Source organism: Chlorogloea sp. CCALA 695 (genome assembly GCF_003003885.1).
Classification (GTDB): Bacteria; Cyanobacteriota; Cyanobacteriia; order Cyanobacteriales; family Chroococcidiopsidaceae; genus Aliterella.
Genome location: NZ_PVWN01000019.1, coordinates 1 through 57,671 on the forward strand (window position 1 = coordinate 1; position 57,671 = coordinate 57,671).

Here is a 57,671-nt window from a genome sequence, read left to right on the forward strand (position 1 = left end):
AGCTAGACTTGGGAGTCTTGGCTAGAATGCTTATGTACGGACTGATTACCGTGATTCAGCATTCAACGAATCGCACCTTCCTTCTTCATCTACCGCAGTCCGCAGAACTGGTTGGCGGAAAATTAAAGTCCCGCAATCATAGTCAATTTCGTAGTCTGTACCACGACTAAGTTGGTCGCACTGCAACACCGTACCCGGACGATTGAGTTCTTCTACTTCAATAAAAACACTTTCACTACCTGGAATTAGCAACTGCCGCGATAAAAAGTAATAACCACTCGTACCATCGGGGGCAATTGTATCGCGCTGGAAGCCTTCAAAGTAATAACCACTCGTACCATCGGGGGCAATTGTATCGCGCTGGAAGCCTTCAACGTTGTTGCCGTAAAAGCCCGTAACTTGTAAGTTACCTAGGTTGTAGTTTGCTTTAAAACCGTGCAGTTTGCGATTAAAGGCGGTGTATTCTTGCGACGAGCAGGAAAACTCTTTAGTATCGTAATCGCCCCACATAGCAAAATCTGGCTCGGCTCCCAAAATACGTGAATTGCGTTCTAGGCGCAAGTACAGGCTATCTTGGGAGGGGGTGGTGGCTTCTATTGTAGAACTATCGCCATAGACTGGATATTTTTCTGTGCAATCATTGGTGTCTCTAAACAATCGGCTATTGCCATCACAATCTTCGTTGAGAGTGCGATCGCTATTGTAAGCTCCAGTAAACAACCAATTCCCAACTCTCCCGGTCGCAAAAACTGCGGAATTGATATCTATTTGAGTTTTGTTGTCTTCATCCGGCGGTAAAAAATCTCTAAAACTACGATAGTAATCTGTACCTTTTTTACCAATGCGGACATTAATTACTCCTGTAACTAAGGAGGGACGCAAGTTTGTTTGAAACTGAATTTGGGCAAAAGCTTCTAAATTCGTAGCAAGAGCAGCAATTTGTACAGTTTGAGCTTGCAAAACCGAGCGCAACTGAGCGGTAAACTGTCCTTTTCCGGCTTTTACCTGAAACCCATCGCGATCGCTATCTGCATCTGCACCAACAAATTCTCCCGCACTCGCTACTAAAGTAACTACCACACTTTGCTGAGAGCGATTCCCCTGTGCGTCAAGCAATTGTCCTTCAATTGTGGCAGTAGACCGCCCATCGGCAGGTATCCGGGCTTCAGTGGTTTACAACTTAATCTGGGTTGCCGTTCCTCGTACTTGCAGCTTAACAGTAGCGATTACTCCGGTTTTCCCTTCTCTAGTTGCTTGGGCAGTAATGGTATTGTCGCCAGGTTTGAAAACCACCCCGTACCATGTCTGCGTAACTGTTTTTGACTTATTATCAGTTTCTGTGCGTCCAATAGAGCTAGGATCGACACCAATACCATTAACTTTAAGCTCTACGGTACTGCCTTCGGCATACTGCAAAATTACTGAAGTAGCGGCGATATCCAAAACGGCAGAATTTGTCGGAGTCAGAATCTTTACTTCTAAAACGGAAATCGCATTATTAGTTTCTGGCTCGTTAACTACTTCTGTCGGTGTTGTTGGCGCTACTTGACTTGCAGGAGCTGGTTGAATAAGTGGCGTTGTTGGTGTGGGTGCTAATGGGTTTTCGATTGGTGTTGTTGGCGCTACTTGACTTGCAGGAGCTGGTATATCAAGTGGTGTGATTGGTGTGGGTGTTAGCTCCAAAGTTGATGGTAACACCTCTTGTTGGGCGATACCCGTATCTGTCACAGGTAAAGGTATGGCGCAAGCAGTAGTAGCAATTACTAAACTTATTGCTTCTAAGGTGGTTACTAACAAAAAAGTGAGTAAAGTGTTTTTTGTTAGTTTCATTTCGATTCACCTTCATTGAAGCTAGGAGTTACGGCGAAATTCATTCTGACTAAACTGCCAGGGGCTAAACGTACTAGCCTTGACTGACTATTGCGTTCGCTAAACCGACGTTGGGCGCAAGGGTGTAGCCGGGCAAACTGCTTAAATCCAAAACTCCTGTTCGATAACCTGGTAGAACATTTGCTACAGAAAATAATCCATCTTTATCGGTCGTAATCCGGTTGCCGTCGTCCATAAACACACAGCATTTGGTACACCCGGTTCGCCGCGTTGCTGTTCGCCGTCAAAGTTTTTGTCTACAAATACTCGACCGATAATTGTGCCTGCGTCGGTGAGAATACCCGAATTAACTCTTAATTTGTGAGTAGCGGGGCCATCTTTGACGGTAAAGTTGTTGTCACGTTGAGCCGAGGCGATCGCCGAGTTTTGTCCATTCCCGCGAATTGCATCCGGTGTTAGTACCGCAGCGTAGGCAATATTTAATACCTGCTGACCTTCAGGAGAATTTTTAGCAGGCAAGTTGACTCCTTTAGCGCGAAAGGTAATTGTTCTCTCGGTATGACTTGAGGTAATGACAACGCTTTTGCCGCCTAATTCTGCCCGGACAGTTTCAGTATTAAAGTTGAATCCTAAAGGTAAGATATCGGTAATAACTACGTTTGTGAGCGGGGTACTGGCAAGATTTTTGACTGAGAGGCGATAAATTACCGTGTCTGCGGGGGCGGCGGAAGCGCGATCGCCAGTTTTAATAATTTGAATTTCTTGGCTTTGACAAATGGTCGTATTTAAGTCAAGAATTGCCAAACTCAGTCCGATACGTTCGGCGTTGTCAATATTAATAGTTCCTGTTGCCGAAGTTTGATTGTCAGTAGTGCTAATTGGTCTACCATCAAGGGAAGTAGCTGTATAAGAGACAACTTCACCAATTTGGGAGCCAATGGTAAGCTTAATTCTTCGTTCGCTGTAAATTGAGCTAGGCGGCGGACTGATAAGTAAAATATAAGTTCTACCAGCAACTAATTGACCCTTACTAGGATCGAGTAAAAAGTTGTATCGTCCTTGATTGCCATTAGTTAGAAAGAAAGGATTGCTATTTTCTATATTAGGTTTTAGCCCTAGAGGGACATTATTACCGCTTAGGTCAGGTAATTCCGTAGGAGATAAAGCTAGGGGCGACCTAATTTCTGTTCCTGTCGGATCTGCGGAATTGACTTCGTATAAACCAACATTAAAGCCTGTGTAATCTTCTATTTGTTCCCCAGCGCAGCCCGTAACTTGCCCTAAAGGATCTACTAATTTGGTTACACTAAAGCCAGCTTGGGTACTGACTCCATTAATAGTTGTTCCGCCATTTCTTCTGCCCTCAGCGCTGTAAAAAAAAGTTACTTGATTAGTAATTTGGACAGCTTGAACATTTTGGGCTATTGCAGGTATGGCTTGCCAAATACTACCGCTAATAAAAGCTGCTGTTATTAGTTGAAGGTATTGATTTAAGTGATTATTATAACAGCGCATTTTTTTATACCTTCGTAAGCAAGAAATTAGACTTGCTACTGGTTAAAGAATTAGTTAAAAACTGAAAATTTGATTAAATACACAGAAAATTTTTTATAAACAAGAGCAAATAAAGTGATCGCACTCCAGTAGAAAGTATGGATAGGCGATCGCGCTTAAAAATAAGGTAATTATTTCACTCGGACTTGGTAAACCGCACCGATAGTTGATTTATCGGCGATCGCATCAGGAAATTTCCAGCGCACATGAGTATAAACTTCGGCGGGTGCGCGTCGAGTTTCAACTTTGCCATTGGCTAGTTTGAATTGCACTGTTGGTTTGGCAACAAAGGTTTTGCCGTTGTCGATGCTGTAAGTAACTGTTGCCGTGCTTTTGATGGTACTGCTGGAATTTAAGACGTAGGCGGTTTGTTTGGGAATGGGTTGAGTGACAACTAAATTAGTGGCGGGGTGACTGCCATTATTAGCCCCAGTCACCGTGTAGCGAAGCACATCACCAGGCTGTACGGTTACATTTCCCTGTAAAGAAACCCAGGTAACTTTGTCTTTACCTGCGGTATCTTTTTGTACCACTTTTTTGTCGGCAGTTAGGCGCAACTGCACTTTGGGTTGAGCTTGGACGTTTTGCACCAAAATATTTTTTGGTGTCGTAGCTGCAATTCCAGGACAGCTACTAAAAGGTACAGCTACGAGCATTGCTGCTAAACCGATGATTGATAAACGTTTCATTTTTATAACCTCTTGTGTAAATTGATTGAAGGTAGGTAAAAATCAGTTAAAGCCAGGGACACAGTCTGTTGTGTCCCCTAAAGCTCTAACTTGAGGGGTTATTGGTCAATTTCGCGTTGGAACTTAAAGGTTCTAAACTGACTTGGGCCTAATACCGGGGTTAAGCCAGTATTTACCGTATAAGCCGTAACATCGGCGGTATCACCCGAGCTGTACCCACCGTGCCATTAAAGTAAGAAGGTATAGCGCCACCAGATTCGATCGCAGTAGCAGCTACGTTAAGGGTATCAATCTGACCAAAGCCTGGAGTACCACTTGCGTCATTATCTCGACCCCAGTTGTTGGGCAATACTGTACCATTCTCAGTAATAAGAATGTTATTGGCATTCAATCCTAGACTGCCTGAACCAGTGGCAGGAACGCTAGAGATGTTGGTATAGGTAATTTGGTACTCAACGCGGTTTCCTGGTGCGGGAGTTCTTGGTGTGATACTGCTGAATAGTTCTTGACCCCCAGGAAAGGCTAGCCCAAATCCTGGAACTAGGCGCGATTCCTTCAATAGGCGCAAGACGCCGACATAAACGCGATCGATGCTAGTGTTGAAAGCTTCTCCAGTATCAATTACTCCATTGCTATTGGTATCAACAAAGGCGGTTACTGGGACTGGGTAGCCATATTCTGGATCGCCGGGTTCAAAACTTACTAAATCTGTAGAGAGCCTTGTTCCTAGCGGTAAATCGATAGATACGTTGTAGGCAGAAGTTCCACCATTAGCAGCTACGTTAGGAATAGTTAAGACTTCCGCCGCCAAGTTAATCGGATCTACAACGGTATTAATTGTCCCCACGTTTTGATCGGTATCGTACCGGAAAATTGAACCATCCCAATAGTAGAGCCTTGAGCCATTAACGCCAGTGGCAGTAATTGTCACGAACGTACCAGTAGGCAAGTCAGCCAAGCCTAAATCCGCAGGAGTAGTAGGAATAATACTGATATTGGCTGGGGTTGCACCATTATTTTGTACGCTATTGACAAAGGCAATAGCCGCAGGATCGGTAGTATCGGTATTTTCTGGGGTGTCTGGAGTTGTGAAACTAGCGGCTCTATTGGTATCGTCGTTGTTGCTAGTAGGGCTTGTGGCTCCTGCTGCACCTTCAGGGCCAAGTAACACTGCTGATACTTCCGGCGCGGGGATGTTGAGAATATTATCTTCGCCACCCTAAAGTGATGTATTTGTATCTGTACCAGTGTTGTTTCCTGGGTCGGTTCCATCCGTTCCAGGAGTTGCCACACCATTCCTAGGCGTATTCGATCCCGTTGTGGATGTGCCAGCATCATTGAAGTTACTGGGGGTTTGGTCTCCAGATTCATCATAAACTAGAGTCGTGCCGCCATTGCTTGTACCAAAGACTTGAGCAATGTTGGCAATTTGACCTCCGGTTGTACCATTGCTACCAAAAGTTGTAGTTGTCCTAACTACGAAGGAGAAACCTGTAATATTAGTGTTAGGAGCGATCGCTGGACTATTGACAGCGTTGGTCAAAAGCCCAGTAGGAGTAAGAGGAGCGTAGACAAAGCCGACTCTAGTGACGGTGGTTAAGTTAGCAGGAGGAGTTGTACTCCATACAGCTTTGTCGGCTGTATTCGGTAGAGTTGTCGTTGAAGATTCGCTGTATACAACACGCCACCCTGTAGGAGGAGTTGAAACTGCATTTAAGCTTGTCCCGAAAGGAATAGTATCAGATATTAAAATAAACTTGCTAGTTGTGTTAAGGTCAACACCGCCACTAAGAACCGTACCTGTCAAAGGAGTAGCATTAAAAGCTGTACTACTAGCTGATGGTGGACTCCCTTCTACTCGCAAGCTTAAGCTGTAGGTGAGGAGGTCGTCGTTGGTTACGCTAGGAGTACCATTTTGGCTATAACTACTCAGATTTTTGAGGATGGCAGCAAAAGCTTGGTCGGTAGCATTAATTGTTGCTGACTGAATATTGCTGGCTTCTCTTTCACCATTGGCTGGAGCCGTACCAGCAGCTTCAATAATTGGCGTACCACCAGTTAAAGTATTGTTGTCGGCGGTGAATACGCTACCTGGGGTATTTAAGTAAGCGCCGTTTTAAGCAGCCGAAGGAGTTGTATCACCCAAGGTAACGCTAATGGTTCCACTACTGACGGAGCCGACTAATACCGGAACTCGTACCCGCACTGATGCACTAGGCTGAATTTGTCCAGAGGTGTAAGAAGAACCACTAATATCAGTAAAAGTTCCGGGGACAGTTTCAATTCTTACAGCGCCGGAAATTGTGCCAGAACCCGAAATGGTAGCGGCGTTAGGAATAACAATTGTAGTAGGAGCGTTACCAACGTTAGTGACATCAAAATCAAAAAAGATCGTGTCATTGGCTTAGATGCCTGTTGTTGCTGGGGTGTTGTCTACTACTCCCGCCGGGTTGATATAAAGACCCGCAATTTCAGCTACGGTAATAGTTACAGTGTTAGAACTTGCGTTTAACGCTGTACCAGGGTTGTTGGCATCATTATAAGTAGCCGTTGCAGTGTTGCTAATAGCTGTATTAGCACTGGTAGAAGTTGGGGCTGTTTGAGCTAATACAGAGGAGGCAATTTGAAAAGTACCGCCGACAAGCGAAGCTGCTGTTAGTAATTGACGATAAAGATTTTTTCGAGGTTTTTTCATTAGGACGCACTAAGATTAGATAGCTTGAAAACAAACAAAATTAGCAAATATAGAAATAGTAAGTTTTGGTGTATAGATAAATACAACTAAGTACCAAAAGTTGCCTTACTAAAAGTCGATGGGGGAAAGCGGTTAGCCCAACACTTGCTAGCGGTTAAGTCAAATAGCTATATAGGCTATATAATTATCTTTCCCTATCTGCTTAAGAATCAAATCAAGGTGATTACTGGACTTTTATAAAAAGACTGGAGTTAATACTGGTGAAAATACTGAGGTTTGAGGGCAAGGTGTATGTGAAAGTTGACGCTTTTATTGTTTTTGCGATCGCTAGATAATTTTTTACTCAATCCCTTAATAGATAAGTAAAGCTAGAAAATATCTAGATGCAAATTAATATATGTCTGATACACCTTGGCGCTTTTTGTTAGAAAAATCTCTTAACTATCACCGTAATATTAGGGAAGCGCGTTATTTGCAGTTGGCAACAGTTACTCAAGAAAATCGCCCCGCCAACCGCAGCGTAGTATTTCGGGGCTTTTATGGAGATAAAGATTGTTTAAAGTTTGTCGTGGATAATCGTAGCGAAAAAGTCCGCCAAATTGCCGTACATCCTTGGGCGGAGGCTTGCTGGTACTTTACCCAAACCCGCGAACAATTTAGATTTAGTGGTTTGCTAAACTTAGTACAAGCAGATAATGCAGACTTGGCTTTAAAACAAGCTCGTCAAGCAAGTTGGCAAGAACTTAGCAATAGTGCAAGGTTACAATTTGCCTGGGCTGATCCCGGAAAACCTAGAGCCGAAGATGCTGACTTTGCGCCGCCGCCTCCTCCTGTACTAGAGCCATTAGCTAATTTTTGCTTGTTATTATTAGAACCAATGGAGGTAGATTACCTGAACTTAATGGGCAATCCGCAAAATCGATATATATATAGTCGTAATGATGGCTGGAGTAGTATCGAAGTCAATCCTTAACTAAATGTGTGTAGAGACGTTGCATTGCAACATCTCTACACCTTAAAAATTGCTGTACTGGGCGATCGCACTAACGATTTTTTCTACTACTTCAGCTATTGGTATACTTCCCAATTCTCCAGAAGCGCGGGTGCGGATGCTGAGGCTATTTGATTCCACTTCTTTAGCTCCTATTACTGCCATAACAGGGATTTTGTCTTTTTCGGCGTTGCGAATGAGTTTGCCCAAACGCTCGTTACTGGTATCGGCTTCTACTCGGATACCGTGCGATCGCATTAACGCTGCTACTTCTATTGTAAAATCTCTCTGGGCATCGCTTACAGGTAGCAATCTTACTTGTACGGGCGCAAGCCATAAAGGGAAGTCCCCAGCGTATTCTTCAATTAAAATCCCAATCAAGCGTTCCAAAGAGCCAAAAGGCGCGCGGTGAATCATTACCGGGCGTTTGCGAGTACCATCTTCGGCTACATACTCCAAATCAAAGCGCTCTGGCAAATTGTAATCTACTTGTACCGTACCTAACTGCCACTCTCTTTCTAAAGCATCGCTAAAAATAAAGTCAAGTTTTGGCCCATAAAAAGCAGCTTCGCCAATACCTTCAAAATGATCCATTCCCAGCTTTTCTACCGCACGGCGAATTGCTCCTTGAGCTTTTTCCCAAGCTTCATCAGAGCCAATGTACTTATCGGAGGCTGGATCTCTAAAACTTAGCCGCGCTTTAAAGTTCTTCAGTTGCAAGCTTTTAAACACTGACAAAATTAAATCTACGACATTGAGAAATTCATCATCTAATTGTTCGGGAGTGACAAATAGGTGTGAGTCATCAACCGTAAAGCCGCGTACTCTAGTTAAGCCGCCAAGTTCTCCCGATTGTTCGTAACGATAAACCGTGCCAAACTCCGCTAAACGCATTGGTAGTTCGCGGTAAGAGCGCAATTCGCTTTTGTAAATTTGGATGTGAAAAGGACAGTTCATTGGTTTGAGAACAAAACCCTGTTCGGCGGCGGCGGATAGTTCATCCTCCGCCATCAACGGAAACATATCTTCTTTGTATTTTTGCCAATGTCCAGAGGTTTTAAATAAGTCTACTCTGGCAATATGGGGGGTGACTACAGGCAAATAACCGCGTTTTAACTGCTCTTGTTGCAGGAAGCTTTCTAAAGTGCTTCTTAATACCGTTCCTTTGGGTGTCCATAAAGGCAAACCTGGCCCCACCTCATCAGAGAAGATAAACAAGCCTAATTCTTTCCCTAGTTTGCGATGATCGCGCCTGAATGCTTCTTCTTTACGCCGTTTATATTCTGCTAGTTGTTCGGGAGTTTCCCAGGCTGTAGCATAAATGCGCTGCAACTGAGCTTTAGTTTCATCTCCGCGCCAATAGGCTCCTGCAACACTTTCAAGAGCGATCGCTTTAGGGTTCAGTTCGCTGGTATTTTCTAAGTGTGGCCCCGCGCACAAGTCCCACCATTCTTCGCCTAGGTGATAAATTGTAATTGGCTCCTTAATACCTTCTAATATCTCTAATTTGTAAGGCTCGTTAAGTTCTTGAATGCGGCTAGTTGCTTCTGGGCGGTTTAATTCTTCCCGAATTACAGGCAACTTGCGATTAATAATTTTCACCATTTCTTTTTGAATGGCTTTAAGATCCTTTTCTGTAAAGGGTTCTGGGTTGTCAAAGTCATAATAAAACCCATTTTCAATCGCAGGGCCGATAGTTACTTGTGCTTTGGGAAACAGCTTTTGTACCGCCATTGCCATCACATGAGACGCAGTATGGCGAATTTTGTGCAATTGGGGGGATTCGCTGCTACGAGGCAAATACATTTTTTCTGGTTGTTCGGGAGACATAGAGTCTGACATCGGCAAATTTATTTTGTTTGGCTAGGATTTTGGCAGTTTTGTTTACAGGGCGATCGCTTACTTTTTGCCTTGGTTTGAGTACATTTACTTACACCATTAGACAGATTTATGAGTTTTCACTGTTTCTATTTTATCTAGGCGATCGCCTGTCCTACTGCCCAATTATTGTAACTGCAAGTCTCAAAAAGCTCGTCTTGGCGCAATCTCAGCCCAAAAACGCTGTTTGTTAATTAAAGTCAGTTGCAGATTATTAAGAAACTTAAATTAAGTTAATATAGAAAGGGAAATACTAATCTATTTTTTATTCATGCTGAACTCAAACTTGCCGGAGTCAGAATTGCTTAAGACTGTGCTAAAGCCACTTCTGCAAGATTTTCATTACTGGTTTGGGCGCAGTCTTGCGTTATTAGAAACTGAGAAAGTTGATTTTTTGACCTCGGAAGCCCAATCAGATTTACTAGCGCGTGTCAAGCAAGCCAAACAAGAAGTAAGTGTCGCGCAAATTATGTTTGAAGCCACCGGAGAACAAGTAGGTATTGAAATGGCTGCTTTAATGCCTTGGCATCAATTGGTAACAGAATGTTGGAAAGTAGCAATGCGCCTACGTTTGCAACATTCTAGCGGGGAACCAGAGCAAGAAACCTAAATAAAATTTCAAAACGCTCAATAATAAGTTATTAAGTGTTAAATAAGTTAATACACCTTTTGAACGACTTTTTAAACCGACTGCCTTAGAGGACAACGCAATGTTACACTTACTTTACATTTTAGCTTTTACAATTCTTGCTCTGATTGCTGTGAGCAATTTGATTCGCAACTTGATCGTGTTTAGTGTTGAAGGAGATGGCGTTTATTCTAAAGGGCAGTCGTCAAACGCTCGTGGTCGTTATGGTTCAAAAGTAGTACGCTCTGTTCCCCATCCAGAATTTTTAGATAGTACAGGCAATATAATTAAAGACCCTTTATTGGTGATGCGTTCCATCGACGTTCAAGATGCCCGCGCTCATTTGGATGCGCTTTACGAAGCTTCTCCTGGCTATAGTGGTGAAATTGATAAAGAAAATTAATTATATTTATTTATTTATTAGGTTTGATAAATACCTTGGCCATTAAAAGTTAGAGTACTTTGTGGCAAATTACCAAAATTTTCCTAGTTTTTCGGGCAAAAAGGCAAGATTGAGCGGCGCTACATCCAGTTATTAAGTCTAGAAATATATTTTTGTCGTAGATAGTACCTCTATTTACGCTTCTAAATCTTTTACTAACTTCGGCACTCCATCGGTCAAAATTTCCTGCGCTGTGGCTGTAACCAAAACATCATCCTCAATACGAATCCCGATCCCGCTCCAACGCGGATCTATTTCTGGCTGATCTTCTGCATTAGGAGTATTAGGAACAATATATATACCTGGTTCTACTGTTAAAACGTTTCCAGCTTGTAAAATGTGTGGCGATTCGCCATGCTGATAAACACCGACATCGTGGACATCTAAGCCTAGCCAATGCCCTGTACGGTGCATATAGAAGGGTTTGTACTTGTTTTCTTCAATCAATTTATCAATTTCACCGCGCAAAATGCCCAAATCGACTAACCCTTCAGTAATTACCCTTACCGCCGTATCGTGAAAAGCATTGTAAGGATTGCCTGGTTGAACTTGAGAAATCGCTTTAATTTGTGCTTCTAAAACAATTTCATACAAAGCCTTTTGTTCGGGTGTAAACTTGTCTCCCACAGGAAAAGTGCGCGTAATGTCGGCGTTGTAATAGTCGTAAGCACAGCCTGCATCAATTAAAAGCAACTCGTTGTCTAGCATTTTGCGGTTATTCTCAATGTAGTGCAGTACGCAAGCATTATCACCGGAAGCAACGATTGTAGGATAGGCAACGCCCATTCCGCCCCGCAACCTAAAAATTCGTTCGATTTCTGCTTGAATTTCGTACTCGTAACAGCCGGGACGAGCAAGTTCGCGTGCTTTGTTGTGAGCTTCTACGGAAATCGCCGCCGCAGTCCGCATTAATGCAAGTTCTGCGTCACTTTTGACTAGGCGGAGGGGATGCAATATTACATTACTGTCTTCGATCGCCATTGGCCCCGTACCGCGCCGGGGATAGGTGGCTACCAAGCGTTGCCAAAGTTTGAGGATAGTTTCATTAAAAGCGCGATCGCGTCCTAAGTGATAATAAATTTTCTCAGCTTTTTCTACGTACTGAGCTAATTTCTCCTCAAGTTCGGCAATGGGATAAGCTTCGTCTGCACCGTAGCGACTTTTTGCTTCTTCTACCCCTGTACGATAACCCGTCCATACTTCCTTTTCTCTTTCCTTGGGTTGAACAAAAAGAATAAAACGGTGTTCTGCGTGGTGAGGGGCTAAAACAGCTACCGCTTCTGGCTCGTTAAATCCCGTCAAGTAGAAAAAATCGCTATCTTGGCGGAAAGTGTACTCTACATCATTGTGCATAACTGCCATTAGCGCACTGCGAAAAATTGCCGTACCGTTGCCAATTTTTGCCATTAACTGCTGACGGCGACTTTCATACTCTGCTTGCATATTCTAGTTTTGTTCCTGCTGTCTAAGAAACTTTGGGATCGGGAATGCTCCTGCGCCCAGGTTTCTGCGTTTATACTTATTTTAGGCTGCATCAAAAACTCTGGGTTGAAAATCCTGTTACTTGCACCTATTGGTGATATTCTAGTAGTGTTGGACTGCAATCCACGTGAGGCTTTCTTTCGATGCAAGTTAATGATTTAGGTTTTGTCGCAAGTATTTTATTCGTACTTGTGCCTACGGTCTTTCTGTTGATTTTATACATTCAGACTGCCAGCCGCAATAGTGGCAAAAATGATTCGTGATTGTTAGTTTTAAAAAATCCCTACACCGTAACAGTGTAGGGATTTTTTTCTTGAATTTACCCTACAGTCCGCGCCAGTAGCACTGGACACGTGGCGTTTACGCGCACGTAATCTGATAATGAAGCACTAAGTAGCCTATCTATATCTACAAAGCTCTTAGCAATGGAAGGACGGCGATCGGGAGAGCCGATAATTAGCAAGCCTACATCTTGGTCTTGAGCCAAGCGACAAATTTCTTCGGCGGGTTTACCTGCTGTAGCAATAACGCGCGGTTGGACTCCTTGTTTTTTTGCTTCAGAAATTGCTGGAGCTAAAACCGGGTTGTTCTCGGCGGGTGTCGCTGTTTCGCTGGATTTGCTGCTTGAGTTTTTATCGACGTGAACCAAAATCAATTCACCGCCTTTAATATCTCTAACTAAAAATAATGCCAATTGCAAACACTGTTTGGTAGCATCTGTTCCATCTATTGCTACCATTACGCGCTTAATTTTCTTGATGTAAATGTCATCTTTTACTAGCAACATTGGGCGCGATGACAACTGAAAAACGTACTGACTAACGGAGTTTGCTAAAATCGATTGCAAGCGTTTTAAACCCCGCGAACCCATAATAATTAAGTCAGCGTTAATTTCGTCAGCGACTTGACAAACAACGTCTTTAGGATCTCCTTGGCGTAAAATTGCTGTAACTTTACTAGCATCTAAGTTGACTGTCTCAATCGCCGAGCCTAAAATCTTTCCTCCTTCTTCCCATTTGCTGGTCATAACTTGAGCGGAAGCTTGAGCGGGGACAACGTGTAAAACTGTTACCTCTGCTTGTTGAATTGCTGGTACTTCTTTCAAAGTTTTGAGCATTTCTTCGGCGTGTCCTAGTCCAGAAACCGTTAATAATATTTTTTTTATCATCGTACCTCTTATAAGTTTTTTATCATTTTTTACACTTCATCCGTCTTATGGAGGAACTTTTAGATTTCGCCGGAGTTAATCTATGGCTTACTAATCTCTTGTAGCTTGAGTATTTTATATTAAAATATCCTATCAACTTTGTTTGCCAAATTTGATGATTTGTTATTTTTAATCATTATGATAAAGATTAAAATTGCTCTTATTTACGAATACATCTAAAGGTAATTTTGTCTAGCTAATTTAGTTAAAAATAATAAAGTTATGGACAGGCAGAAAAAAATTGAGCATTTTGTTGTTAGCGCCCAGCAAATGCGCGATATTGAAGGGCGGATATTTGCCGCCGGAATGCCTGTTGCGGCGTTAATGGAAAAAGTTGGATTAGCGATCACTCGGCAAACCCTTGAAATACTGCAAGTTCTATCAGTGCAACGTATTGGGGTGTTAGTAGGTTCGGGACATAATGGCGGCGATGCCTTAGTTGTGGCTCGTGAATTACATTATCGCGGTTATAAGGTAGTTTTTTTTAGTCCTTTTACTAAACATAAAGAATTAACCGATAGTCATGCTCAGTATACAGAAAGCTTAGGAATTGAGCGTTGCGATCGCCTAGAAAAGCTAGTAGAGGAGTCTGACTTAGTAATTGATGGCTTATTTGGCTTTGGCTTAGAGCGCGATATTACAGGTGATATTGCTAAAGTAATTGCTCAAATTAACCAATCTTCTCTACCAGTTATTAGCATCGATTTACCTTCGGGCTTACACACAGATACCGGGGAAGTACTGGGGATAGCAATTAAGGCAACTTATACTTTTTGCTTGGGGTTGTGGAAACTAGGCTTACTTCAAGATTGCGCTTTAGAATACTTTGGTAAAGCTCAATTGATAGATTTTGATATTCCGTTAACAGATATTTATGCTGTATTAGGGGAAAAGCCGAAGATAAAAAGAATTACAAAAGAATTGGCGATCGCAACTTTACCTTTACATCGTCCTTTCGTCACTCATAAATACCAGCAAGGGCATTTATTATTAATTTGTGGCTCTGCTCGTTACGCTGGTGGGGCAATTCTAACAGGGCTAGGCGCAAGAGCAAGCGGTGTAGGAATGCTCTCTATAGCCGTTCCCCAATCGCTGAAAAGCTTATTAGTTGCTCAATTACCTGAAGCTTTAATCGTAGGATGCCCAGAAACAGAGCTTGGGGCAATGTTGCAATTACCAGCAAACATTAACTTAGATTCCTTTGATGCAATTGCTTGTGGGCCTGGTTTGACTCTTGAAGCTACACCGATAATTCAAGAAGTAATAAAAAGTAACTGTCCGCTAATTCTAGATGCGGATGGTTTAAATATATTGGCATTGGGAACTATCTCCACTTTAGCCCAACGCCAAGGAGCAACAATACTTACTCCGCACACAGGAGAATTTAAACGTTTATTTCCCGATTTAGGCGATTTAGCTCCGATTAATGCCGTTACTACCGCCGCTAAAACAAGTGGCTCTGTAATTTTATTAAAAGGTGCTAGAACTAAAGTTGCAAATCCTGATGGGTTAGTTTGGATTAACCCCGAAAGCACCCCCGCCTTAGCTCGCGGGGGTAGCGGCGATGTGCTGACAGGGCTAATGGGTGGATTAGTTGCTCAAAAAACTGCTCAATCAATGGGTGAAGTCGCCTCAGTTGCTGCTTGGTGGCATTCTCAAGCCGGGATCAAGGCGGCAACAAACCGCACCGAAATGGGCGTAGATGCGTATACATTGACACAATATTTGCTACCAGTATTAGCAGAATTTAAAGTTTGAGTCTATGCTTTAATGTTTATAAGTTCACGTGCTAAATAATTTTGGCTGTCTAAAAGAGTTTTAAACGCTAGTTAACTATAATTATTCGTCTAAATGATTTCAACTCTATCTTTATAAAGGCGAATAAGTAAATACAAATTGCCATTATAAACAAAGCTGTAAGCGGTAAGCCTCTTAAAATATTGAAACTTTCTAACTTCCAAAGGCTAACAATCGGTAGTTCTCACACATTTTTCAGTTGGAGCAAGGTATGCCAAGTGAGAAATTAATCCAGATTAGCCAAGCTCTTGAGGTTAGTTACGATTGGCGCTTGGTTATCCTTTCTTTAGTAATTGCTGTTGTCAGCAGCTATACTGCTTTAGATTTAGCAAGACAAGTCCCCATAGCATTAGGACGTGCTAGCAAGCTTTGGCTGTTGGGAAGTGCGATCGCACTAGGCATTAGTGTTTGGCTGATGCACTTCATTGCAATGCTGGCTTACAAGTTACCAATACCTGTTGTCTACAACTTTTATATCGTCTTTCTATCAATGGTATGGGCGATCGCTTGTTGTGGCACGGGACTGTTATTTGTGACTAAACAACCCCTAAATTGGCTGCGCTTCTTGGCAGGAGGTAGTTTTATCACGGCAGGAGTTGTGGGTATGCACTTTGCTGCCATGACAGGAATGCAACTAGCGGCAATACCCGTGTACGATTTGAGTCTCGTTGCCCTTGCCAACTTATCTACCGTTATCCTTTGTTTTAGCGCTCTGTGGTTGGCGTTCCATCCCAGTACTGATCGAGTTCCAGAAAATATCCGCAAGCTCGGCAGCGCGGTTTTAACGGGGCTATCGATAGACTCGCTGCACTATACAGCAATGGCAGCAGTCAAGTTTTACCCCAGCTTTAAGTTATTAAAAAAGCAGCCGCCTGGAAACGATGATTATCTAATAGCACTTTCTATTAGTATTGCGGCTTTAATTATCCTGGCACTAGCTTCATTGGCCTCCTCTTTTGGACAACGGCTGAGTGCAGAGATTGCTAAAGCTGAAGCATTGCAAGAGAGTGAGGAACTATATCAAAGCTTGTATGATTTTGCGCCCGATGCCTATTTGACAGTAGCAAGCGATGGCAGAATTATCTCTATAAATCAGTATGGTGCAGAACTTTTGGGATATTCCAAACAAGAGTTGATATATCAAGACACTTCTACCATTGTCTATGAAGAAGATCGCGATTCTTTTCAACAATTGTTTGCGAGTATCTTTAGGGAAAAATTAGCAATTGTTGAATCTGAATTTCGTAAAGTTCGTAAAGACGGTTCAATTATTTGGGAACGCCAGCGCAGTCAATTAATTTTTAATAGTGAAGGCGAACCCGTAGAATTGCGGATAATTTGCCGAGATATTACCGAGCGCAAGCAGGGAGAAGAACAATTACGCCAGAATGCCTTTTATGATGCGCTGACAGGTTTACCCAATCGAGTATTATTTAGAGAACGGTTGGAGCAAGCAATTGGGCAAACTCAAAGACATAAAGAACATTTATTTGCTGTCCTTTTTATCGATTTAGATCGCTTTAAAGTGGTCAACGACAGTTTAGGGCATTTAACGGGCGATCGCTTATTAATTGAAATTGCGAGCCGCCTCAAGTTATGCCTGCGCCAGTCAGATACAGTCGCGCGTCTAGGTGGTGACGAGTTTACCATCTTGTTGCCGGATATTGAAGATAGCAGCGATCCTATCCGTGTTGCCGAGCGCATTAAAGAGGAACTGCAATTACCTTTTGCTCTAGACGGCAATGAAGTATTTACCTCTGCTAGTATCGGCATTACTTTAAGTACCACAGGCTATGAATCTGCCGAAGATGCTTTAAGAGATGCTGATATTGCAATGTACCGTGCTAAAAGCCAAGGAACAGCACGCTATGAAATATTTAACACAGATATGCACACGCAGGCGATCGCGCTCTTGCAGCTAGAAACTGACCTCCAATTGGCTATTGAACGTCAAGAATTTCGCTTGCAATATCAACCTATAGTCTTGCTAGAAAGCGGTAAAATTGCTGGGTTTGAGGCATTAATTCGCTGGCAGCATCCCCAAAAGGGACTCTTAGCGCCTGATGAATTTTTAAGAGCAGCAACAGAAACTGGATTGCAGACTTCTCTTTGTCGGTGGGTAACTCGCAGCGCTTGTCAAGAGGCAAGGCAATGGCGATCGCAGTTTCCCGATCTGCGATTAACAATTAGTGTCAATCTTTCGAGTCAGTGTTTCAACCAACCTAATCTTAGTGCTGAAGTAGCGGGAGTTTTGCAAGAGACAGATTTGGAAGCATCTATTTTGAAGCTAGAAGTCACCGAAAGCTTAATTATGGCAAGCACTGAGACGGTAAAAGCGATGCTTTATGAATTGAAAGATTTAGGAGTTCAATTATCTATTGATGATTTTGGTATGGGATATTCATCTTTAGCCCGACTACACCATTTTCCGATTGACGAATTAAAAATAGGTCGCTCTTTTATTGACAGCATGAGCAATGATTCAGGAAATTCGGAGATAGTTGAGGCAATAATTGCCTTGGCACAAAAGCTGAATTTGGATGTGACAGCAGAAGGGATAGAAACCCCCGAACAATTGGCAAAATTGAGAGAATTGAAATGCAAATACGGGCAAGGATTCTTCTTCTCTCGCCCGTTAGACAGCGAAGCTGTTAGAAAATTAATTTTGACAAATCCAGCGTGGTAACTATATTTCAACAGCAGTTTTGTTATTTACTGAGGCAAAGCGATCGCTCTTACTATCAACGAAGGACTCCGAGCCTGTAATCAAACGCGCTCCCCGGTTACGAGTCCAGTAACTCCAGCCCCACTGCAACATGACTACTAACTTGTTGTCAAATTCAATCAAAAAGTAAATGTGGACAAATACCCAGGTTAGCCAAGCTAGAATACCGGAAAACTTAACAAAGCCTAAATCTACAACGGCGGCGTTTCTGCCAATTACCGCCAAACTGCCACGATCTAAGTAGCGAAATGGTACAGATTTTTTACCTTCAATCGTGTTTTGAATTAGCTTCGCGACATAGCTACCTTCTTGCATAGCAACTGGCGCTACTCCTGGTAAGGGCTTGCTGTTTTGGTGCGAAAAACTCGCCAAATCCCCCACTACAAAAATATTCGGATAATTTGGTACGCTCAAATCTGGTGCTACAACTACTCTGCCAACGCGATCAAGTTCCGCACCCGTTTTTGCTGCCAGAATTGCCCCCATTGGCGAAGCTTTAACCCCTGCTGCCCATAAAACTGTTTTTGCGGGGATTTTTTCTACTTTATCCTCTTGGCGCATCGTGACAATGTCGTCTGCAATATCTGTAACTAGCGCTTTTGTCTTCACCGTTACGCCCAATTTTGTCAAAGATGATTCGGCTTTTGCGGATAAATCTGGCGTATAAGGCGGGAGAATACGATCCATCCCCTCAATTAACAAAATCTTCGCTTCGGAGGTATCGATGTTACGAAAATCTTTTTTTAAAGTGGTGTAAGCAAGTTCTGCGATCGCTCCGGCTAATTCTACCCCGGTGGGGCCGCCTCCTACTACCACAAAAGTTAACCAAGCGCGGCGCTTTTCTATATCGGTTTCTTTTTCCGCCGCTTCAAAGGCTACAAATATTTTGCGGCGCATTTCTAACGCATCTTCTACAGTTTTCAATCCTGGCGCGACTTGTTCCCAGTTGTCATTGCCAAAATAATGATGGCTAACTCCAGTGGCTACAATCAAGCTATCGTAAGTTAGCTCTTGACTTTGTAAGCTAACTTTTTGCGCTTGGGGATTAATATCTAATACTTCACCCATCAACACTTGAGTATTGTTGCTGTGATTGAGAACCGAGCGCAGAGGCGATGAAATATCCGCCGGGGACAATGTTCCTGTAGCAACTTGGTAAAGCAAGGGTTGAAACAAATGGAAGTTGCGTTTATCAATTAAGGTGACAAAAATATTTTTGTCTCGGCTCAAAGCTTTAGCTGCGTAAAGTCCGCCAAAGCCGCCACCCACAACTACCACATGATGAGGCGATTGATTGTTAGCAGTTATCATTGCAAGTTACTTGTATAAATGTCTTTATAAGTATTTATACTACTTTACATTAATTTACTTACAATCGGCGTAGCGATCGCTACTGACAGACTAATTTAGATACTTTAGGGCGTTTTAGAATTAAGAAATTAGCCAGAAACCATTTTTTTGCCAGTATTGTTTTTCTAAGATTTGTTCTAGCTGCTGAGGAGAAATAATATTTTTTTCTACCAGCAGTTCGCCTAGTCTTGTATTACTGGAAGTTTGTTCGCTCAAAGCGTGTTCAAGTTGATCTGGAGATATTAAGTTTTCTTGCAGCAAAATTTTCCCCAGCATCATATTTTGCTCGTTGAGTACGCGATCTAGTTCAGAGCTAGAAATCAGGTTTTGTTCTAGCAGGATCTCGCCTAGCTTTTTTTTGCTATTAATCTGTTCTCGTAAAGCTTGCTCTAGTTCAGCTTTTAAAATTAGTCCTTTGCGAAGTAAGATTTGTCCTAGTAAAGCTTTTTCTATACGGTCAATACTTTTTAACATTGCTGTTGATTAGCTATAGTATCTTTGTACGTTATTCTAGTAGAAAAATTTACAAACCTTAAAATCTCTAGCTTTATATTACAATTTATCTCATTAGTTTGAATAAAGCCTAACGATAAGATTTTTAATGCTAAAGATATTTAATCTAACAAAGCTATTCGCCCTTGGTTTATATTAACCACAAACAATTTTAAGTGCAGTTTTGGCGATAGCGCAAGCGCGCACGCAGGGCTTCGCAATTTTCCCCATAAAAAAACCCGGCTTTAACCGGGTAGATTGATGCACTATTTAGCACCAGCCTTTTTCTTAGGCTGCTTACTAATCAAGATCGCACGTTAAAGGACAAGCGGCATAAACCGAACTATGTGCATTATCTACCTCACCATGCAGCCAGCTTAACCAGGTTACTTCTGTTGGGTGAATACCCTTAAAAGTTAATATACTAGCACCAGCAATTACTGCAAACACATTCAACCCAATTAAGCTACCAGCAACCAACAAAACCGCACTAATTGGCATTACTGACTGGAGAATAACTGACAGCAAAGCACCTACTGTAGCCATCAAAACAACCAATGGAAAACCTACCACTAGTAGGCATACCGCTAAGGTAAAAGTCCACATTAAGAAGCTTTTAACCATGAACAAGGAATTATTCTTTTTTAGACTGGAGCTTTGAGCTAGAGCCATGATTTACCTCCAAAGGTAATAAAAATTTTAAATTGAGTAATATTGCTGTCGCCAAGAAAATTTCTTGACTGTCATTGTTAAGTACAAGTATATGTACAGCACTGCGAAGTATGATCGATTAGTTATTAAAATTTACAATTAATTATCTAAGATTTATGAAAGCAAAGTTTCAATAAAGTTGTCTTTAATACTTTTTATCTATAGTTACCAGAGCCAAAAGCCTCTCTAATTATCCGTTACAACTTTTTTGTTCAGGCAATGCTAGTTTATATTTACTACCTTTCCATTTAGATTAAATATTTTTTAACAAGTAACTTAATATTTCTTAAAAACAATGATTTATTTTCTCATAATCTACCCAAAGATAGAGAGTTAATCCTAGCACAGAGGTTTCAGCGACACTAATAAATAATAAAAAGTAATCGCCTGATATTTTGGGCAACTTATTGGGAAGACTATATAAGATGCAATCGAGTCTATTGATGGCTTTTTGTACAGGGTGAAATCTGGCTTAAACAAAATAAAGCTCACAGGTTTAGCGCCCAAGCATCGTCGATTACTCAAGTTGCCTCTTTTATATTGACATTCATTAAATTACGCCTAAAAACAGTTGTAGATACATGACAGAACCACAAAGTCCATTAAATTCAACTCCTTCTAATTCCCGTCTACCACTACCACCACCACCACCACCAAGACAAAATGTTGCTAACAATGCTAATGCTGGTACGCAAAGATCGCCATCATCTGCCCTAGATAGTACGAATGCTCAGATTAATGCTCATCAGTCAGCACCTTTACCACCTACTTCTGCTCATCAACCAGCACCTTTACCACCTACTTCTGCTCATCAACCAGCACCTTTACCACCTACTTCTGCTCATCAACCAGCGCCTTTACCACCTACTTCTGCTCATCAACCAGGGTCTTTGCCCAAAGCTCAAGCAGCGCGTCCTAGCTTTGGTAAAGACGTACAACCAACTTTAGAGAAATTAGTCCTAGAAGCATACGAACAGGGAGCTTCGGACTTGCACCTAGGCGTTGGAGAAGTACCTCGTTTCCGCGAAAGGGGTCAAATAACTATTTGTCAGTATCCACAAACCGATGAGGCTACCTTTTTTAGTTGGATAGGAGAAATTCTGACCGTAGAACAAATTGAGAGATTTCGTGAGGATATGGAGTACGACGGTGCTACCCAGTACGAGGGATTGGTGCGCGTGCGGATTAACATCTTTGTATCGCTAAATGGGCCAGCTATGGTCATGCGATTAATTCCCTTAAAAATCCTCTCAATGGATCAACTAGGTTTACCGCCAGTTTTCCGGGATTTGTGTCACTACCATAAAGGCTTGATTTTAGTAACTGGGCCAACGGGTTCTGGGAAGTCTACAACAATGGCAGCAATGATTGACTATATCAATAAAGAAATGCCTAAACACATTATCTCAATTGAAGATCCGGTAGAATTTGTGCATAAAAGTCAAAAATCGTTAATCAAGCAAAGAGAAGTAGGCATTCATACTAAACAATTTGATAGCGCCCTAAAGGCTTCTTTACGCGAAGATCCTGATATTATTCTCATTGGAGAAATGCGCGATCGCGAAACTGTAAATACAGCCATCAAAGCCGCCCAGACAGGACACTTAGTTTTTGGTACTCTGCACACTAACGGCGCTGTTAAAACTATTGAGCGGATTTTGAACCTTTACAACCCCGACGAACAAGCACCGATGCGAATTCAAGTCGGCGAGTCTTTAGTTGCTGTAATCTCTCAAAGCTTGGTGAGAACTACCGATCGCAAACGAGCGGCAATCCATGAAATTATGATTAATAGCGATGCAATTAAAGACTATATTTTGCGTAACGAAGTAGAAGAAGTAGAATCTATTATTCCTCGATGCAACTTTGAAGGAATGTGTACTATGAACCAGTCAATATACAGACTCTACGAAGAAGGCAGAATTACCGAAGAAACCGCTTTAGAAGCATCACCTAAGCCTAATGAGATGGCGCAAATTCTCCGAGGTAGAGCTTAAATTATTTGGCTCGATACTTGGGCTTTTTTAGAGATACCAAGGTTGTTGCTAGGCTGGAAAACTAATTGCTATTATAATGAGTAAGGTTGTGCTGCGACGTTGGTGACTGCCAATAATGTTTTTGATCTATGTTTTGTCCGATAAGGGAATCAAAACGTTTTGGCAGCAGTAAACCGGGCTTGTACCCGGAAACTTCAAGCTAAACGCCCCGATGCCCACCTGGTTTTACCAGGTCTAAAACTGAGGTAAGACGGCGTTGCGGTCAACTTTCTAATTAATACCACCCAATGTAGAATCTGTTTTTAGTAGCAGCAATCAGCACAGAGCTAATTTATGCTCTGTTTTGTCATGTAATTACGGGAAAATCAGAGTAGTGATATAAAAATTAAAACTACTACCATTGACCTACTCGCCAAATGCTACTGCGAAGTTTATCATTTAAAATCCGTCCCTACCTATTCGCACCCTGGAAGCAAATAGATTTATGGCTGCTGGGCTTATGCGTGAGTGTAACGCTGTTTGGCGGCTTGATGATTCGCAGTGCCGAATTAAACCAAGGACTTACCGACTGGTGGCAGCATTGGCTTGTAGGCGGCGTAGGTTTGGCGATCGCGATGCTGATTGCTCGGTGGCGTTACGAAAACTTGCTACAGTTGCATTGGTTAATTTATGGCATTACCAATATCAGCTTAATAGCAGTAATGATCATTGGGACTACAGCTAAAGGAGCGCAACGCTGGATTACCGTAGGTGGCTTTAATCTCCAACCCTCAGAATTTGCCAAAGTTGGAGTTATTATTACTTTGGCGGCGATTCTACATACCAAAACTGCCTCGACGATTCCAGCTTTTTTAAAGGCTTTAGCAATTACGACTGTACCTTGGGCTTTAGTATTTTTGCAGCCAGATTTAGGTACTTCGCTAGTGTTTGGGGCGATTACTTTGGGGATGCTTTACTGGGGAAATGCTAATCCAGGTTGGCTAATCTTGCTAGTTTCGCCCCTTGTTTCGGTAATTTTATTTAATGTCTATTTACCTAGCTGGATAATTTGGACGATCGCCATGTCGATAATTGCTTTAGCTACCCTACCTTGGAAATGGATGGGAGCAGTAAGCACTGTGGCAATTAACCTTGTAGCCGGAGAATTGGGTAGTTTGCTGTGGGGAATATTAAAAGATTATCAAAAAGACCGGATTATTTTATTTCTCAATCCCGAAAAAGATCCCCTAGGTGGCGGCTATCATTTAATTCAATCGCGGATTGCGATCGGTGCGGGGGAAAAGTGGGGACAAGGATTAAATAACGGTACTCAAACTCAGCTTAATTTTATCCCAGAGCAGCATACAGACTTTATTTTCTCAGCAATTGGGGAAGAATTAGGCTTTGTTGGCTGCTTGATGGTGTTATTGGCTTTTTGGCTAATTTGCTGGCGTTTGCTCCATATTGCCCAAACTGCTAAAGATAATTTTGGCTCGTTACTAGCTATTGGAGTGTTGTCAATGCTGGTATTTCAGGTAATTGTCAATATTAGTATGACTATCGGTTTAGCTCCGGTAACGGGCATCCCTTTACCTTGGATTAGCTACGGGCGATCGGCAATGCTTACTAATTTTATTGCGATTGGGATAGTAGAATCTGTAGCAAATTATCGTCAACGGGCTATGAAATATTACTAAATATTTCATTTAGTTTTGAAGTTTTACTGATGACTGCCTTCTTTAAAAAGATGTGTTGCCATAGTTAGTCTTCCAGCCCAAGGCAAAGTAAGGTAATTTTAAAAAAGCAACTCGTAATAAAAACTATGATATTTCCTGGCTCAGTAGTGCGCGTGACTAATACTAACGATACTTACTATGGTGTCACAGGCTTAGTTCAAAGAGTAACCGACGGCAAAGCGGCGGTATTATTTGAAGGGGGTAACTGGGATAAAATAGTTACTTTTAAATTGACCGAACTAACTCCAGTAGAAGTAACCGCCGGACGCAAAAAAGCAAAATAGTTAGTTTATGCGCCTTCCTTTGCCACAATTTGCTATAAGCGATCGCCCAACTCACCATATTGCGGAGGCGATCGAAACTTCTACTACCGAGTTTTTGGCTCAGTGTCTCGATCCTGACGATCTGAGCTTCCCTGTTATGCCGCCTTTTGGTAGTTGGGTAAAGTCTTTAGATGAAGAATCGGGCAATACAATCTACGCGGTGGTTTATCACGCTACTACAATGCCTATAGATTCCATTCATCGGGCTAGGGCTTTAGGTTTATCTTTGCAAGACTTGCGCGAACAACAACCCCAAATATTCGCCATGCTCAAAACTGAGTTTCGCGCCGCAATTGTGGGATTTAAGCAACAGCAAAATAACAGAGGAACTGGCCAAATACATCAATATTTGCCCCCGCGTCCGCCCCAAATACATCAAGCTGTTAATCAGTGCGAACCTCAAGAAATTGTCGAATTTAGCGAACAGTTAGATTTTTTGCGGACGCTATTGCAAGTAAGTAATGCCCCCGTTGACGCTTTAACGGCGGCGGCGATTCGAGAGATTTATCAATTGCGCTTAGGCGATCGCCCTTGGCTAGTCAAAGCTGGACGCACTCTTAGCGTACTGCTTAAAGATGACTACGATCGCTTAAAAATTATCTTGAGTCAAATCCACCCCTAGAGGGGTAGTTTTTATCGCTTGACTATAGTATTTTTATGGCTTTAGTTGCTGACAACAAAATCGTGCCGGGATAAAAATTATTGGCTTGATCTAACTATTAACGAGGCGATCGCACGAGCTATTTATGCAGTCTTTACAATTTATAGCCCAAGAATCAGCAAGGCAGGTTCTCAGTAACGAGCCGATTGTGCCTTTTGCAATTTTGCTAGTCGTTATTTTAGTTGTGCCAATTGCCAGCGAAAAGCTGCGACTACCCGGATTGGTGGGATTATTAGCGGCGGGTGTAGCTCTTGGTAGTAATGGCTTAAATGTACTGCAAAATGACGCGCCAACTATGGAACTGCTTTCAGACATTGGGCTTGTGTACCTAATGTTTGTGGCAGGTTTAGAAGTTGATATGGAGCAGTTTCGGCGGACTAAAAATCGTTCGTTAGTATTTGGGACATTTACTTTTTTAGTTCCTTTAATTATGGGAACAATTGTTGGGCGCAGTTTTGATTTTGGCTGGAATTCCTCAATTTTGATTGGCTCTTTATTTGCTTCCCATACATTACTTGCTTACCCGATGATTAGCCGTTTGGGTGCGATCGCTAATGAGTCGGTAATTGTGACCATTGGCGCAACTATTTTTACAGACATTGGAGCGCTTTTAGTCCTGGCGATCTGTGTAGCTATTAATGCTGGAGATTTCACTATTTGGCGCTTGATAACTTTGGTGGGTTCGCTAATTGTTTACTCGGCGGTAGTTTTGTTTGGCTTTGACAAAGCCGGGAAAGAATTTTTCCGGCGATCGGGAGACGAAGAAGGCAATCAATTTTTATTTGTATTACTTGCCGTATTCCTCTCGGCTGTAGGCGCTCAACTGATTGGAATTGAAAAAATTGTCGGCGCTTTCTTGGCAGGATTAGCAGTAAATGATGTCGTAGGTGGAGGGCCAGTTAAAGAAAAAGTTGTATTTGTAGGCAATGTATTATTTATTCCCATTTTCTTTGTCGATTTGGGTTTACTAATCGATATTCCTGCCTTTATCAAAAGTATTAGTACAATTTGGCTAACTTTGGCGATCGTCAGTGGTTTAATTGCTAGTAAATTTATCGCCGCATTGCTAGCAAAACTCGTTTACCGTTACAAATGGAATGAAATGCTAACAATGTGGTCGTTATCTCTGCCCCAAGTAGGAGCAACCTTAGCTGCTACTTTGGTGGGATACAAAGCCGGATTGTTAACGGAAGGGGTATTGAATAGCGTCATTGTTTTAATGCTCGTAACTGCAACCTTGGGTCCAATAATTACTAGCCGGGTAGCGGTGGGTTTAGTACCAGTCACCACACCTTTAGAGCCAACGCCCGATTACACAGGTAATATCGCCGAACAGGGAAAGTTTACCGTAGTAGTACCTGTATACAACCCCAAAACCGAGCAGTATTTAATAGAACTGGCGGCAATACTAGCACGGCAAACTTCTGGGCGCATCATCCCCTTAGCGATCGCCAAGTCTTCCGTACATATGAACGCGCCGCAAGTAGAAGTCGCACTCCAAAGAAGCTTGCAGCTTATCAATGATGCTGCTCAATTGAGTCAACAATTGGGAGTAGAAGCAGAGCCTTTATTACGCATTGACGATGCGGTAGCTTCAGGAATTACTCGCGCCAGTCGCGAACAAAACGCCAGTTTAATTGTCATGGGTTGGGGAAAAAGTACCGGAATTCGCTCCCGGTTGCTGGGTAACTTAATAGATAGTGTTTTATGGGCTTCTCACTGTCCTGTTGCCGTTACGCGCTTGCTAAAATCCCCGACAGATATTAAACAAATTTTAGTACCGATAGAAAATTTGACAACTCAAGCATTGCAGCCTGTTAAATTTGCGCGGCTGCTGGCATCAGGAAACGACGCTCAGGTAACACTACTGCATATCTGCGATCGCCGCAGCAGTGCTAATAACATAGCTTGGACTCGCTCGCAACTGTCGCTAATGGTTTCTAAATTGGGTTTAGAGGGGCAAGTAGAAATAAACATTACACCTCACGACAATATTGCAAGTGCGATCTCAACGGCGGCAAAAGAATACGATTTAGTGGTATTGCATTTTTTACAAAGGCGCACAAACACAGGAGTTTTAGCAATTAGCGATGTGAATACGCAGTTAGTTACAGCTATTACAGGTTCCATTGTCATGATTGGAGAACCTCAAAAAGTAGCTAAAGCCTTTATTTCTGGTCAAAATCCGCTTCGTAAAGCAATCGAGTAAAGCTTTTTTTACGAAACATTTTTTAAAATCTGTGCGTTTGTACAGAATGTCTGATAGTTTGCTAATTAACTCAAGCTAAATAACCTTGTTATTAACTTTGCGAAAAGAAATTGCATTCATGCTATACAAGAGTTGCTTTGTAGCCATTAAAAAGTCATAGTTTGAGTAACAAAAGTGCGAAGTGCGAGCTTGTGGCTCTATCGCGCTCTATCCCATCAACAATATATTGAAAGAGTAAGTTATGAGAATTTTGGTTACGGGCGGTGCAGGGTTTATCGGTTCCCATCTGATCGATCGATTAATGAACCAAGGACACGAAGTTTTATGCTTAGATAACTTCTACACAGGTCACAAGCGGAATATTTTGCATTGGCTAGACCATCCTTACTTTGAACTAATCCGTCATGACATTACAGAGCCAATCCGTCTTGAAGCCGACCAAGTTTATCATTTAGCCTGTCCTGCTTCCCCAGTACATTATCAATTTAACCCTGTAAAGACAGTAAAAACAAATGTCGTGGGAACCTTAAATATGTTGGGGCTTGCCAAAAGGGTAAAAGCTAGATTTCTTTTAGCATCAACTTCTGAAGTCTACGGCGATCCCGAAGTTCATCCCCAAACCGAGGACTATCATGGCAATGTCAACCCGATTGGCATTCGGAGTTGTTATGACGAAGGTAAGCGAGTGGCGGAAACTCTAGCTTTTGACTATCACCGTCAAAATGATGTAGACATTAGAGTAGCTCGGATTTTTAACACCTATGGGCCGAGAATGCTGGAAAACGACGGGCGAGTAGTGAGCAACTTAGTAGCCCAAGCTTTAAAGGGTATTCCCTTAACAGTGTATGGAGAAGGCTTACAAACTCGGAGCTTCTGCTACGTCAGCGATTTAGTTGAAGGGTTAATACGGCTAATGAATGGCGATTATATTGGGCCAGTTAATTTAGGAAATCAGGATGAATACACAATTTTAGAACTAGCAACCAAAGTTCAAAACCTAATAGATCCTAGCGCCAAGCTGAAGTTTGAGCCATTGCCTCAAGACGACCCCCGCCGCCGTCGTCCAGATATCACACGGGCAAAAACCTTACTTAATTGGGAGCCAACCATTCCTTTAGATGAAGGGTTAAAGCTCACCATTGCAGATTTTCAAAGTCGCATCAGCGCCAGCACTCCCCATTCATCAGTGTCTTAGCGGCAGATACTTAGTTTTTTGACGATCGAAGCGCAAGGAGTGCAAAACTGGACGTATTTATAAATAGCGTCCCAATATTTATTAAAGGATTGACAATTTATGCGTGTTTGTGTGATTGGTACAGGATACGTCGGCTTAGTTACTGGTGTTTGTTTAGCTCATATCGGTCATCATGTAATTTGCGTTGACAACAACGAAGAAAAAGTAAAGTTAATGAAGGCTGGACACTCGCCAATTTTTGAGCCGGGATTGTCAGAGATTATGCAATCGTCTAGCCAATCGGGAAAGTTGGAATTTACAACAGACTTAGGTTCAGGGGTTACTCACGGAGAGATTTTATTTATTGCCGTAGGTACGCCCCCCTTACCTACTGGGGAAAGCGACACCCGCTATGTAGAGGCTGTAGCTCGTGGCATTGGCGAACATTTAAACGGCGGCTACAAAGTTATTGTCAATAAATCTACCGTGCCAATTGGTTCGGGTGATTGGGTAAAAATGATTGTGCAAAGCGGGGTGCTAAATCGCCAGCAAGCTTTAGTAGGTGCAGGGAGTATTACCAGCGAACAGGCAACAGGTGATCGCCAAGCTCTGTTTGATGTAGTTAGCAATCCCGAATTTTTGCGCGAGGGTTCCGCAGTATACGATACTTTCAACCCCGATCGCATTGTTTTAGGTGGCAATAACCCTAAAGCGATCGCCATGATGCAAGAACTGTACGCCCCAATTATTGATCGCTCTTTTGCCACCGCTCCGAATCTCCCACAAGTCCCGGTACTGATTACAGATTTAAGCTCCGCAGAAATGATTAAGTATGCTGCTAATGCTTTTTTAGCTACTAAAATCAGCTTTATTAATGAAGTTGCCAATATTTGCGATCGTGTGGGTGCAGATGTAACCGAAGTTGCTAAAGGAATTGGGTTAGATTCCCGAATTGGCAACAAGTTTTTGCAAGCAGGTATCGGTTGGGGTGGTTCTTGTTTCCCTAAAGATGTATCAGCCTTAGTTCACACGGCCGACGATTACGGCTACGAAGCCCAGTTACTCAAAGCTGCGGTTAGTGTCAATCAACGGCAACGTCTGATTTTAGTTGAAAAACTGCAACAAGTCCTCAAGATACTAAAGGGCAAAACTGTAGGCTTACTAGGGCTTACTTTTAAGCCAGATACCGACGATATGCGCGACGCGCCAGCACTAAACTTAATCGAGCATCTCAACCGCCTCGGAACTACTGTTAAAGCCTACGATCCGATTGTTTCTCAAAGTGGCTTGCGCGATGGCATTGCCGGGGTGCTAGTAGAGACGGATGCCGAGCGTTTAGCCGATGGTTGCGATGCTTTGGTACTGGTAACTGATTGGTCGCAGTTCCGCACCTTAGACTACGCTAAAATGGCTAGTCTGATGAATAATCCGGTATTGATTGATGGGCGTAATTTTCTTGACAGGGAAGCATTAATCAAGGCTGGATTTAGGTACGTAGGAGTAGGGCGCTAATAAAAGACGGGGAGATTTATTTCTCCCCTAGTTTTTATCAAGTTGCAACTCGCCGGATAAGCTGCTGCCATGCTAATCCCGCTAATATTAAAACCATTCCCAGCAGCCAGATTTGCCACTCTACCCAAAAAGCTAAAAACCCACAAGCAAGTAACCCTATCCAAGCCAACCACTGGGGATAAAGGCGCTCTTGGGGGGGAATTTGTAAAGCGGCAAGATTAGTAATTGCGTAGTAAATCAAAACATTAAAGGCACTAAAAGACCAAGTAGTTTTGACATTATTGCCTAATACAACTATTAGCGCGATCGCACAACCGACAGCTATTACTGCTGCGTCAGGTGTTGCTTGCTTATTCAACCGCGCTAAAATCCCTGGCATATCGTGGCGACGTGCCATTGCTAGAAGGACACGAGATAAACCCAAAATTAAGTTAAGCAGCACTCCCAACATGGCAAACAGCGCTCCAATGGTGAGGATTTGACTACCACCCCAAACTCCTAGTTTACTAACTACTACTTGCAAGGGAGCCGATTGTCCATTAGTTGCCGCACTCAGTACCTCCGCGCCTACGGAACCTACAGAGGCGATCGCCACCAGCATATAAAGCAGCATAGTAATGGCGATTGTTACTATCATTGCTTTGGGAATAGTCGTTCTAGGACTTCGTGCTTCTTCCCCCATTGTTGCAATCCGTCCATATCCTGTATAAGCCACAAACATTAAGGCGCTACCGTGCAGCACCCCGGCTATGGATTTTGGGAAAAAAGGCGTTAGGTTTTCGGTTGTAACTTTAGGTAAACCTACAGCGATAAAAAAGCTTAAGGATAATAAGGAGATAGAGACAATAACAATATTTGCCAAATTAGAGCGCTGAAGCCCGCTTAAAACTACCGAAGTCAAGATTGCAACTAAAACTACAGCGATAGGAATTAGTAAAGCGCGATCGCCTAAATTATTAGCATTGAGCAAGTAACCAGCAAAACCCAAAGCCGCCGTTGCTGCCGAAGCAGTTTTTGCTAGTAAAAACATCCAACCCGCCGTAAAACCCAAAGCAGGGTTGAGATACTTGTAACCATACTCGTAGGTTCCGCCACTTACGGCATGATTTGCAGCTAGTTGAGCGCTGTTTAGACCATTGCAGGCGGCGATGATAGCGGCAATGGCTACCGATAAAATTACTGCCGATCCTGCTACCCCCGCAGCAATGCCAATACTGACAAAAACCCCCGTACCAATAATTGAACCCAAACCCATCAAAGTAGCGCCAAAAACCCCCAATTCTCTCTTTAGTGAGGGCGCTTTTCGTGAATTCATAATTACTTATACTTTTGACCCTCGTAGCATACCGCAACTAAGCCGATGATTGGCTCAAGGAGTATTGGGTATGCGTTCGATTTGGGCATAACCGCTAAAAATTAGCTGTTTTCCGCTTGTTTCTAATCGATTAATCCGCATCGTTACCCCATCAAGATCGAAGCGGTCAAGATCAACCATATTATCTAAAATTTCCGCAAAAGCGATCGCCAAAGCCTGAGATATCTCTTTCTGGGCTTCGGAAGCAAGCTCGGTAGTAAATTGCGGATTGTTAAATGCTACTCGCCGCCGCCGCTCTACAGCTAGAGTTGCTGTCATGCTAATTGGTACTAATTCCTCGTTGTTTAAATCTGCTTTTGCCAATATCTTGACTTGGTTATTAGGTAAGAGTTCAACTTGTACCTCGCTAAAAGAAACAGGTTCGCCCCCTGATAATTCGGTCAAACTGGGTAAATCTAAGTTAAGTAGGCGTTTTTTTACCAATTCTGCATTAAAAGCATGGTTGATACCTGCTTCAGATAATTTTACTTCCGCTACCGCTTGAGTGGGCTGCTTTAATTTCAGCTTTCCCCCTAGTACCGAGCCAAAATCTAAAGCTACAGCATCGGTTTCAAAAGACATTTCTTCCACCAAAAAGTCTTTGCGGATTGCCAAGCCCCGACCGCTCATTTTGAAGTTGTCTATGCTGCCTTGTAACAGCTTGCTGGAGGGGTAGCAACGTACAGAAACTTCTATTGACTCACTTTGAGTCAACAAATGACGAATGGTTTTGCTGGCGACGCTGTTGAGCATTCGCTCTCCCCAATCAGTGCCAGTATTAGGAGTAGTTGAGCCAGTAAGTCCAGCGAACATCTTTTCTTCACTTTATAGAAGTTCTCTATACTTTTGTAACAAAGCGTGAACAATTCGGCAACTAATCGTCCATAAGTGGTGCTGACAAGAGCTATAAGAGTAGCTTGTTTAAGGATACGAGGGTAGCACAAATAATGGGTTACGGGAAGTGTTGATACTTTAGCAGCTAGGTATTGCAAAGTCTTTCGGTGGGAATCTACAGTTTTTCTCTATTGCCGACGCTGACGAAAAATCAACAATGTATCGATACTAACAACGTATCACTTAATAATTAGGTTAATTAAATTAATATCTTTTATTAAAACATTCCTCTTTGTCGTGAAATTAACAGTTTGTGTATTCATTATTCGCTTAACTAAGTATGCACAAGTTAGCTATTAATAAATAAACTTGCGGATACAAAATTCAAGATTATCGGCGCGAGATAGAAATATTTTTAATTGCTGTTAATGCGAAATATAGAAGAACATTCTAGTGAATCAAGTTGAATTGTCAGGAGCAGCTAATACTCAGGTTTCCGATGAATACAATCAGTATTTAGACCAACCAAAACTAGAAGTTCATAACTTATGTAAAAGTTATGGGACAAAAAATAAACAATTAACCATTTTGCAAAATATTAATTTGCAAATACACAAAGGAAAGATGAATAAGTTGATAATGAGGTCGTATTAGACCCAGGTTCTGATCGCGGGATGGTATTTCAAAGCTACACGCTTTATCCTTGGCTACAGGATAAGGTAATTCGGCAAAATGTTCGTCTAATACCCCGCCGCCTTCTGGCGTACATAAAGCAGCATCAGCATCTCCTTGTCTTAAAGCTTCAGCTTCGGCGGGATGAATAGCAATGCGATCAAATTCGTGTATTCCTCCCGCATGATCGTAATGAATGTGAGAAGCGATCGCAAGTAATGGTTTATCAATTAAAGTTGCTATATGTTGGCGCAAACTAGCAACACCCAAACCTGTATCGATTAATAAATTTTGGGTTTTACCTTTAATTAGCTAGAGGTTAGCGCGATTCCATTCCCAGTAATAATGTTTGTTGATCCGATACAAAGAGTCGCTAATTTTTTCTGTTACAAACCAGGAATCGCAAACAGGTTTAGGATTTTGCATAAAGGTTTTGAGTAAAGTAGATTATTTTTCTTGTAAACATAGTCCTACACCTATAGCCATTAAAACTGCCGAAATTACTAATACTTGGGTGATTTGTTCTCCTAGAAAAAATACAGAAATTGTTGCGCCAACAAAGGGCGAAAGGGCGAAATATGCTCCCGTTTGGGCTGCGCCTAGTTGGCGTAAGGCTTGAACAAAGCAGACATAGGTTAACCCAGAAGAAATAAAACCAACTGCTAAGGCGGCGAGTAGAGTGGGTAGAGGTGGTAGAGTTTGCCCGATAAAAAATGCGATCGCAACATTAATTAAGCCAGCTATACCGCTTTTAAGTAGAGCAATTTGAAATGGATCGCGCGTGGCTATCTTATTAGTTAAATTACTATCCATTGCCCAAGCCCCACAAGTTCCCAAAATTGCCAACGCTCCCCAAGATAGCCCTACATTAGTATGTTCTGTATAAGAAAGAATAATTCCCCCACTGGTAATTGCTACTATTCCTAAAAAAACCTGCGATCGCCAGGGTTCTTTAAAAACAGTCCATGCTAACAGCGCTGTAAAAACTCCTTCAAAATTGAGCAGTAGCGATCCTACCGTTGCAGAAGTAGTACTAAGTCCAATTGTAAGTAACACCGGGGCAGTTACTCCGCCTGCTAAGATTGAAGCACCCAACCACCCCCAGTCTTTTTGACGCAAACTATTTTTAGGGAGCGATCGCAAATTGCGGAGATAGTAGATTGGTAATAAACCCAATCCTCCACCCAAGTACAGAATCCCCGCTAACATCCAAGGCTCTATCTCATCCAACAACAACTTTGAAAGCGGAACACTAAGACCAAAGCAGAAGGCGGTTATTAGGGCAAATATCGAGCCAGAGCGAGATTTTGTCACTTTTACGGCAATACCAAAATTGAGGAGGAAATAGCGCTAGTCAAAACTTGTGCCATTATTGACTATATGCGATCGCACCAAGGAGTTTGGCTGACTACTTGCGCAGAAATTGCTAACTGCTGCGTAACTAACAAAGCTATTTTAGCGAAAACTTAAAAAATTCTTAAGTATAAAATCACCTCTAATTATTAATTCAGCATAAAAATTTATATACTAATTGTTTGATTAGATTCTGCTAAGTTTGAATGGTTATTTAACTACTAAAACCATGTCAGAATCATTATTTTCTGATGCCAAACAACGTCTAGAAACAGCACTAAAATATATTTCAATTTCTGAAGATGCCATTGAACACTTAAAGTTTCCCAAAGCCAGCTTAACAGTGTCAATTCCTGTGCGGATGGATAACGGATCGTTACGCATTTTTCAAGGCTATCGGGTGCGCTACGACGACACGCGCGGGCCAACAAAAGGCGGTATTCGGTTTCATCCCAACGTCACCTTAGAAGAAGTGCAATCATTGGCATTTTGGATGACTTTTAAGTGCGCCGTACTTAACTTACCTTTTGGCGGTGCAAAAGGCGGGATCGCTCTTAATCCCAAAGAATTATCAAAAATGGAATTAGAGCGTTTGAGTCGAGGGTATATAGATGCGATCGCCGATTTTATTGGGCCAGACATCGACATTCCCGCACCAGATGTTTATACTACCCCGATGATTATGGGCTGGATGATGGATCAATACAGCATTATTCGGCGACAAATTACCCCGGCGGTTATTACCGGAAAACCCGTCACAATGGGCGGCAGTTTGGGTAGAGACACCGCTACTGCAACTGGGGCATATTATGTTATTGAAACCATCAATCAACGGTTTCCATCGTCCTCGCGGGATACTACCGTTGCCGTACAAGGCTTTGGCAATGCTGGGGCGCACATCGCCGAACTATTGTTCAAAGCTGGTTATAAAGTAGTTGCTGTAAGTGATTCTCAAGGCGGTATTTATACCAAAAATGGTTTAGATATTCCCAGTATTCGCCAATACAAAGAAGCTCATCGAGGTATGAAAGCAATTTATTGTCGAGGCACAGTTTGCAACATAGTTGACCATGAAATTTTGAGCAATCAAGAGCTTTTGACCTTAAATGTAGATATATTGATCCCCGCCGCTTTAGAAAATCAAATTACCGCAGCAAATGCTGATGATATAAAAGCAAAGTTTATTTTTGAAGTTGCCAACGGGCCGATTAATTCGGCAGCAGATAAAATCTTAGATGCTAAGGGAATTTATGTAGTTCCTGATATTTTGGTCAATGCTGGGGGAGTAACCGTAAGCTATTTTGAATGGGTGCAAAATCGGAGTGGGCTTTATTGGACGCTAGAGGAAGTAAACCAACGCCTTAAGCAAAAAATGGTAGAGGAAACAAAGCAAATTTGGCAAATTGCCCAGCAGCAAGCTATCTCTTTGCGTACCGCCGCCTACGTTCATGGTTTGCATCGCTTAGGAGAAGCTATAGACAGCAAAGGGACGCGGGATTATTATGTTAATGGTTAATCACCGTTAGGATTGGGACTTAGTTCGCGTTTAGATAGTGCGATCGCTTTCTTTGGCTCATGGAGTGTCTTGGTACTAAAATCTAAAAAGTCTTCCTCTTGCATAATTTGATAGAGATTAATCTTGGCTTCTACTAAGCAAGCATGACCGCTATCAGGCAAAACTACCATTTTGGCATCAGGCAAACTTTTAACCAAGTACCTAGCTTCTGTTACCGATGGTAAAAGACGATCCAAAGCACTAGCCATGAGCAATACTGGTTGAGTAATCTGCCGTAACTGCAAAGCATCAACATCAAACTCTTTAATCAGCGACAACCGCCAAAGAACAGTTTGAGGCGGAACTAAGCGCATAGTTTTGAGCAAATCGTGGCGAATATCACGATCTACTAACCCCAAAGAAGCTAGAAACGGTAATAATCCTATAGCACTAAATTCAAAAAAACAGGGTGGGACTAAATAAACTAGCTGCGATGCCCAATTTAGCCAAGGGCGACGATGAAAAGCCGAAGCTGGGTTAACTAAAATAATTCTGTTAAATAACTGAGGTACTTTCAGCGCGACTTTTATTGCCAACGCTCCCCCAAAAGACTCGCCGCACAAATAAACTAATCGGTGCGGATTGATTTTTAGTTCCCCTTGAATTAAATCTATAACCTGCTCGCTCAAAACATCCCAATTACTTAAGTCATTGGGTGGAATCATCAAACAACGCACGTCAAAAGCTACCTCCAAACCAGCCGTTTGCGTCCTTAGTAGTTGCCCTGTACCATCCATACCCGGCAAAAATACAAATAGCGGGTATTCTGGCTGTAACCGATTGGGAGTTAAAAAACAAGGATGGCTCGTAAGTTCTGGCATTGTTGTAACTTAAGTTATTAAAATTTAAACGGATTTAATCTTTCTAAGTTATCAGGCTTTGATCGCAGGCATAAAACAATAATTTTAATCCTGCTAAAATGCTAACTATTCAATTACAACCTTGGCGCAATAGTTCAACAATTTCTGCTTGACAGCTATTAGTGATATCTGCCACTACAGTTTTTGCTTGTTTGCCTTGGTATTGTTGCTTCATAGATTCTGTGATCCGATAAGGACGACCAATTAAAACCGCCACCCGACGATATATAACCAATGGATGCCAACCATCTTGATCGAATAAAGGCTCCGAAGGGTCAAATAAGCTAAGTAGGCGTAAGGGAACGGCAGAACTACTCTTTTCTTCAATAGAGGCGATCGCTACAGGTAAAATAACTAAATCTTTGACTGGTCTCACTGTATCGCTTCCCCCCTCCGCACGTAATGCCAAGTGAGCAAATCCGCGTTGAAAGTCACCAATCCCATTTGGTTTAGTGTAGTTTACCATCGGGTTTGTCCCTTCAGGAAATACCCCCACAGCTTGATTTGCTTGCAATAAATGCAAAGCTTGTTGAAAAAATCCTTGCTGGCGCGAGGGAGCAGCCTCTAAAGGAAAACACCCCAGTCCTGTAACAATTTCTCGCATTACTGGCACTTGTCCCATGTAATGATGACAAGCAAAACGAATTGGTCTTTCGACTGCGGCAATCAAAATCGGCGCATCCATAAAGCTACGATGATTGCTAACTATCAGCACCGGGCTACTTTGGGGTATACGATCTTCGTAGTAGCGAAATATTTTCGTGCCTGTAGCTGTTAAGAAGCCGTGAGAAATTTGTTGAGGGCTATTTGCCTTGGTCATGCGTTGCAGATGTTAATTCTTTACTTTGACACTATGTATATAGACAATTACCTAACTAGAACATTTAATTAATTGCAGCTCTAGATTTAAAAATTGCCTTGTCACACAGTTTTTGCTCATTATGCAATAACTTAACATTTTTTAATAAGATTGAAAAAAATCTTTTAATGCACATAATGGCTCAATTGCTTATCTTGTAAAAGTTATTGATTAATAAACTCGCCCTATATCATTGATTACCCTTGCAAAAGGTAATAAAAATACATACATATCTATTCTGATATATGATGTGTAAAAGATTTTATAATAAATTTAAGATTTCATGGATTCTTCTGGTCAAAGGCAAGAAACCTTTGCTGTAACAACACCACTTTACTATGTAAATGACTTGCCTCATGTAGGTAGCGCTTACCCAACGATCGCTGCCGATATATTGGCACGATTTGAGAGAATGCGCGGAAAGTCGGTATTATTTATAACTGGTACAGACGAACATGGGCAAAAAATTCAACGCGCCGCCGAGAGCAAACACAAGTCGCCGCAAGTTTACTCTGATGAAATTTCTAGCAGTTTTGTCTCTTTGTGGCAGCAGCTAAATATACAATACGACAGGTTTAGTCGGACTACAGCAAGCAATCACGAAAAAATCGTTAAAGAGTTTTTTGAACGGGTGTGGCAAAAAGGCGATATTTATAAAAGTCAACAAAAAGGTTGGTATTGCGTTGCTTGCGAAGAATTTAAAGAAGAAAGAGAACTTTTAAGCGACTTCTTTTGTAGTATTCACACCAATAAACAAGCTGAGTGGCGAGACGAAGAAAATTACTTTTTTCGGTTGTCAAACTATCAAAATAGACTAGAAGAATTTTATCAACAACACCCCCACTTTATCGCTCCTCAAAGCCGCCGCAATGAAGTTTTAAGCTTTGTCGCCCAAGGATTGCAAGACTTTTCAATTTCGCGGGTAAATTTAGATTGGGGTTTTCCTGTACCTATCGATTCTAGTCATACTCTTTATGTTTGGTTTGATGCGTTGCTCGGATATATTACAGCTTTACTCGAACCTGACGATGCGCCCACTTTAGAGAATGCTTTGGCTAAATGGTGGCCTGTAAACTTACATTTAATTGGTAAGGATATATTGCGCTTTCATGCCATTTATTGGCCAGCAATGCTGATGTCCGCAGAATTAGAGCTACCTAAATTAGTCTTTGGGCATGGATTTTTGACCAAAGATAACCAAAAAATGGGTAAAAGTCTGGGAAATACGCTAGATCCCGTTGCTTTAGTAGCAGAGTATGGCGCGGATGCTGTTCGATACTATTTTATTAAAGCAATTGACTTTGGTAAAGATGGAGACTTTAGTAAAACTCGGTTTATAGAAACGTTAAATGCTGACTTAGCTGGTAACTTAGGAAATTTACTAAATCGAACTTCAAAAATGGCGCTAAAGTATAGCTATACTAATGTACCAAATCTTACGATTGACACCATAGCTGACGATAATCCTTTGAAAATTGCTGGTATGACTTTGGGCGAAGAAGTCGCCGCAGCTTACGAAAATCTAGCTTTTAGCCAAGCTTGTGAACTAATATTAAACTTAGCTCGAACTGGCAATAAATATATAGATGATCAAAAACCTTGGACTTTGTATAAAGAAGGCAAAATTCAGGAATTAGAACAGGTGTTATACGCAGTTTTAGAATCAGTCAGATTAGCTGCCTATCTGCTATCACCAATTATTCCTAACATTGCTAATGATATTTATCAGCAATTAGGTTTTGTCACAAATTTTAACGATAAAAATGACATTTTTGCTACTGTACCATTCGCTATTCATGCTAGATGGGGACTAATAAGTTGCCAGCAGCAATTGGGCGCTCCTCATCCGGTATTTCAAAGCTTAGAACTACATTAAGCAACTTAGTATCTAGCGTACTTTTAGATTTAAGGTCTAGGATGGTACTTTATAAGTATTTAAAATGCTTAATATAGAGTAACAATCTAATAGAAATATCAAACTTTTTTTCATAAAAACTAAGGCATAAAAATGTTAAATAATTTTGATAAAAGTCCAATTTTTACACCAGAACAAGTTTTAGAAAACCGAGGACGGGTAGCCATTTTTATTGATGGCTCAAATTTGTTTTATGCCGCCTTGCAACTAGGGATAGAAATTGACTATACAAAACTATTGTGTAGGCTAACGGGTGGTTCGAGACTACTGCGAGCGTTTTTTTATACTGGTGTAGATAGAACTAACGAAAAACAACAAGGATTTTTGTTGTGGATGCGTCGCAATGGTTACAGGGTAATTGCTAAAGATTTGGTACAGCTACCAGATGGTTCAAAAAAAGCCAATTTAGATGTCGAAATTGCGGTTGATATGATGGCGCTGGTAGATTCCTACGATACAGCAATATTGGTGAGCGGTGATGGAGACTTGGCTTATGCAGTCAACGCGGTAAGTTATCATGGCGTAAGGGTAGAAGTAGTTAGTTTAAGAGCCATGACGAGCGATAGTTTAATTAATGTGAGCGATCGCTACATTGACTTAGAACAAATCAGAGAAGACATCCAAAAGACATCGCGCTCTACTTACACTTATCGCCCTTTGACTAGCGTGGGATTGATGGAACAGCCCGAAGATGGCACTTTAGACATTATCAAATCATCAGACGACTAAAGGCAAATAGCCTAAAAAAAAGCCAAGATGGAAATATGAATTTTAATTATTATCCATCTTTTAAATGGCTTCTAGCTGCGCCCTTAATTAGCGTAGGTTTGCTCTTTGGCTGCAATGGGCAATCGACAAAAGAAGTATCAATAAATACATCTCCAACTCCCGCAACGCAAAACGAACTGACGTTTAACGATGTCACCTTAGAACAAGCAGACGAAAAAGGACAGCCAGTTTGGAAAGTTCAAGGAAAACAAGCAAGTTATAGTCGAGAAAAAAAACTTGCTCAAGTCCAGAAACCATCGGGGGAACTATTTGTTGATGGCAAAGTAGTATACAAAATTAGCGCCCAACTTGCCCAAATAGAGCAAAACGGCAAACAGTTGTTTTTGACTGGTCAAATTGTAGCTACAGATACAGTCAATGGCGTAGTATTGCACGGTAACGAATTAGAATGGCGACCAAAAGAAGATTTGCTTATTGTCCGCAAGCAAGTTAGGGGAAATTATCAGCAAATTCAAGCGGTAGCACAAGAAGCAAGAGTAAATAGCCGTTCGGCGCGAGTAGATTTGCAAGGTAAGGTAGTCGCTATTGCTACCGATCCCGCCTTGCAAATGCGGACTACGCATTTAATTTGGGAAGTGAAGAAAAAAACCTTAATAGGCGATCGCCCGATTGAAATTGACCGCTATAAAGGTAAAGTAAAGCGTGATCGCGCCACCGCAAATGGCGCAAATGTCAACTTACAAACTAAAGTTATTACCCTCCAGCCCAAAGCGCAAATAGTAGCGACAGAACCACCTGTACAAATAAACGGCAATTCTTTAACTTGGGATTTAAACGCCGAAGTTGTCACCGCCAATCAACCGATAAAAATAGTTCATCGCCAGCAGCAAGTAACGACAACGGCGGATCGAGGCAGAATGAATTTAGGCAATAAAATTGCCCATTTAACATGTAATGTATCGGCGATAGGACAGCGCCAACAATCGCTCAATGCTCAAAAATTGACTTGGTATTTGCCCACGCAGTTAGTAGAAGCCGAGGGAAGCGTTGTTTATCGTCAAGTAGAACCTCCGGTTAGTTTTACTGGGCAAAAAGCTGTAGGCAAATTGCAAGAGCAAAATATTACGGTTAGTGGCGGTAGAGTAGTGACTAAATTTATTCCTTAACGGTTAGATTCCCTTAACCTTTGTACATAATTTCATTGCGCCTAGTTGCACCCAAGGGTTGAAGGCGAGGAGTAAGCGCTGCTGGGAGCGTGTCTGGTATTTGCAACTGTTTTAAGAGATTTTGCAATAATCGATCTTGCTCGTTGCGGAAGCGTTCTATAGCCGAACCACGATTGATAATTGCAAACCAAACTAAGCCGCGATCGCGCGTTGGTATTACTCCCGCTAAAGCACTGACATCGTTTAAAGTTCCCGTTTTGATTACTGTACCTAGGGGAATTTGCCGAGATAATAACGTCCCTCGGCGATCGCGTCCTGACACTGGAAATAAGTCTGCTACCGTAAGCTGGTAGGGTGACAACCGCTTTTGAATCGACATCAACATCGCACACGCCGCCCTAGGGGAGATGCGATTTTGTACCCCCAATCCCGAACCATTGACTAGCTGAATTTCTGTTAAAGGGACGTTAGCGGCGGTTGCTGCTTTTTGTTGAACTGTGGGCGCTCCACCTAGCAAATAAGCCAACATTTCCGCCATTTCGTTATTGCTGTAGACATTCATTTCTTTAATAATTTGCGACAGTGGCAAAGAATGATGGCGTACTAGCAATATTTGCTTAGGGTTAATTAGTTTTTCAAATTTTACTGACCCAAAAATTGTAATTTGAGGGCGAGGTGTTCCGGGAGGTAAAGTTAAATACTGATTTTCAACAGTATTTGACCAAGTATCAGCATTAAAGGCTTGTTTTAATAGTTCACCCGACTCTACAGGATTGAAATTGTAATTCATGGCAAAAGTGCCTGTAATTATCAAGTTTCCCTGTACCCGATTAATGCCCATAGATTGCAGGGTATTACCAAGTGCGATCGCTTCTTCCCACACAAACAAAGGATCGCCATTACCTTGAACGATTAAATCTCCTTGTAATACCCCATTAACGATCGTCCCTGTGGTGCTAATAGTCGTATCGAATTGATAATTTGCGCCCCAGGTGCTTAAAGCAGCTAAAGAAGTAGCAATTTTAGTTAAAGAAGCCGCAGGTAAAGGCACTGTACCTTGATGATTTGCCAACAAAAGGGGCCCAGATTGTAGCCATACACCCTGTTCTGACGCTGCTCCCAACGACTGAAGACTTTGTACGTACTGCTGTACGGCATTAGCGGCAACGGGAGAGCGATCGGGCGCTAACACCAAACTAGGACTACTTTGCAGAGCCAAAACTTCTAAGGGATCGACCTTAGCCACCTTTACCCCAGACCTGTCTAACCATAAAGAAACTAATCCCGATCCAAATAATTCCAGCATTAAAATATTTGCCTATTTATACGTTTTTAGTTATGAAGGATCGCTTTTAGCAAGTATATTTGCTAAATACTTTCTCACTGTCTCACCAAATCAGATTAAGATTGCTACTTAGGTGGAAAGCATCTGGTAAAATTTTGAAGGTTTCTAGAAATTTAATCAATGGGAGCTACTCGCGCACGGATCGCAATTGATGCCATGGGTGGGGATCATGCCCCCGCCGAAATTATTACAGGGGCGCTGCGAGCAAGAGAAGAATTAGACGTAGAAATTCTGTTGGTGGGCGACCCCCAGCAAATTAAGTCTCACTTGCCTCAGCAAACCAATTTTGGGCAGTTAGAAATTGTTCCTTCTGAAGGAACAATCGAGATGCATGAGGAGCCTTTAAGCGGAATCAAACGCAAACCTAAGGCTTCAATCAACGTAGCAATGGATTTAGTCAAGCAGCAACGAGCCGACGCGGTAGTTTCCGCCGGCCACTCTGGGGCAGCTATGGCAGCCGGATTGTTGCGCTTAGGACGATTGAAAGGTATTGACCGCCCAGCGATTGGCGCGGTACTGCCAACAATTGCCAGTAAGCCAGTAATAATTTTGGATGTCGGGGCAAATGTAGACTGTCGCCCGAAATTTTTAGAACAGTTTGCACTTATGGGTTCGATTTACAGTCAGTATGTACTGGGTGTTGACGAGCCTAAAGTTGGGCTGTTAAATATTGGGGAAGAATCTTGTAAGGGTAATGAATTGGCAATTCGTACTTACGAATTGCTAGAAAAAAATCCGCGAGTTTCTTTTATTGGCAATGCTGAAGGGCGCGACGTACTATCGGGACGTTTTGATGTCATTGTCTGCGACGGATTTACAGGTAACGTACTACTGAAATTTGCCGAGGCTGTAGGGGAAGTGATGCTGCAAATTTTGCGCGAAGAATTACCCCAAGGATTGCGCGGACAAATCGGAACAGCAGTTTTAAAACCCAATTTAAAACGGATCAAACAGCGCGTAGACCATGCCGAACATGGAGGCGGGTTATTGCTTGGCGTTGCAGGGGTTTGTATTATTAGTCACGGTAGTTCTCAAGCACCGTCGGTTTTTAATGCTATTCGACTAGCAAAAGAAGCGATCGATCATCAAGTTCTAGAGCATATTTCGTCCCAAAATGGTAGCAAAAAGCAAACGTCTGTTAGCAGTAGTGAAGCGAATAGTGATGAGTAAGGCGTAAAACGAATTTATCCTCTTGTATACAGTTCGCTCACCATTGGAGAATAATTTTGCAAAATTTAGGCGTAGCAATTACGGGGAGTGGCTCGGCGTTGCCAGCAAACTGCTTAGATAATGATACTTTAAGCAAGTTAGTTGATACCTCGGATGAGTGGATAGCCTCACGCACGGGAATTAGACAAAGGAGACTAGCTACTTCTGCCCAATCGGTTAGCGAAATTGCGGCTATGGCGGCAAAAGGCGCGATCGCTATGGCAAAAATTAATCCTCTAGACGTAGACTTAATTATTTTGGCAACTTCTACGGCAGACGATTTATTTGGCAGTGCGTGTCAAATTCAAACTCAAATTGGTGCAACCAATGCGGTAGCGTTTGACCTAACGGCGGCTTGTTCTGGCTTTGTATTTGGGCTAGTTACGGCGGCGCAGTTTATTAGGACAGGGGTTTATCAAAACGTCGTTTTAATTGGCGGCGATATTTTGTCGCGGTGGGTCGATTGGAGCGATCGCAGCACTTGCATTTTATTCGGTGATGGTGCGGGGGCGGTAGTCATGCAAGCAAGAGAAAGCGACTCTTTGCTAGGATTTGAAATCAAAAGCGACGGTACGCAAAATAACTGTTTGAATTTATCCTATAGCCCCGAATCTCAGTCTTTAACTCCTGATCTTGAGGTCGGCAAGGGCAACTTTAAGCCAATTACAATGAATGGTAAGGAAGTCTATCGCTTCGCCGTCCAGCGTGTTCCAGAAGTCATTGACAAGGCTTTATTTCAAGCTAACATTACTACAGAGCAAGTAGATTGGTTGATATTGCATCAAGCGAATCAACGCATTCTCGATGCTGTAGCTCAAAGGCTGAATATTCCTAGCCATAAAGTAATTAGCAATCTTGCCAACTATGGCAACACCTCCGCCGCTTCGATTCCCATTGCTTTAGATGAAGCGGTACGTAATGGGCAAATTAAAACTGGGGATACGGTGGTAGTCTCCGGTTTTGGCGCTGGTTTAACCTGGGGTGCAGCAATTTTTAAATGGGGTTGATTTAAGCATCTATTATAAAATTCACAATTCAAATGACTAAAACGGCGTGGGTATTTTCGGGGCAAGGTTCGCAAGCAGTTGGCATGGGGGAAGATTTATTAACGTCTTCTAGTGCTGCATCAGAAAAATTTGCCCAAGCAGAGGAGATTTTGGGGTGGTCTGTACCAGAAATTTGTCAGCACCCAGAAGACAAAGTATCGCGCACACTATATACCCAGCCAAGTTTGTATGTAATCGAAAGCATTTTGGCGGACGCTTTAAAATTGCGCGGCTTAACTCCGGCTTTAGTTGCAGGTCATAGTTTAGGGGAATATACCGCCCTTTACGTCGCGGGGGTTTTTGATTGGGCGACAGGCTTAGGTTTAGTAAAAGCTAGAGCCGAACTCATGGATAACGCGGCGGGAGGGAAAATGGTGGCATTAATTGGTTTTGACCGCCAACAGCTACACGAGAAAATCGCCCAAACTCCTAATGTAGTTTTAGCTAATGACAATAGTTCGGCTCAAGTTGTAATTTCTGGTACTCCTGAAGCCGTAGAAGCTTTATTACCTCAAATAAAAGTCAAACGCGCCATCCCCTTAAACGTATCAGGAGCATTTCACTCGCCATTAATGGCAGAAGCGGCTAGTCAATTTCGAGAGATTTTAGCACCCGTACAATTTAATACTGCTATGATCCCGGTAATGTCTAATGTAGACCCCATCCCCTCTACAGAAGCGGAGATTTTAAAAGCACGTTTAATTGAGCAAATGACGGGTTCTGTACGCTGGCGAGAAATTTCTGAGCAATTACTTACTGAAGGGATAGAAAAAGTGGTAGAAATTGGACACGGTAATGTTTTAACTGGTCTAATCAAACGTACCTGCCCCACTTTAAAATTAGAAAATATTAGTAGTGCCGAAATGGTACTCAACGCCCAGTAATAGTGTCTCCAAATGGGCAGAAGCCGCGAACCATCAATTAGTCTGTTACTTTACCATTTATTTAAGTGGTCAATTGTTAGCCCTACATTGCGCCTATATTTACGAGGGCGCGTCTATGGCTCAGAAAATGTACCTAAGCAAGGGTCTTTGGTAGTTGTCAGCAATCATGCCAGCTACTTTGACCCGCCGTTGCTTTCTTGCGCTGTCGGTCGCCCAGTGGCTTACATGGCGAAAGAAGAACTATTTGATATTCCCATTTTGGGCAAGGCTATAAAATTGTACGGTGCCTATCCTGTCAGTCGAGGCGCAAGTGATCGCAGTGCTATTCGTTCGGCGCTACAATCACTAGAAAATGGCTGGGCTACAGGGGTTTTTTTAGAAGGTACTCGTACCCCTGATGGCAAAATAAACGAGCCTAAACTTGGTGCGGCTTTAATTGCCGCTAAAGCTCAAGCGCCCATACTACCAGTTAGTTTGTGGGGAACTCAAGGAGTTTTAATTGAGGGTTCGGCAATTCCTCGCTCGGTTCCCATTACTGTCAGAATTGGTCAACTGATTGCTCCACCCACGTCTACAAATCGCCAACAATTGCAAGCTACTACCCTTGAATGCGCGATCGCAATTAAAGCCTTGCACGAAATGGGACGCTAATTATATCAGTTCAAAAGATATACCGAAGGAGAGTAGACTTTTCACTTCTTTATTTGTACCTTTGACTTTGGCTTAGATAGGCTACAAAGCTAGAGCGTAAAAGGTTTTAGATTAAGTGCAAACGTGAATAAAGTGTCTAATAAAGATTTTTGGGACAAATTAAATAATTTATTTTTAGTTCGTTTTTTATTATTATTCCTTTCGGGCTGGGCTTTAGTAACTCTTTTAGCTTACTTTGAAACGGTAATTGTTATTTTTACATCGGCGGCAATTTTAGCTTTTTTACTCAGCTATCCTGTGCGCTGGTTACGGCGTTTTCTACCCCACGGTTTAGCCGTTAGTGTAGTTTTTATATCTAGCCTTTTGTTGCTTGGTGGTCTTACTGTTACCGCAGGTTTAGCTATTTTATATCAAGGACAGCAATTAGTTGATAGTGTAACTGCCTTTTTAAATTCTTTAGCACCTTTAGCCGGACAAGTAGAAGATTTTTTGCGCGATCGCAATCTCCAAGTAAATTTAACTGGGATTGAAGAACAATTGCGTAATCAAGCTTTAGGATTAATTGGTTCTAGCTTGGCTACTTTACAAGTATTTTTTGCTAATTTAGTAACTTTACTTTTAGTTGCTGTTGTTGCTTTATTTATGTTATTAGATGGTGAAAGATTATGGACATTGGCTTTAAAAGCTATACCTATACAATTGCGTAATCGTTTTACAGGCGTTGTTAAACGCAAGTTTTTAGGCTTTTTTAAAGGACAACTGCTGTTAATGTTGTTTTTGTCTATTTCTAGTTTTTTAATATTCATAGTATTAGGGGTACCTTTTCCTTTAGTGTTGGCTTTAATCGTTGCTGTGTTTGATGCAATTCCCGGAATTGGGGCAACCTTGGGAGTTAGTATAATCACTTTAATTGTCTTATCTCAAAATGTATTTTTAGCTGCAAAGGTTTTGATTGCTTGCATCGTCTTGCAACAAATTCAAGATAATATAATTTCTCCTAGAATTATGCAGGGATCGCTAAACTTAAATCCAGTGGTTGTATTTTTTGCCTTGTTAGTAGGAGCAAAAATCGCCGGATTACTAGGAGTGTTTATTTCTATTCCGATTGCGGGAGTTTTGGTAACTTTGTTTGAAATCGATGAAATGAAAGCAGAAGCCTAGCTGGGTAAATAATTTAATATAAATACAAGTGGAGTAGAGTTATTAATACTATGGCAGAACTAAGAGCAGAATTAGCAAAAGACCTAGACCAAGCAGAGTGGGAGTGGCTAATTCCTCACGTCAAGCGAGACAGTGTACTGATAGTAGCAAAGGAATTAAATTTGGTGGATGTGGGAATTGCGATCGCCAGCGACAACTTAATATCTGTACAGCACTGGATTAGCGAACAACTGATTGAAAAACCCTCCGAAACCCAATTAAGTGATTGGAATAGCGATCCTCAAAAACGGTTTAATACTCTCATCGTTCAACCTTACGTGCTAATTCAAGAACTTTAAAAGCTGCTATTTTGAGCCTTTCGCTAAGGTCGATCCGGTGCGACCCGTAATCACCCATAGCACCGCCCTAACGCTGTCCCGCAGCGCTTTAGAGCGTGTCTCTGGGGCTTTTTTTGTGGGGACAATTACGGGTTGCAAATCGATACCCCGGCTACCTAAAACAATTTCACCTACAAGACGGGCGCGGCGCATATGATAGTCGGAAGTAACTAAATAAACTCTGTTAATCCCTAAAAATTGAAAATCATCTACTAATGTCGTGAAATTAGTTACCGTATCTTTAGCTTCATAATCTAAATGTAGGCGTTGGGGACTAATTCCAGCGTTAGCAAACACTCGCGTTACATAGTTTTTGTTAGTGCTACCAGACGACACCCAAATAGGCAAATCTGGATACTGAAGCGCTAGAGTCGCTGCAAGTCTTTCTCGCTCTAACTTAGAAGATGAACCCCCCAACACTAAAACAGCTTGAGGAGTTTCTAAGCTTCTAATTTGTTTGTAGCCCATCCATAGCAAAATTGGTAGAGCAAGCATGAATAAAAACTTTACAAACTTGCTCTTAAACCGTCTTTTTTTAACTGATTTGTGATTGTGCCTGCTTTTTAACATAACCTCGCGCTATAGCACGGCGATCGCGCATTAGCAGGCAATGGACGGGACTGGCGCGTCTCGAACGCGCGACCTAGCGCTTAGGAGGCGCTCGCTCTATCCAACTGAGCTACAGCCCCAATTGTCAAGCATTTATAATTTTAGCATTATAAAGCTGACAAGCTAAACTTTAGCCAGATAACCACGAGCCGTCCCAACCACCGCCACCCGTTTCTAATCCACATAGAGAACTTTGCGCTTCTACAATTAAGCTTGATTTTCCTCTATTTCGCGTTGTCAATTTTAGATTTAATTGTCCACGCATCGTGTCTTTACACACAAACATTAAGCCATTTTCTGTAGGCGCGCGTAAAGGAGTACCAGGCAAATCGGTTGTCCCAACTAAAGTAATTTCATAATCCGCATTAGTTGCTTGCATTTCCCACTTACCCCAAGGCTGAATATTCCAGGTAACTTTGGCATTCCAAGGGACAAACTCGTAAAACTTACCTTGATAATGCACCCCAATCATGGCTACTGATTCCATCCACCACAACACGCCGCGCCTACCGCCACCAGCCGTTAAAGCCAAGTCTGGTTCACCATCAAAACTATTGCAATTGAGCCAAAACCACTTTTGGGGAAAAGCACCGCCCCAGTTTTTTTCGCTATAAGCTGGCGCATTAGTAAATTCATAGCGTTTGCCATGCCATTCAATCCAACCTGTTGCCAAGCCGTGAGCCATCAAAATTTGCCATCCTGGCTCAAAAATTGGCAAAAATGAGACTAAACCCGCCGTTGATTGCTGCGGCGCGATCGCATCTCCCCAGCCATATATAGGCTCAATTTTATACTGCCAACGACAAGTATTATTACTGCCTGGATCTTTGATTGTGCCTTGATTCCAGGTAGCTGAAGCTTGATAGCCTTCTTGAATGTGATGGTCAAATTCTGCGCTTAACAACCATATTGGTTGAGTAGATAAATTAGTTTTGCCCCAGTGACCTAATTCTAGGCGATCACTCTGAGCAAAAAAACGCCCAACATCGGGAAAAGTTCGCCATATATACGCATCATCAATTCCTAAAACCTGCGCAGCGCCGCCACTGTGAGGTTTCCCACCTTTGGGGTCTTCTATAGAGTACATGAAAGCAAAAGTTTGATCGATTTCTGGCAAAGTAACGCGATAATACCAACCTTCAAAAAAGCGGCGAGGGCTTCCATCCCATTGATAACCACTATGAGGAGTTTGTTGAGGCGAGTTGTTGGGAATACTAAACATGAATACTTAATTAGCTGCTCTTTTTAGTATGAGCGATCACATTGCGTCTTATCTTGTGTTGAGTTAACAGCAATATTTATACAACTCTAATTGTTATGACACATTCATCAACGCCGAAAATACAAGACTTGGTATCTGTACACACGCTTAAAGGTCATTCCTCTGCAATAACATCCGTAGCTTTTAGTCCCAATGGACAGATTATAGCTAGTGGAAGTAAGGACAAAACTATTAAATTATGGAATTTAGCTAGGAAAGAACCTCATAGACTAAGCGGACACGGAGCATCGACTAAGCGGACACGGAGCATCAGATTGGTCTGGCGGCGTTACTTCCGTTGCTTTTCATCCTGATGGGCAAATTTTAGCTAGTGGAAGTAAAGACAAAACTATTAAATTATGGCATTTGTCCACAAGACAAGGATTTTGTACCTTAAAAGGACATGAAGACAAAGTTTTTCGTATTGCCTTTAGCCCTGATGGACAGATTTTAGCTAGTGGGAGCAAGGACAAAACTATTAAGCTTTGGTCTGTATATACGGGAAAAGAAATACATACACTGAAAGGACATTTAGACGATGTGTACTCTGTTGCTTTCAGCCCTGACGGACAGGTTCTAGCTAGTGGTGGCGGTGGTAATGATAAGACTATCAATCTGTGGCAATTAACCAATCAAAAACGCTTAACTCTCACAGGACATTCTGATTGGTTTGGAGCAATTAATTCTATTACTTTTAGTCCAGATGGAAAAACTTTCGCTAGTGGAAGTGCAGATAAAACAATTAAGCTTTGGCAAACGGAAGACGGTAAAGAAATTTTTACATTTACAGGGCATAGCGACGATGTTTGTTCTGTAGCGATTAGTCCTAATGGACAAACACTAGCTAGCGGCAGTAAAGACAAAACTGTTAAGATTTGGCAGCTAAACACTGGAAAAATTCTTCGTACCCTAACAGGATTTGAAGAAAAGATTTATTCTGTTGCCTTTAGCCCAGACGGTAAGACTTTAGCTATTGGTAGTGGAGATAAAAATATTACGCTTTTACCATGCAATTAAAACCTGGTTGCACGCGCTTTACTTTGCAGAATTTAATCAATCTCACTTTTCTGGTAGTGCGATCGCTTGTTCTGATGTTAGCAACTATTTTATACTCCTCTAAAAGGCGATCGCGTAATCCAAACTTTTCTACCTAGGAGTGTTTGCTGGCAATTTCTATATCCTGCTGGCGATCGCAAGTTTTTTGTACAATACGTTATGTTTTACTGGTAATTTTTCGGCTATGAATGAGTGATTACTTTAGTAGTAATCTAACTATCTTTGTATGGATGCAACACGCTGTATGATTTTGGTGGCTAAGTCTCCCCAAGACTACCAAGCTTTTTGGATTAGTCCCGGCGATACTAATAAGTTAGCGATCGTTTTTGATAGTGCTACAGCTAATGTTTCTTTAACAGTCTGTGTAGAAATCTTTGATATCGGGGGTAAAACTCCGCCAAATCGTCATCAACGTGCTGTAGAGATGTTCTTTATCTTAAAGGGTGAAGGCAAAGCAATTTGTGATGGTAAAACTGTAGCAATTAAAGCTGGAGACAGTCTTTTAGTGCCACCGACAGGAACTCATGTAATTGAAAATACCGGAAACACTCGCTTGTATGCTTTGTGTATCATGGTTCCCAATGAAGATTTTACCGAGCTTATCCGTAGTGGAACACCTGTAGATTTAGATGAGGAAGATATAGCGGTATTATGTGGCTAATTGCCAGGTATTGATTCCAGCTTAAGTTATCAAAATTAGTTGTTATTTTTTATTTACTAAATTGGCAAAATTCTCTGAATCAATCATGCAACGCATAAAAAAGCAGAAACGCGCGTTTCTGCTCTTGACCTAGGGAAAACTTTATTAACTAAATTAAATAATTAATATCTAGGAGTTGTTGTCGAATTTACTGTACCTGGATCGCTGTATGCAACAGTTTTTGGCTTACGAAATAAATTTGCTAGACCAATTAAACCAAGTAGTCCTAACCAACCCCAGTTATTGTTGTCGTTTTTGGTTTCTTGAAAAGGAGTAGTGTCTATAGTAGGCGCGTTGGATTCAGGACTTGTTTGAGTTGTAGTAGGAGCGCTAGGGTCGGCATTTTGCGCCGAAACAGGGAGAGATAAGGGCATAAGTGCCAAACTTGCAGCTATAACACTAGCACCAGCGATTTTAGTCAATTTAGAATTCATGATATTTCCTCTTTATGCTTAATACTTTGGTTGTTTGTAAATTAATTATTTTCTACAAAAATTTCCGTCGAGGTAGCAAACAACTTTCCACATTACTTTATCTAGGTTTTAAGTAAATAGAATCAATCTTTGGATTAAACTTTATTTACGTGCAAGTCTTCCTCTAGAAATAGAACAATTTTGAAAGGACTTCCTCACAACCATTTTGAGGTTTTTGAATTGTAAGTTATAAAAAATAGGAGGTGCAAAAGCGCCTCCCATAAGCAAAAAATAGATAAATTGTGCGATCGCGCCTTTTTTACTGTACAGAAAGCAGTTCTCTATCTGCTACAGCATGAGGATCGGCTTCCGGGGTATCAGCCTCCGAGGGCGGTACTACTTGCCAAAACTTAGGTAGATACTCCGACCAATTAGCTAGTATTTGCGCTGCTTTTGGCGATCCGGTACGTTCTAAATGAGCTTGAATTAGCTGCTGTAATTGACCTTCACCAGCCGTTGCAGCGTTTATTCGTTGCAACTTGACAATTTCTGGGTTGACTAATTGGGGAAAGTTGCCATCAGAGTCTAAAAAGTATGCCAAACCCCCAGTCATTCCAGCGCCGACATTACGCCCAACTTTACCTAACACAACAATTACACCCCCGGTCATATATTCGCAACAGTGATCGCCCGCGCCTTCAATTACCGCCGTACCTTTGGAGTTACGGACAGCAAAACGTTCGCCAGCTAAACCATTAGCAAACAAGAAGCCACCCGTTGCGCCGTAGAGACAAGTATTACCAACAATGACGTTTTGTTCTGGTGCGTAGGTTGCATCGGTGGGGGGAGAAATAATAATTTCGCCGCCGTGCATTCCTTTCCCTACATAGTCGTTAGCTTCGCCTTGCAGTTTTAATGTCATGTTAGGCAAGTTAAAAGCGCCAAAGCTTTGACCTACACTACCTGTAAAGTTAAGCTCTATTTGCCCCGTAAAGCCACTGTTTCCATACTGTGCAGCAATTTTTCCTGCGATTCTTGCGCCAACGGTGCGGTCTGTGTTGACTATTTTGTAACTTTTCTTAACGTTACTGGAATTACTAATAGCTGTTTGAACTTCCAGGTCGTCTAAAATTTGGTCATCTAGCACTACACCGTTGCTGTGTACTATTTCGTGATTTAACCAAGTGCGATCGCTCTTTGTATCGGGTAACACTGTCAAGCAATCGAGGTTAAAGTCTTGAGTCTTAGTAAGTTTTGCACCGTCTTTAACTTTGAGTAAATCCCCTCGTCCAATTACGTCTGTTAAAGAACGATAACCAAGTCTAGCCAACAAACTGCGGACTTCTTCGGCGACAAAGTAGAAGAAATTAACTACGTGTTCCGCCATCCCAGGGAAACGCAAGCGCAAATCTTCTCGTTGACTTGTAACTCCTACTGGGCAGTTGTTTGTATGGCATATCCGCGCCATAATGCAGCCTTCAGCGATCATCGCAATAGAGCCAAACCCATATTCTTCGCCGCCCATCAACGCGCCCATAATCACGTCCCAGCCGCTTTTAAAGCCACCATCAACGCGCAGAGTGACGCGATCGCGCAATTTATTTTCCATCAACACCCGATGCACTTCTGTTAATCCTAATTCCCAAGGACTACCAGCGTGTTTAATCGAACTTAGCGGCGATGCGCCTGTCCCGCCATCGTGACCGGAAACTTGAATAATATCGGCGTTAGCTTTAGCAACTCCCGCCGCAACTGTCCCAATGCCGATTTCTGCCACTAATTTCACCGATACTTGCGCTTGTGGGTTAATTTGATGCAAGTCAAAAATTAACTGCGCCAAATCCTCAATAGAATAAATATCATGATGGGGTGGGGGAGAAATTAGGGTTACACCAGGCTTAGTGCGGCGCAACATGGCAATGTAAGGACTAACCTTTTTACCTGGCAATTGTCCGCCTTCCCCTGGCTTTGCGCCTTGAGAAATTTTGATTTCAATTTGCCTAGCATTCATTAAATACTCTGGCGTTACTCCAAAGCGTCCCGCCGCCACTTGCTTAATTGCACTTGAAGCTGTGTCGCCATTTTTCAAGCCTTTTAAGTGGGGTAATAATTCCGATGTTCCTTCGGCAGTAACATCATCCAAAACCTTGTAACGTACCGGATCTTCGCCACCTTCACCAGAATTAGATTTACCACCAATGCGGTTCATGGCGATCGCTAAAGTTTCGTGCGCTTCCCGCGATAGCGCTCCTAGAGACATTCCCCCCGTGCAAAACCGCTTAAAGATTTCTGTTACTGGTTCAACTTCTTCTAAAGCTATGGGAGTGCGATCGCTATTTAAGTCCAGCAAGTCCCGTAATGCCGTTACTGGCTTACCTTCTAGATGTTTTTGGTAAGTTTCGTAATGATCGTATTGCTGACTTTTTACAGCTTTATGCAATGCCTTAGTCAATTCCGGGCTATTAGCATGATACTCGCCGCCTTGACGATACTGCACAAAGCCCAGGTTTTCTAGCTTTTTAATTGTCAATTGGGGAAAAGCTTTTTGATGGAAAGACAAAACTTCTTGAGCAAGTTCGCAGATACTCAAGCCGCCTAACCTAGAAGTTGTGCCATAAAAGCCCAATTTCAACAAGTCTTTACCAATCCCAATCGCCTCAAAAATCTGCGCTCCCTGGTAGCTTGTCAGTAGCGAAATTCCCATCTTAGATAAGATTTTGAGTATTCCACCTTCTACAGCTTTGCGATAATTAGCAAGCGCCGTATCTAAACCTATTGCGGCTATTTTCCCACGCTCCATAAATTGCTGGGTTTTGGGGTCAGACCACCAACTTCTAACGCTATCTAAGGCTAAATAAGGACAAATCGCACTTGCACCATAACCAATCAAACAAGCAAAGTGGTGGGTACTCCAACATTGCGCCGTATTAACGATTAAAGAAGCTTTCATCCGCAGTCCTTCACGGATTAAGTGATGGTGTACTGCTCCTACTGCAAGGAGGGGCGGAATATAAGTATCTTCAGTGTTTAGCGTAGCTTTGTCGCTGAGTACAAGGATTTTTGCTCCAGCTTTAACAGCTTCCGCCGCTTGCTGACACAGCGATTTTACCGCCGCTTCTAAACCATTTGGTCCGGTGGAGATTGCAAACAGCGTTGATAGTTGCGTAGTTTTGAATTGTGAAGCTTTAATTTCTGCTAATTCACTTTCTAGCAGGATGGGTGTATCTAGTTTTAGCTTTTTAGCATAGGCTGCTTTGGGTTCTAATAAGTTTCCTCTTTCCCCTAGTTCTATATTCAGCGACATTACCAAACTTTCGCGCAAGGGGTCGATTGCTGGGTTAGTTACTTGAGCAAAACGCTGTTTGAAGTAGTCGTACAATAAATGTGGCTTCTCAGATAGCACCGCTAAGGGTATGTCATCACCCATACAAAAAGTCGGCTCTTTGCCATCATTTGCCATTGGCTGAATAACCATCTCTACATCTTCTGTTGTGTAGCCAAAGGCGATTTGATGACGGAGCAAAGTTTGTCTATCTGCGGTGCTAGGTTCGGGTAAAGGAGTAGTATCTAATGGTTGCAGGCTTGGGGAACCGTTTTCAGCTTTTGTGGGTTTAATCGCAAGTTCTACCCGGTGTTGCTTTAGCCATTCTCCATAAGGATGCTGGGCTGCAATACGCTGTTTGATTTCCCAATTTTTTAGAACTTCATGAGTTTCTAAGTCTACTGCGATCATTTGTCCTGGCCCTAATCGCCCTTTTTCCAGAATATCGGCTTCGGGAAAGTCTACAACCCCAGCTTCGGAAGCAACAACAATATAACCATCTTTAGTTATGGTGTAACGAGCAGGTCTTAAGCCATTGCGGTCTAAGGTTGCGCCTACTTTTTTCCCATCGCTAAATACCAATAGTGCCGGGCCATCCCAAGGTTCTTGAATACCGCTATAGTATTCGTAAAAATCTGTAATTTCTGGGTATTTATCTAAATCTGGCTGATTTTTATAGGCTTCTGGAACCATAATCATCAAGGCTTCCAGAGGGCTGCGTTCTGACCTTACCAACAATTCTAGTACGTTGTCTAAAGTCGCTGAGTCGCTGTTATGAATATGTACGGTAGGCTTTAATTCCTCTAAACGGTTTTCCCAAACTGGATGATCTAAATCTGCCTCTTTCGCCATCATCCAGTTGATGTTGCCTAAAAGCGTGTTAATTTCGCCATTGTGTCCCAACAGTCGCATCGGCTGCGCTAAGGGCCACTTGGGCATTGTATTTGTACTAAAACGCCGATGATAAATCGCAAAAGCACTTTGATAAATGGGGTTTTTTAAGTCTGGGTAAAAATCACCCAATACTGCCGATCGCACCATACCTTTGTATACTATGGTACGGCTGGAAAAAGAGCAGAAATAACAACTATCTGCCTCTATTTGTTCAATACCTGCTAAAGCCTTACCAATCCGGCGACGGCTGATATACAACTGACGCTCAAGTTCATCGCCGACAAATTTAGACTCTACAATTAGTTGCTCAATTTGGGGCTGATTTTCCTTAGCTTGGATTCCCAAAGTTTGCGGCTGTACTGGTACTACTCGCCAGCCCAATAATTTTATATCTTCTTCTATTAAAATCTGTTTAGTAATTTGCTTAACTTGGTTTGCAATTTCTAAATTCTGGGGTAAAAACATCATCCCTACAGCCAAGTTCTCTTTTGATGGCATAGAGATATTTTGCAGGGCAAACCATTGTTGCAACAATTCCCAGGGAATTGCGGTCATAACTCCTGCACCATCACCAGAATCTTTGTCGGCGCTACAACCGCCCCGATGTTCTAAGCAAGTTAGGGCATTTAAAGCCTTTTCGATAATTTCGTGATTTGCTTTATTCTCGCAATTAGCAACTAAACCAACACCGCAAGCATCTCTTTCCTCTACCAACCATCGGGGTTCCATATACGTCAACGACTCTGTATTATTTATGTTGTGATTATTTGCAATTAAATCTTGCTGGCGTTCCATAGGCTAGTCCTAGCTTATTTATTTAATTAAGGATAGGTGAAAGTTATTGTAGGTATTGCAGTTAATGTTGCTAAAAGATAATAGCAATTTATTTTAGAGCGATCGCGCGTCATTGCTACAGTTTGCCTGAATGTATGGTTTTTAAGTAATTTTCACTAACTCACACTTATTTTTGAGTCAATACATTTTTTCAATGCAATCAAAAAACTCCGCGAACCTAGTAGTATTTACCACACCTACACCTTTATTTTACAATTTCTTCGCCTCAGTAATTAGCTTGGCAGCAAAAGGCTCAATCGGGTAAATTTAGCATTCCTTTGAGCCTGTCCAATTTAATCTCTTAATTACTGGGCAAGACTTAAAAACGTTGATGAGTATCAACTAAGGCATCCAGCCAATCTATATTATGACGTTAAAGCTTCAAACATAAGTCATTAATTTTTAATATTTAGCGCCCAATTCCTCTAAACTCGTTAACTCATGGTAAAAGGTTCAATTTTCAGCTTAACCGTTCGTCTCATTCCTTTTCAAACAAAAATTCTCTTACTACTGCTATGGGCGGCTTTAGGGCTGCTACTTACAGGGGAAG

52 protein-coding genes, 1 tRNA gene, 1 other RNA gene and 2 pseudogenes (1 of these 56 running past the window's edge) are annotated in these 57,671 nt (G+C 42.0%); 31 read left to right on the plus strand and 25 right to left on the minus strand.

The window, feature by feature from the left end; all coding sequences use genetic code 11:
* Nucleotides 1-45 precede the first annotated feature (45 nt).
* From C7B70_RS26995 to C7B70_RS11890, 7 genes are all read right to left on the minus strand, one after another.
* Nucleotides 46-1,116, minus strand: a complete 1,071-nt coding sequence (locus C7B70_RS26995) for a hypothetical protein (protein ID WP_199192218.1) — start codon at nt 1,114-1,116, stop codon at nt 46-48.
* A gap of 57 nt (nt 1,117-1,173) precedes the next feature.
* Nucleotides 1,174-1,830 (minus strand): hypothetical protein, encoded by a 657-nt coding sequence (locus C7B70_RS27000; protein ID WP_199192219.1) that lies wholly within the window; start codon nt 1,828-1,830, stop codon nt 1,174-1,176.
* 183 nt (nt 1,831-2,013) lie between these two features.
* Nucleotides 2,014-3,345: a DUF11 domain-containing protein gene (locus tag C7B70_RS11870; protein ID WP_199192220.1), complete on the minus strand. Its 1,332-nt coding sequence runs from the start codon at nt 3,343-3,345 to the stop codon at nt 2,014-2,016.
* Between the two features lie 170 nt (nt 3,346-3,515).
* Complete coding sequence (locus C7B70_RS11875) at nt 3,516-4,073, minus strand: DUF11 domain-containing protein (RefSeq protein WP_106369261.1); 558 nt, start codon at nt 4,071-4,073, stop codon at nt 3,516-3,518.
* Nucleotides 4,074-4,245: 172 nt separating this feature from the next.
* Nucleotides 4,246-5,244 carry a hypothetical protein gene (locus tag C7B70_RS11880; RefSeq protein ID WP_106369262.1) on the minus strand — a complete coding sequence of 333 codons (999 nt, stop codon included), beginning with the start codon at nt 5,242-5,244 and terminating at the stop codon, nt 4,246-4,248.
* Between the two features lie 48 nt (nt 5,245-5,292).
* Nucleotides 5,293-5,937 (minus strand): hypothetical protein, encoded by a 645-nt coding sequence (locus C7B70_RS11885; RefSeq protein WP_106369263.1) that lies wholly within the window; start codon nt 5,935-5,937, stop codon nt 5,293-5,295.
* 540 nt (nt 5,938-6,477) lie between these two features.
* On the minus strand, nt 6,478-6,768 hold the full coding sequence (locus C7B70_RS11890) for a hypothetical protein (protein WP_106369264.1): 291 nt from the start codon (nt 6,766-6,768) through the stop codon (nt 6,478-6,480).
* A 397-nt stretch (nt 6,769-7,165) separates the two neighbouring features.
* Between C7B70_RS11890 and C7B70_RS11895 the strand changes: the two genes are divergently transcribed.
* Nucleotides 7,166-7,741 carry an Npun_F5749 family FMN-dependent PPOX-type flavoprotein gene (locus tag C7B70_RS11895; RefSeq protein ID WP_106369265.1) on the plus strand — a complete coding sequence of 192 codons (576 nt, stop codon included), beginning with the start codon at nt 7,166-7,168 and terminating at the stop codon, nt 7,739-7,741.
* 42 nt (nt 7,742-7,783) lie between these two features.
* Here C7B70_RS11895 and thrS read toward each other — a convergent pair whose 3' ends face one another.
* Nucleotides 7,784-9,601: a threonine--tRNA ligase gene (gene thrS, locus C7B70_RS11900; protein ID WP_369831855.1), complete on the minus strand. Its 1,818-nt coding sequence runs from the start codon at nt 9,599-9,601 to the stop codon at nt 7,784-7,786.
* Between the two features lie 17 nt (nt 9,602-9,618).
* On the opposite strand from thrS, the gene C7B70_RS25915 reads away from it, so the two are divergent.
* The 3 genes from C7B70_RS25915 to C7B70_RS11910 all read left to right on the plus strand — a co-directional run bounded on the left by C7B70_RS25915 (nt 9,619) and on the right by C7B70_RS11910 (nt 10,668).
* A complete protein-coding gene (locus C7B70_RS25915) occupies nt 9,619-9,831 on the plus strand; it encodes a hypothetical protein (RefSeq protein ID WP_146134034.1) in 213 nt (70 codons plus the stop codon).
* Between the two features lie 77 nt (nt 9,832-9,908).
* The gene (locus tag C7B70_RS11905) at nt 9,909-10,247 is read left to right on the plus strand and encodes a DUF2605 domain-containing protein (protein ID WP_106369267.1); all 339 of its coding nucleotides are present in this window, start codon (nt 9,909-9,911) and stop codon (nt 10,245-10,247) included.
* A gap of 100 nt (nt 10,248-10,347) precedes the next feature.
* Nucleotides 10,348-10,668, plus strand: a complete 321-nt coding sequence (locus C7B70_RS11910) for a DUF2973 domain-containing protein (RefSeq protein ID WP_106369268.1) — start codon at nt 10,348-10,350, stop codon at nt 10,666-10,668.
* Nucleotides 10,669-10,842: 174 nt separating this feature from the next.
* Here C7B70_RS11910 and C7B70_RS11915 read toward each other — a convergent pair whose 3' ends face one another.
* Nucleotides 10,843-12,150: an aminopeptidase P N-terminal domain-containing protein gene (locus C7B70_RS11915; RefSeq protein ID WP_106369269.1), complete on the minus strand. Its 1,308-nt coding sequence runs from the start codon at nt 12,148-12,150 to the stop codon at nt 10,843-10,845.
* 182 nt (nt 12,151-12,332) lie between these two features.
* Here C7B70_RS11915 and psbM point away from each other — a divergent pair, with 182 nt between their 5' ends.
* The gene (gene psbM, locus C7B70_RS11920) at nt 12,333-12,452 is read left to right on the plus strand and encodes a photosystem II reaction center protein PsbM (RefSeq protein ID WP_106369270.1); all 120 of its coding nucleotides are present in this window, start codon (nt 12,333-12,335) and stop codon (nt 12,450-12,452) included.
* A 56-nt stretch (nt 12,453-12,508) separates the two neighbouring features.
* On the opposite strand, the gene C7B70_RS11925 is transcribed toward psbM, so the two are convergent.
* Nucleotides 12,509-13,357, minus strand: a complete 849-nt coding sequence (locus C7B70_RS11925) for a universal stress protein (RefSeq protein ID WP_106369271.1) — start codon at nt 13,355-13,357, stop codon at nt 12,509-12,511.
* 261 nt (nt 13,358-13,618) lie between these two features.
* Between C7B70_RS11925 and C7B70_RS11930 the strand changes: the two genes are divergently transcribed.
* Entirely contained in the window at nt 13,619-15,154 is a 1,536-nt protein-coding gene (locus C7B70_RS11930; protein ID WP_106369272.1) for an NAD(P)H-hydrate dehydratase, read from the plus strand.
* 250 nt (nt 15,155-15,404) lie between these two features.
* Nucleotides 15,405-17,879, plus strand: a complete 2,475-nt coding sequence (locus tag C7B70_RS11935; RefSeq protein WP_106369273.1) for an EAL domain-containing protein — start codon at nt 15,405-15,407, stop codon at nt 17,877-17,879.
* Here the strand turns inward: C7B70_RS11935 and C7B70_RS11940 are convergent, their stop codons facing one another.
* The 3 genes from C7B70_RS11940 to C7B70_RS11950 all read right to left on the minus strand — a co-directional run bounded on the left by C7B70_RS11940 (nt 17,880) and on the right by C7B70_RS11950 (nt 20,432).
* Entirely contained in the window at nt 17,880-19,229 is a 1,350-nt protein-coding gene (locus C7B70_RS11940; protein ID WP_106369274.1) for an NAD(P)/FAD-dependent oxidoreductase, read from the minus strand.
* Nucleotides 19,230-19,349: 120 nt separating this feature from the next.
* Complete coding sequence (locus C7B70_RS27700) at nt 19,350-19,742, minus strand: hypothetical protein (RefSeq protein WP_233220909.1); 393 nt, start codon at nt 19,740-19,742, stop codon at nt 19,350-19,352.
* Nucleotides 19,743-20,060: 318 nt separating this feature from the next.
* Entirely contained in the window at nt 20,061-20,432 is a 372-nt protein-coding gene (locus C7B70_RS11950) for a hypothetical protein (RefSeq protein WP_106369275.1), read from the minus strand.
* A 620-nt stretch (nt 20,433-21,052) separates the two neighbouring features.
* On the opposite strand from C7B70_RS11950, the gene C7B70_RS11955 reads away from it, so the two are divergent.
* The 8 genes from C7B70_RS11955 to C7B70_RS11990 all read left to right on the plus strand — a co-directional run bounded on the left by C7B70_RS11955 (nt 21,053) and on the right by C7B70_RS11990 (nt 30,062).
* Complete coding sequence (locus tag C7B70_RS11955; RefSeq protein ID WP_106369276.1) at nt 21,053-22,468, plus strand: PilT/PilU family type 4a pilus ATPase; 1,416 nt, start codon at nt 21,053-21,055, stop codon at nt 22,466-22,468.
* An 85-nt stretch (nt 22,469-22,553) separates the two neighbouring features.
* A non-coding RNA gene (ssrS, locus tag C7B70_RS11960) (6S RNA) lies at nt 22,554-22,737 on the plus strand.
* Between the two features lie 147 nt (nt 22,738-22,884).
* On the plus strand, nt 22,885-24,144 hold the full coding sequence (gene rodA / locus C7B70_RS11965; RefSeq protein WP_106369277.1) for a rod shape-determining protein RodA: 1,260 nt from the start codon (nt 22,885-22,887) through the stop codon (nt 24,142-24,144).
* Between the two features lie 125 nt (nt 24,145-24,269).
* Nucleotides 24,270-24,467 carry an NAD(P)H dehydrogenase subunit NdhS gene (locus C7B70_RS11970; protein ID WP_106369278.1) on the plus strand — a complete coding sequence of 66 codons (198 nt, stop codon included), beginning with the start codon at nt 24,270-24,272 and terminating at the stop codon, nt 24,465-24,467.
* Between the two features lie 7 nt (nt 24,468-24,474).
* The gene (locus C7B70_RS11975) at nt 24,475-25,128 is read left to right on the plus strand and encodes a hypothetical protein (protein WP_106369279.1); all 654 of its coding nucleotides are present in this window, start codon (nt 24,475-24,477) and stop codon (nt 25,126-25,128) included.
* 124 nt (nt 25,129-25,252) lie between these two features.
* Nucleotides 25,253-27,376, plus strand: a complete 2,124-nt coding sequence (locus tag C7B70_RS11980; protein ID WP_106369280.1) for a cation:proton antiporter — start codon at nt 25,253-25,255, stop codon at nt 27,374-27,376.
* Between the two features lie 241 nt (nt 27,377-27,617).
* Entirely contained in the window at nt 27,618-28,571 is a 954-nt protein-coding gene (locus C7B70_RS11985; RefSeq protein WP_106369281.1) for a UDP-glucuronic acid decarboxylase family protein, read from the plus strand.
* Nucleotides 28,572-28,670: 99 nt separating this feature from the next.
* Nucleotides 28,671-30,062: a UDP-glucose/GDP-mannose dehydrogenase family protein gene (locus tag C7B70_RS11990; protein WP_106369282.1), complete on the plus strand. Its 1,392-nt coding sequence runs from the start codon at nt 28,671-28,673 to the stop codon at nt 30,060-30,062.
* A gap of 37 nt (nt 30,063-30,099) precedes the next feature.
* Here the strand turns inward: C7B70_RS11990 and C7B70_RS11995 are convergent, their stop codons facing one another.
* From C7B70_RS11995 to C7B70_RS12015, 4 genes are all read right to left on the minus strand, one after another.
* Nucleotides 30,100-31,377: an APC family permease gene (locus C7B70_RS11995; RefSeq protein WP_106369283.1), complete on the minus strand. Its 1,278-nt coding sequence runs from the start codon at nt 31,375-31,377 to the stop codon at nt 30,100-30,102.
* Between the two features lie 54 nt (nt 31,378-31,431).
* Complete coding sequence (locus C7B70_RS12000) at nt 31,432-32,229, minus strand: DUF2993 domain-containing protein (protein ID WP_106369284.1); 798 nt, start codon at nt 32,227-32,229, stop codon at nt 31,432-31,434.
* Nucleotides 32,230-32,829: 600 nt separating this feature from the next.
* Entirely contained in the window at nt 32,830-33,231 is a 402-nt protein-coding gene (locus tag C7B70_RS27705) for an MBL fold metallo-hydrolase (protein ID WP_255409331.1), read from the minus strand.
* Between the two features lie 138 nt (nt 33,232-33,369).
* The gene (locus tag C7B70_RS12015; protein ID WP_106369285.1) at nt 33,370-34,236 is read right to left on the minus strand and encodes a DMT family transporter; all 867 of its coding nucleotides are present in this window, start codon (nt 34,234-34,236) and stop codon (nt 33,370-33,372) included.
* A gap of 268 nt (nt 34,237-34,504) precedes the next feature.
* Here C7B70_RS12015 and C7B70_RS12020 point away from each other — a divergent pair, with 268 nt between their 5' ends.
* Nucleotides 34,505-35,791, plus strand: a complete 1,287-nt coding sequence (locus C7B70_RS12020) for a Glu/Leu/Phe/Val dehydrogenase (protein ID WP_106369286.1) — start codon at nt 34,505-34,507, stop codon at nt 35,789-35,791.
* Here the strand turns inward: C7B70_RS12020 and C7B70_RS12025 are convergent.
* Both C7B70_RS12025 and C7B70_RS12030 read right to left on the minus strand, forming a co-directional pair.
* Nucleotides 35,788-36,651: an alpha/beta fold hydrolase gene (locus tag C7B70_RS12025; protein ID WP_199192221.1), complete on the minus strand. Its 864-nt coding sequence runs from the start codon at nt 36,649-36,651 to the stop codon at nt 35,788-35,790. The genes C7B70_RS12020 and C7B70_RS12025 overlap by 4 nt on opposite strands.
* 109 nt (nt 36,652-36,760) lie before the next feature.
* A complete protein-coding gene (locus C7B70_RS12030; RefSeq protein ID WP_106369287.1) occupies nt 36,761-37,510 on the minus strand; it encodes a 1-acyl-sn-glycerol-3-phosphate acyltransferase in 750 nt (249 codons plus the stop codon).
* A gap of 322 nt (nt 37,511-37,832) precedes the next feature.
* On the opposite strand from C7B70_RS12030, the gene metG reads away from it, so the two are divergent.
* The 3 genes from metG (at nt 37,833) to lptC (ending at nt 41,359) form a co-directional block, all read left to right on the plus strand.
* A complete protein-coding gene (gene metG / locus C7B70_RS12035) occupies nt 37,833-39,425 on the plus strand; it encodes a methionine--tRNA ligase (RefSeq protein WP_106369288.1) in 1,593 nt (530 codons plus the stop codon).
* A 132-nt stretch (nt 39,426-39,557) separates the two neighbouring features.
* Entirely contained in the window at nt 39,558-40,193 is a 636-nt protein-coding gene (locus C7B70_RS12040) for an NYN domain-containing protein (RefSeq protein WP_106369289.1), read from the plus strand.
* 35 nt (nt 40,194-40,228) lie between these two features.
* On the plus strand, nt 40,229-41,359 hold the full coding sequence (gene lptC / locus C7B70_RS12045; RefSeq protein WP_199192222.1) for an LPS export ABC transporter periplasmic protein LptC: 1,131 nt from the start codon (nt 40,229-40,231) through the stop codon (nt 41,357-41,359).
* A gap of 13 nt (nt 41,360-41,372) precedes the next feature.
* Here the strand turns inward: lptC and C7B70_RS12050 are convergent, their stop codons facing one another.
* Entirely contained in the window at nt 41,373-42,665 is a 1,293-nt protein-coding gene (locus C7B70_RS12050) for a D-alanyl-D-alanine carboxypeptidase (protein ID WP_106369290.1), read from the minus strand.
* A 159-nt stretch (nt 42,666-42,824) separates the two neighbouring features.
* Between C7B70_RS12050 and plsX the strand changes: the two genes are divergently transcribed.
* The 6 genes from plsX to C7B70_RS12080 all read left to right on the plus strand — a co-directional run bounded on the left by plsX (nt 42,825) and on the right by C7B70_RS12080 (nt 47,993).
* On the plus strand, nt 42,825-43,874 hold the full coding sequence (gene plsX, locus C7B70_RS12055; protein ID WP_106369291.1) for a phosphate acyltransferase PlsX: 1,050 nt from the start codon (nt 42,825-42,827) through the stop codon (nt 43,872-43,874).
* A 56-nt stretch (nt 43,875-43,930) separates the two neighbouring features.
* Nucleotides 43,931-44,920 (plus strand): beta-ketoacyl-ACP synthase III, encoded by a 990-nt coding sequence (locus C7B70_RS12060; RefSeq protein ID WP_106369292.1) that lies wholly within the window; start codon nt 43,931-43,933, stop codon nt 44,918-44,920.
* Between the two features lie 32 nt (nt 44,921-44,952).
* Nucleotides 44,953-45,843, plus strand: a complete 891-nt coding sequence (gene fabD, locus C7B70_RS12065; RefSeq protein ID WP_106369293.1) for an ACP S-malonyltransferase — start codon at nt 44,953-44,955, stop codon at nt 45,841-45,843.
* Nucleotides 45,844-45,855: 12 nt separating this feature from the next.
* Nucleotides 45,856-46,494 carry a 1-acyl-sn-glycerol-3-phosphate acyltransferase gene (locus C7B70_RS12070; protein WP_106369294.1) on the plus strand — a complete coding sequence of 213 codons (639 nt, stop codon included), beginning with the start codon at nt 45,856-45,858 and terminating at the stop codon, nt 46,492-46,494.
* A 132-nt stretch (nt 46,495-46,626) separates the two neighbouring features.
* The gene (locus C7B70_RS12075; RefSeq protein ID WP_233220911.1) at nt 46,627-47,655 is read left to right on the plus strand and encodes an AI-2E family transporter; all 1,029 of its coding nucleotides are present in this window, start codon (nt 46,627-46,629) and stop codon (nt 47,653-47,655) included.
* Between the two features lie 50 nt (nt 47,656-47,705).
* On the plus strand, nt 47,706-47,993 hold the full coding sequence (locus C7B70_RS12080; protein WP_106369296.1) for a DUF2288 domain-containing protein: 288 nt from the start codon (nt 47,706-47,708) through the stop codon (nt 47,991-47,993).
* A 6-nt stretch (nt 47,994-47,999) separates the two neighbouring features.
* Here C7B70_RS12080 and C7B70_RS12085 read toward each other — a convergent pair whose 3' ends face one another.
* The 3 genes from C7B70_RS12085 to C7B70_RS12095 all read right to left on the minus strand — a co-directional run bounded on the left by C7B70_RS12085 (nt 48,000) and on the right by C7B70_RS12095 (nt 49,863).
* On the minus strand, nt 48,000-48,602 hold the full coding sequence (locus C7B70_RS12085) for a YdcF family protein (RefSeq protein ID WP_106369297.1): 603 nt from the start codon (nt 48,600-48,602) through the stop codon (nt 48,000-48,002).
* Between the two features lie 45 nt (nt 48,603-48,647).
* Nucleotides 48,648-48,721: transfer RNA gene (locus C7B70_RS12090), tRNA-Arg, on the minus strand.
* 50 nt (nt 48,722-48,771) lie between these two features.
* Complete coding sequence (locus tag C7B70_RS12095; RefSeq protein ID WP_106369298.1) at nt 48,772-49,863, minus strand: tocopherol cyclase family protein; 1,092 nt, start codon at nt 49,861-49,863, stop codon at nt 48,772-48,774.
* Between the two features lie 95 nt (nt 49,864-49,958).
* Between C7B70_RS12095 and C7B70_RS28740 the strand changes: the two are divergent.
* The 5 genes and pseudogenes from C7B70_RS28740 to C7B70_RS12105 all read left to right on the plus strand — a co-directional run.
* A pseudogene (locus tag C7B70_RS28740) lies at nt 49,959-50,096 on the plus strand (WD40 repeat domain-containing protein); the annotation flags it as partial.
* A gap of 64 nt (nt 50,097-50,160) precedes the next feature.
* Nucleotides 50,161-50,253 (plus strand): annotated as a pseudogene (locus tag C7B70_RS28745) (hypothetical protein); the annotation flags it as partial.
* 15 nt (nt 50,254-50,268) lie between these two features.
* The gene (locus C7B70_RS12100; RefSeq protein ID WP_199192225.1) at nt 50,269-50,919 is read left to right on the plus strand and encodes a WD40 repeat domain-containing protein; all 651 of its coding nucleotides are present in this window, start codon (nt 50,269-50,271) and stop codon (nt 50,917-50,919) included.
* Complete coding sequence (locus C7B70_RS27710; protein WP_233220912.1) at nt 50,910-51,056, plus strand: hypothetical protein; 147 nt, start codon at nt 50,910-50,912, stop codon at nt 51,054-51,056. Before C7B70_RS12100 ends, C7B70_RS27710 begins: the two co-directional genes overlap by 10 nt.
* A gap of 128 nt (nt 51,057-51,184) precedes the next feature.
* Entirely contained in the window at nt 51,185-51,619 is a 435-nt protein-coding gene (locus C7B70_RS12105) for a cupin domain-containing protein (protein ID WP_199192226.1), read from the plus strand.
* Nucleotides 51,620-51,780: 161 nt separating this feature from the next.
* Here the strand turns inward: C7B70_RS12105 and C7B70_RS12110 are convergent, their stop codons facing one another.
* Both C7B70_RS12110 and gltB read right to left on the minus strand, forming a co-directional pair.
* Nucleotides 51,781-52,092 carry a WGxxGxxG family protein gene (locus C7B70_RS12110; protein ID WP_106369300.1) on the minus strand — a complete coding sequence of 104 codons (312 nt, stop codon included), beginning with the start codon at nt 52,090-52,092 and terminating at the stop codon, nt 51,781-51,783.
* 298 nt (nt 52,093-52,390) lie between these two features.
* Nucleotides 52,391-57,082, minus strand: coding sequence for a glutamate synthase large subunit (gene gltB, locus C7B70_RS12115; protein ID WP_106369301.1), 4,692 nt, complete (start codon nt 57,080-57,082; stop codon nt 52,391-52,393).
* A gap of 480 nt (nt 57,083-57,562) precedes the next feature.
* Between gltB and C7B70_RS12120 the strand changes: the two genes are divergently transcribed.
* Nucleotides 57,563-57,671, plus strand: the 5' portion of a protein-coding gene (locus tag C7B70_RS12120; protein WP_106369302.1) for a phosphodiester glycosidase family protein. It continues 1,736 nt past the right edge of the window; the window shows 109 of its 1,845 coding nt (coding positions 1-109); it begins with the start codon at nt 57,563-57,565; its stop codon lies off the right edge, out of view.

Bases quoted from the DNA above. Each gene is read 5' to 3' on its own strand.
- C7B70_RS27000 (WP_199192219.1), bottom strand. From the start codon at position 1,830: ATGAAACTAACAAAAAACACTTTACTCACTTTTTTGTTAGTAACCACC.
- C7B70_RS11870 (WP_199192220.1), bottom strand. From the start codon at position 3,345: ATGCGCTGTTATAATAATCACTTAAATCAATACCTTCAACTAATAACA.
- C7B70_RS11875 (WP_106369261.1), bottom strand. From the start codon at position 4,073: ATGAAACGTTTATCAATCATCGGTTTAGCAGCAATGCTCGTAGCTGTA.
- C7B70_RS11890 (WP_106369264.1), bottom strand. From the start codon at position 6,768: ATGAAAAAACCTCGAAAAAATCTTTATCGTCAATTACTAACAGCAGCT.
- C7B70_RS11895 (WP_106369265.1), top strand. From the start codon at position 7,166: ATGTCTGATACACCTTGGCGCTTTTTGTTAGAAAAATCTCTTAACTAT.
- thrS (WP_369831855.1), bottom strand. From the start codon at position 9,601: ATGTCAGACTCTATGTCTCCCGAACAACCAGAAAAAATGTATTTGCCT.
- C7B70_RS11905 (WP_106369267.1), top strand. From the start codon at position 9,909: ATGCTGAACTCAAACTTGCCGGAGTCAGAATTGCTTAAGACTGTGCTA.
- C7B70_RS11910 (WP_106369268.1), top strand. From the start codon at position 10,348: ATGTTACACTTACTTTACATTTTAGCTTTTACAATTCTTGCTCTGATT.
- C7B70_RS11915 (WP_106369269.1), bottom strand. From the start codon at position 12,150: ATGCAAGCAGAGTATGAAAGTCGCCGTCAGCAGTTAATGGCAAAAATT.
- psbM (WP_106369270.1), top strand. From the start codon at position 12,333: ATGCAAGTTAATGATTTAGGTTTTGTCGCAAGTATTTTATTCGTACTT.
- C7B70_RS11925 (WP_106369271.1), bottom strand. From the start codon at position 13,357: ATGATAAAAAAAATATTATTAACGGTTTCTGGACTAGGACACGCCGAA.
- C7B70_RS11930 (WP_106369272.1), top strand. From the start codon at position 13,619: ATGGACAGGCAGAAAAAAATTGAGCATTTTGTTGTTAGCGCCCAGCAA.
- C7B70_RS11935 (WP_106369273.1), top strand. From the start codon at position 15,405: ATGCCAAGTGAGAAATTAATCCAGATTAGCCAAGCTCTTGAGGTTAGT.
- C7B70_RS11940 (WP_106369274.1), bottom strand. From the start codon at position 19,229: ATGATAACTGCTAACAATCAATCGCCTCATCATGTGGTAGTTGTGGGT.
- C7B70_RS27700 (WP_233220909.1), bottom strand. From the start codon at position 19,742: ATGTTAAAAAGTATTGACCGTATAGAAAAAGCTTTACTAGGACAAATC.
- C7B70_RS11950 (WP_106369275.1), bottom strand. From the start codon at position 20,432: ATGGCTCTAGCTCAAAGCTCCAGTCTAAAAAAGAATAATTCCTTGTTC.
- C7B70_RS11955 (WP_106369276.1), top strand. From the start codon at position 21,053: ATGACAGAACCACAAAGTCCATTAAATTCAACTCCTTCTAATTCCCGT.
- rodA (WP_106369277.1), top strand. From the start codon at position 22,885: ATGCTACTGCGAAGTTTATCATTTAAAATCCGTCCCTACCTATTCGCA.
- C7B70_RS11970 (WP_106369278.1), top strand. From the start codon at position 24,270: ATGATATTTCCTGGCTCAGTAGTGCGCGTGACTAATACTAACGATACT.
- C7B70_RS11975 (WP_106369279.1), top strand. From the start codon at position 24,475: ATGCGCCTTCCTTTGCCACAATTTGCTATAAGCGATCGCCCAACTCAC.
- C7B70_RS11980 (WP_106369280.1), top strand. From the start codon at position 25,253: ATGCAGTCTTTACAATTTATAGCCCAAGAATCAGCAAGGCAGGTTCTC.
- C7B70_RS11985 (WP_106369281.1), top strand. From the start codon at position 27,618: ATGAGAATTTTGGTTACGGGCGGTGCAGGGTTTATCGGTTCCCATCTG.
- C7B70_RS11990 (WP_106369282.1), top strand. From the start codon at position 28,671: ATGCGTGTTTGTGTGATTGGTACAGGATACGTCGGCTTAGTTACTGGT.
- C7B70_RS11995 (WP_106369283.1), bottom strand. From the start codon at position 31,377: ATGAATTCACGAAAAGCGCCCTCACTAAAGAGAGAATTGGGGGTTTTT.
- C7B70_RS12000 (WP_106369284.1), bottom strand. From the start codon at position 32,229: ATGTTCGCTGGACTTACTGGCTCAACTACTCCTAATACTGGCACTGAT.
- C7B70_RS12020 (WP_106369286.1), top strand. From the start codon at position 34,505: ATGTCAGAATCATTATTTTCTGATGCCAAACAACGTCTAGAAACAGCA.
- C7B70_RS12025 (WP_199192221.1), bottom strand. From the start codon at position 36,651: ATGCCAGAACTTACGAGCCATCCTTGTTTTTTAACTCCCAATCGGTTA.
- C7B70_RS12030 (WP_106369287.1), bottom strand. From the start codon at position 37,510: ATGACCAAGGCAAATAGCCCTCAACAAATTTCTCACGGCTTCTTAACA.
- metG (WP_106369288.1), top strand. From the start codon at position 37,833: ATGGATTCTTCTGGTCAAAGGCAAGAAACCTTTGCTGTAACAACACCA.
- C7B70_RS12040 (WP_106369289.1), top strand. From the start codon at position 39,558: ATGTTAAATAATTTTGATAAAAGTCCAATTTTTACACCAGAACAAGTT.
- lptC (WP_199192222.1), top strand. From the start codon at position 40,229: ATGAATTTTAATTATTATCCATCTTTTAAATGGCTTCTAGCTGCGCCC.
- C7B70_RS12050 (WP_106369290.1), bottom strand. From the start codon at position 42,665: ATGCTGGAATTATTTGGATCGGGATTAGTTTCTTTATGGTTAGACAGG.
- plsX (WP_106369291.1), top strand. From the start codon at position 42,825: ATGGGAGCTACTCGCGCACGGATCGCAATTGATGCCATGGGTGGGGAT.
- fabD (WP_106369293.1), top strand. From the start codon at position 44,953: ATGACTAAAACGGCGTGGGTATTTTCGGGGCAAGGTTCGCAAGCAGTT.
- C7B70_RS12070 (WP_106369294.1), top strand. From the start codon at position 45,856: ATGGGCAGAAGCCGCGAACCATCAATTAGTCTGTTACTTTACCATTTA.
- C7B70_RS12080 (WP_106369296.1), top strand. From the start codon at position 47,706: ATGGCAGAACTAAGAGCAGAATTAGCAAAAGACCTAGACCAAGCAGAG.
- C7B70_RS12085 (WP_106369297.1), bottom strand. From the start codon at position 48,602: ATGTTAAAAAGCAGGCACAATCACAAATCAGTTAAAAAAAGACGGTTT.
- C7B70_RS12095 (WP_106369298.1), bottom strand. From the start codon at position 49,863: ATGTTTAGTATTCCCAACAACTCGCCTCAACAAACTCCTCATAGTGGT.
- C7B70_RS27710 (WP_233220912.1), top strand. From the start codon at position 50,910: ATGCAATTAAAACCTGGTTGCACGCGCTTTACTTTGCAGAATTTAATC.
- C7B70_RS12105 (WP_199192226.1), top strand. From the start codon at position 51,185: ATGGATGCAACACGCTGTATGATTTTGGTGGCTAAGTCTCCCCAAGAC.
- C7B70_RS12110 (WP_106369300.1), bottom strand. From the start codon at position 52,092: ATGAATTCTAAATTGACTAAAATCGCTGGTGCTAGTGTTATAGCTGCA.
- gltB (WP_106369301.1), bottom strand. From the start codon at position 57,082: ATGGAACGCCAGCAAGATTTAATTGCAAATAATCACAACATAAATAAT.